Origin of the sequence: Mycoplasma sp. (ex Biomphalaria glabrata) (assembly GCF_001484045.1) — a bacterium.
Lineage (GTDB): Bacteria > Bacillota_I > Bacilli_A > Mycoplasmatales.
On record NZ_CP013128.1, the window covers coordinates 223,954 to 281,624 of the forward strand.

Annotated in this window: 50 protein-coding genes and 18 tRNA genes (2 of these 68 only partly in view); 7 read left to right on the top strand and 61 right to left on the bottom strand. The window is 29.5% G+C overall.

Annotation, left to right across the window (positions count from 1 at the left end; genetic code table 4):
* The 10 genes from ASO20_RS00850 to ASO20_RS00895 form a co-directional block, all read right to left on the bottom strand.
* Positions 1 to 767, bottom strand: the 5' portion of a protein-coding gene (locus ASO20_RS00850; RefSeq protein WP_232297038.1) for an ABC transporter ATP-binding protein. It extends 91 nt beyond the left edge of the window; only the first 767 of its 858 coding nucleotides appear in the window; it begins with the start codon at positions 765 to 767; the stop codon falls past the left edge of the window.
* A 108-nt stretch (positions 768 to 875) separates the two neighbouring features.
* Positions 876 to 949, bottom strand: a tRNA-Gly gene (locus ASO20_RS00855).
* A gap of 3 nt (positions 950 to 952) precedes the next feature.
* Positions 953 to 1,041 (bottom strand) — tRNA-Leu (locus ASO20_RS00860).
* A gap of 3 nt (positions 1,042 to 1,044) precedes the next feature.
* A tRNA-Lys gene (locus ASO20_RS00865) sits at positions 1,045 to 1,119 on the bottom strand.
* A 6-nt stretch (positions 1,120 to 1,125) separates the two neighbouring features.
* A tRNA-Gln gene (locus tag ASO20_RS00870) sits at positions 1,126 to 1,200 on the bottom strand.
* A 2-nt stretch (positions 1,201 to 1,202) separates the two neighbouring features.
* Positions 1,203 to 1,286: transfer RNA gene (locus ASO20_RS00875), tRNA-Tyr, on the bottom strand.
* An 8-nt stretch (positions 1,287 to 1,294) separates the two neighbouring features.
* Positions 1,295 to 1,371: transfer RNA gene (locus ASO20_RS00880), tRNA-Thr, on the bottom strand.
* A 3-nt stretch (positions 1,372 to 1,374) separates the two neighbouring features.
* A tRNA-Val gene (locus ASO20_RS00885) sits at positions 1,375 to 1,450 on the bottom strand.
* 72 nt (positions 1,451 to 1,522) lie between these two features.
* Complete coding sequence (locus ASO20_RS00890) at positions 1,523 to 2,818, bottom strand: glucose-6-phosphate isomerase (RefSeq protein ID WP_085056042.1); 1,296 nt, start codon at positions 2,816 to 2,818, stop codon at positions 1,523 to 1,525.
* 2 nt (positions 2,819 to 2,820) lie between these two features.
* On the bottom strand, positions 2,821 to 3,138 hold the full coding sequence (locus tag ASO20_RS00895) for a S1 RNA-binding domain-containing protein (protein ID WP_085056044.1): 318 nt from the start codon (positions 3,136 to 3,138) through the stop codon (positions 2,821 to 2,823).
* A 61-nt stretch (positions 3,139 to 3,199) separates the two neighbouring features.
* On the opposite strand from ASO20_RS00895, the gene ASO20_RS00900 reads away from it, so the two are divergent.
* Complete coding sequence (locus tag ASO20_RS00900; protein ID WP_085056045.1) at positions 3,200 to 3,424, top strand: NifU family protein; 225 nt, start codon at positions 3,200 to 3,202, stop codon at positions 3,422 to 3,424.
* Here ASO20_RS00900 and ASO20_RS00905 read toward each other — a convergent pair.
* Genes ASO20_RS00905 through sufC form a run of 6 tightly spaced genes read right to left on the bottom strand, consistent with a single transcriptional unit; the run spans position 3,402 to position 8,547 of the window.
* The gene (locus ASO20_RS00905) at positions 3,402 to 3,965 is read right to left on the bottom strand and encodes a 5-formyltetrahydrofolate cyclo-ligase (protein WP_198140243.1); all 564 of its coding nucleotides are present in this window, start codon (positions 3,963 to 3,965) and stop codon (positions 3,402 to 3,404) included. The genes ASO20_RS00900 and ASO20_RS00905 overlap by 23 nt on opposite strands.
* A 1-nt stretch (position 3,966) precedes the next feature.
* Positions 3,967 to 5,367: a Fe-S cluster assembly protein SufB gene (gene sufB / locus ASO20_RS00910; RefSeq protein ID WP_085056048.1), complete on the bottom strand. Its 1,401-nt coding sequence runs from the start codon at positions 5,365 to 5,367 to the stop codon at positions 3,967 to 3,969.
* A complete protein-coding gene (gene sufU / locus ASO20_RS00915; protein ID WP_085056050.1) occupies positions 5,360 to 5,776 on the bottom strand; it encodes a Fe-S cluster assembly sulfur transfer protein SufU in 417 nt (138 codons plus the stop codon). The genes sufB and sufU overlap by 8 nt, the downstream gene beginning before the upstream one ends.
* 15 nt (positions 5,777 to 5,791) lie before the next feature.
* Positions 5,792 to 7,024: an aminotransferase class V-fold PLP-dependent enzyme gene (locus ASO20_RS00920; RefSeq protein ID WP_085056052.1), complete on the bottom strand. Its 1,233-nt coding sequence runs from the start codon at positions 7,022 to 7,024 to the stop codon at positions 5,792 to 5,794.
* Entirely contained in the window at positions 7,005 to 7,784 is a 780-nt protein-coding gene (locus tag ASO20_RS00925; protein WP_085056053.1) for a SufD family Fe-S cluster assembly protein, read from the bottom strand. The genes ASO20_RS00920 and ASO20_RS00925 overlap by 20 nt, the downstream gene beginning before the upstream one ends.
* Positions 7,762 to 8,547: a Fe-S cluster assembly ATPase SufC gene (sufC, locus tag ASO20_RS00930; protein ID WP_198140244.1), complete on the bottom strand. Its 786-nt coding sequence runs from the start codon at positions 8,545 to 8,547 to the stop codon at positions 7,762 to 7,764. Before sufC ends, ASO20_RS00925 begins: the two co-directional genes overlap by 23 nt.
* A gap of 115 nt (positions 8,548 to 8,662) precedes the next feature.
* Here sufC and ASO20_RS00935 point away from each other — a divergent pair, with 115 nt between their 5' ends.
* A complete protein-coding gene (locus ASO20_RS00935) occupies positions 8,663 to 9,088 on the top strand; it encodes an HIT family protein (RefSeq protein WP_085056056.1) in 426 nt (141 codons plus the stop codon).
* Here the strand turns inward: ASO20_RS00935 and ASO20_RS00940 are convergent.
* The 23 genes from ASO20_RS00940 to trxA form a co-directional block, all read right to left on the bottom strand.
* Entirely contained in the window at positions 9,039 to 10,349 is a 1,311-nt protein-coding gene (locus ASO20_RS00940; RefSeq protein ID WP_085056058.1) for a lysylphosphatidylglycerol synthase transmembrane domain-containing protein, read from the bottom strand. The genes ASO20_RS00935 and ASO20_RS00940 overlap by 50 nt on opposite strands.
* 9 nt (positions 10,350 to 10,358) lie before the next feature.
* Complete coding sequence (locus tag ASO20_RS00945) at positions 10,359 to 12,008, bottom strand: phospho-sugar mutase (protein ID WP_085056060.1); 1,650 nt, start codon at positions 12,006 to 12,008, stop codon at positions 10,359 to 10,361.
* 19 nt (positions 12,009 to 12,027) lie between these two features.
* Complete coding sequence (metK, locus tag ASO20_RS00950; protein ID WP_085056061.1) at positions 12,028 to 13,179, bottom strand: methionine adenosyltransferase; 1,152 nt, start codon at positions 13,177 to 13,179, stop codon at positions 12,028 to 12,030.
* 66 nt (positions 13,180 to 13,245) lie between these two features.
* Positions 13,246 to 14,823, bottom strand: coding sequence for an APC family permease (locus tag ASO20_RS00955; protein WP_085056063.1), 1,578 nt, complete (start codon positions 14,821 to 14,823; stop codon positions 13,246 to 13,248).
* Positions 14,804 to 16,393 (bottom strand): APC family permease, encoded by a 1,590-nt coding sequence (locus tag ASO20_RS00960; RefSeq protein ID WP_085056064.1) that lies wholly within the window; start codon positions 16,391 to 16,393, stop codon positions 14,804 to 14,806. The genes ASO20_RS00955 and ASO20_RS00960 overlap by 20 nt, the downstream gene beginning before the upstream one ends.
* Before the next feature lie 6 nt (positions 16,394 to 16,399).
* Positions 16,400 to 18,010 carry an APC family permease gene (locus ASO20_RS00965; RefSeq protein WP_085056066.1) on the bottom strand — a complete coding sequence of 537 codons (1,611 nt, stop codon included), beginning with the start codon at positions 18,008 to 18,010 and terminating at the stop codon, positions 16,400 to 16,402.
* 179 nt (positions 18,011 to 18,189) lie between these two features.
* A tRNA-Phe gene (locus tag ASO20_RS00970) sits at positions 18,190 to 18,265 on the bottom strand.
* A 4-nt stretch (positions 18,266 to 18,269) separates the two neighbouring features.
* Positions 18,270 to 18,345: transfer RNA gene (locus tag ASO20_RS00975), tRNA-Asp, on the bottom strand.
* Positions 18,346 to 18,348: 3 nt separating this feature from the next.
* A tRNA-Met gene (locus tag ASO20_RS00980) sits at positions 18,349 to 18,425 on the bottom strand.
* A 93-nt stretch (positions 18,426 to 18,518) separates the two neighbouring features.
* Positions 18,519 to 18,611, bottom strand: a tRNA-Ser gene (locus ASO20_RS00985).
* Positions 18,612 to 18,617: 6 nt separating this feature from the next.
* A tRNA-Ile gene (locus ASO20_RS00990) sits at positions 18,618 to 18,692 on the bottom strand.
* Positions 18,693 to 18,697: 5 nt separating this feature from the next.
* Positions 18,698 to 18,773 (bottom strand) — tRNA-Ala (locus ASO20_RS00995).
* Positions 18,774 to 18,778: 5 nt separating this feature from the next.
* Positions 18,779 to 18,855 (bottom strand) — tRNA-Pro (locus ASO20_RS01000).
* Positions 18,856 to 18,858: 3 nt separating this feature from the next.
* A tRNA-Met gene (locus ASO20_RS01005) sits at positions 18,859 to 18,933 on the bottom strand.
* Between the two features lie 5 nt (positions 18,934 to 18,938).
* Positions 18,939 to 19,015 (bottom strand) — tRNA-Arg (locus tag ASO20_RS01010).
* Between the two features lie 3 nt (positions 19,016 to 19,018).
* Positions 19,019 to 19,094, bottom strand: a tRNA-Cys gene (locus tag ASO20_RS01015).
* Positions 19,095 to 19,186: 92 nt separating this feature from the next.
* The gene (locus ASO20_RS01020; RefSeq protein ID WP_085056068.1) at positions 19,187 to 21,514 is read right to left on the bottom strand and encodes an ABC transporter permease subunit; all 2,328 of its coding nucleotides are present in this window, start codon (positions 21,512 to 21,514) and stop codon (positions 19,187 to 19,189) included.
* The gene (locus tag ASO20_RS01025; RefSeq protein ID WP_157061695.1) at positions 21,514 to 22,422 is read right to left on the bottom strand and encodes an ABC transporter permease; all 909 of its coding nucleotides are present in this window, start codon (positions 22,420 to 22,422) and stop codon (positions 21,514 to 21,516) included. The genes ASO20_RS01020 and ASO20_RS01025 overlap by 1 nt, the downstream gene beginning before the upstream one ends.
* The gene (locus ASO20_RS01030; protein ID WP_085056071.1) at positions 22,404 to 23,528 is read right to left on the bottom strand and encodes an ABC transporter ATP-binding protein; all 1,125 of its coding nucleotides are present in this window, start codon (positions 23,526 to 23,528) and stop codon (positions 22,404 to 22,406) included. The genes ASO20_RS01025 and ASO20_RS01030 overlap by 19 nt, the downstream gene beginning before the upstream one ends.
* 184 nt (positions 23,529 to 23,712) lie before the next feature.
* A complete protein-coding gene (locus tag ASO20_RS01035) occupies positions 23,713 to 24,624 on the bottom strand; it encodes an HAD family hydrolase (RefSeq protein ID WP_085056073.1) in 912 nt (303 codons plus the stop codon).
* A complete protein-coding gene (locus ASO20_RS01040; RefSeq protein WP_085056075.1) occupies positions 24,581 to 25,366 on the bottom strand; it encodes a hypothetical protein in 786 nt (261 codons plus the stop codon). Before ASO20_RS01040 ends, ASO20_RS01035 begins: the two co-directional genes overlap by 44 nt.
* A gap of 13 nt (positions 25,367 to 25,379) precedes the next feature.
* On the bottom strand, positions 25,380 to 26,240 hold the full coding sequence (locus ASO20_RS01045) for an HAD family hydrolase (protein WP_085056077.1): 861 nt from the start codon (positions 26,238 to 26,240) through the stop codon (positions 25,380 to 25,382).
* Positions 26,233 to 26,544, bottom strand: a complete 312-nt coding sequence (gene trxA / locus ASO20_RS01050; protein WP_085056078.1) for a thioredoxin — start codon at positions 26,542 to 26,544, stop codon at positions 26,233 to 26,235. Before trxA ends, ASO20_RS01045 begins: the two co-directional genes overlap by 8 nt.
* 126 nt (positions 26,545 to 26,670) lie before the next feature.
* Here trxA and eno point away from each other — a divergent pair, with 126 nt between their 5' ends.
* From eno to ASO20_RS01070, 3 genes are all read left to right on the top strand, one after another.
* The gene (eno, locus tag ASO20_RS01055; RefSeq protein WP_085056080.1) at positions 26,671 to 28,017 is read left to right on the top strand and encodes a phosphopyruvate hydratase; all 1,347 of its coding nucleotides are present in this window, start codon (positions 26,671 to 26,673) and stop codon (positions 28,015 to 28,017) included.
* A 22-nt stretch (positions 28,018 to 28,039) separates the two neighbouring features.
* Positions 28,040 to 28,705, top strand: coding sequence for an MBL fold metallo-hydrolase (locus ASO20_RS01060; RefSeq protein WP_085056082.1), 666 nt, complete (start codon positions 28,040 to 28,042; stop codon positions 28,703 to 28,705).
* Between the two features lie 331 nt (positions 28,706 to 29,036).
* Positions 29,037 to 29,804, top strand: coding sequence for a glucosamine-6-phosphate deaminase (locus tag ASO20_RS01070; protein ID WP_085056085.1), 768 nt, complete (start codon positions 29,037 to 29,039; stop codon positions 29,802 to 29,804).
* A 253-nt stretch (positions 29,805 to 30,057) separates the two neighbouring features.
* Here the strand turns inward: ASO20_RS01070 and ASO20_RS01080 are convergent, their stop codons facing one another.
* The 16 genes from ASO20_RS01080 to ASO20_RS01150 form a co-directional block, all read right to left on the bottom strand.
* Entirely contained in the window at positions 30,058 to 31,815 is a 1,758-nt protein-coding gene (locus ASO20_RS01080) for a PTS transporter subunit EIIC (protein ID WP_085056087.1), read from the bottom strand.
* A gap of 533 nt (positions 31,816 to 32,348) precedes the next feature.
* Positions 32,349 to 32,433 (bottom strand) — tRNA-Leu (locus ASO20_RS01085).
* 72 nt (positions 32,434 to 32,505) lie between these two features.
* Entirely contained in the window at positions 32,506 to 33,555 is a 1,050-nt protein-coding gene (locus ASO20_RS01090; protein ID WP_085056089.1) for an oxidoreductase, read from the bottom strand.
* Between the two features lie 8 nt (positions 33,556 to 33,563).
* On the bottom strand, positions 33,564 to 34,430 hold the full coding sequence (locus ASO20_RS01095) for a bifunctional 5,10-methylenetetrahydrofolate dehydrogenase/5,10-methenyltetrahydrofolate cyclohydrolase (protein WP_085056090.1): 867 nt from the start codon (positions 34,428 to 34,430) through the stop codon (positions 33,564 to 33,566).
* 54 nt (positions 34,431 to 34,484) lie between these two features.
* The gene (purD, locus tag ASO20_RS01100; RefSeq protein ID WP_085056092.1) at positions 34,485 to 35,753 is read right to left on the bottom strand and encodes a phosphoribosylamine--glycine ligase; all 1,269 of its coding nucleotides are present in this window, start codon (positions 35,751 to 35,753) and stop codon (positions 34,485 to 34,487) included.
* A gap of 1 nt (position 35,754) precedes the next feature.
* Positions 35,755 to 37,302 carry a bifunctional phosphoribosylaminoimidazolecarboxamide formyltransferase/IMP cyclohydrolase gene (gene purH, locus ASO20_RS01105; protein ID WP_085056094.1) on the bottom strand — a complete coding sequence of 516 codons (1,548 nt, stop codon included), beginning with the start codon at positions 37,300 to 37,302 and terminating at the stop codon, positions 35,755 to 35,757.
* Between the two features lie 23 nt (positions 37,303 to 37,325).
* Positions 37,326 to 37,904, bottom strand: coding sequence for a phosphoribosylglycinamide formyltransferase (purN, locus tag ASO20_RS01110; RefSeq protein ID WP_085056095.1), 579 nt, complete (start codon positions 37,902 to 37,904; stop codon positions 37,326 to 37,328).
* On the bottom strand, positions 37,895 to 38,917 hold the full coding sequence (gene purM, locus ASO20_RS01115) for a phosphoribosylformylglycinamidine cyclo-ligase (protein ID WP_085056097.1): 1,023 nt from the start codon (positions 38,915 to 38,917) through the stop codon (positions 37,895 to 37,897). The genes purN and purM overlap by 10 nt, the downstream gene beginning before the upstream one ends.
* Positions 38,904 to 40,334 (bottom strand): amidophosphoribosyltransferase, encoded by a 1,431-nt coding sequence (gene purF, locus ASO20_RS01120; protein ID WP_085056098.1) that lies wholly within the window; start codon positions 40,332 to 40,334, stop codon positions 38,904 to 38,906. The genes purM and purF overlap by 14 nt, the downstream gene beginning before the upstream one ends.
* Positions 40,324 to 41,022: a phosphoribosylaminoimidazolesuccinocarboxamide synthase gene (purC, locus tag ASO20_RS01125; RefSeq protein WP_085056100.1), complete on the bottom strand. Its 699-nt coding sequence runs from the start codon at positions 41,020 to 41,022 to the stop codon at positions 40,324 to 40,326. The genes purF and purC overlap by 11 nt, the downstream gene beginning before the upstream one ends.
* On the bottom strand, positions 41,022 to 44,723 hold the full coding sequence (locus ASO20_RS01130; protein ID WP_085056102.1) for a phosphoribosylformylglycinamidine synthase: 3,702 nt from the start codon (positions 44,721 to 44,723) through the stop codon (positions 41,022 to 41,024). Before ASO20_RS01130 ends, purC begins: the two co-directional genes overlap by 1 nt.
* A gap of 1 nt (position 44,724) precedes the next feature.
* Positions 44,725 to 45,843, bottom strand: coding sequence for an ATP-grasp domain-containing protein (locus ASO20_RS01135; RefSeq protein WP_085056103.1), 1,119 nt, complete (start codon positions 45,841 to 45,843; stop codon positions 44,725 to 44,727).
* A gap of 4 nt (positions 45,844 to 45,847) precedes the next feature.
* On the bottom strand, positions 45,848 to 46,339 hold the full coding sequence (gene purE / locus ASO20_RS01140) for a 5-(carboxyamino)imidazole ribonucleotide mutase (RefSeq protein WP_085056104.1): 492 nt from the start codon (positions 46,337 to 46,339) through the stop codon (positions 45,848 to 45,850).
* A gap of 1 nt (position 46,340) precedes the next feature.
* Entirely contained in the window at positions 46,341 to 47,627 is a 1,287-nt protein-coding gene (gene purB, locus ASO20_RS03025; protein ID WP_157061696.1) for an adenylosuccinate lyase, read from the bottom strand.
* A gap of 3 nt (positions 47,628 to 47,630) precedes the next feature.
* Entirely contained in the window at positions 47,631 to 48,914 is a 1,284-nt protein-coding gene (locus tag ASO20_RS03030) for an adenylosuccinate synthase (protein WP_157061697.1), read from the bottom strand.
* An 8-nt stretch (positions 48,915 to 48,922) separates the two neighbouring features.
* A complete protein-coding gene (locus tag ASO20_RS01150; protein ID WP_232297044.1) occupies positions 48,923 to 50,308 on the bottom strand; it encodes a potassium transporter TrkG in 1,386 nt (461 codons plus the stop codon).
* Here ASO20_RS01150 and ASO20_RS03080 point away from each other — a divergent pair.
* Together ASO20_RS03080 and ASO20_RS01155 are read left to right on the top strand one after the other, a co-directional pair.
* Positions 50,190 to 50,435: a hypothetical protein gene (locus ASO20_RS03080; protein ID WP_232297058.1), complete on the top strand. Its 246-nt coding sequence runs from the start codon at positions 50,190 to 50,192 to the stop codon at positions 50,433 to 50,435. The two genes, ASO20_RS01150 and ASO20_RS03080, sit on opposite strands and share 119 nt — an antisense overlap.
* Positions 50,436 to 50,646: 211 nt before the next feature.
* Positions 50,647 to 51,312, top strand: a complete 666-nt coding sequence (locus tag ASO20_RS01155; protein ID WP_085056108.1) for a potassium channel family protein — start codon at positions 50,647 to 50,649, stop codon at positions 51,310 to 51,312.
* On the opposite strand, the gene gatB is transcribed toward ASO20_RS01155, so the two are convergent.
* The 6 genes from gatB to ASO20_RS01185 form a co-directional block, all read right to left on the bottom strand.
* Positions 51,313 to 53,061, bottom strand: a complete 1,749-nt coding sequence (gene gatB / locus ASO20_RS01160) for an Asp-tRNA(Asn)/Glu-tRNA(Gln) amidotransferase subunit GatB (RefSeq protein WP_085056109.1) — start codon at positions 53,059 to 53,061, stop codon at positions 51,313 to 51,315.
* Positions 53,062 to 53,063: 2 nt separating this feature from the next.
* Entirely contained in the window at positions 53,064 to 54,602 is a 1,539-nt protein-coding gene (locus tag ASO20_RS01165) for an amidase family protein (RefSeq protein ID WP_085056111.1), read from the bottom strand.
* 2 nt (positions 54,603 to 54,604) lie between these two features.
* Complete coding sequence (locus tag ASO20_RS01170; protein ID WP_085056113.1) at positions 54,605 to 54,922, bottom strand: hypothetical protein; 318 nt, start codon at positions 54,920 to 54,922, stop codon at positions 54,605 to 54,607.
* A gap of 52 nt (positions 54,923 to 54,974) precedes the next feature.
* Positions 54,975 to 55,181 (bottom strand): BRCT domain-containing protein, encoded by a 207-nt coding sequence (locus ASO20_RS03085; RefSeq protein ID WP_198140248.1) that lies wholly within the window; start codon positions 55,179 to 55,181, stop codon positions 54,975 to 54,977.
* A gap of 95 nt (positions 55,182 to 55,276) precedes the next feature.
* Positions 55,277 to 57,106: an NAD-dependent DNA ligase LigA gene (gene ligA, locus ASO20_RS01180; RefSeq protein ID WP_085056116.1), complete on the bottom strand. Its 1,830-nt coding sequence runs from the start codon at positions 57,104 to 57,106 to the stop codon at positions 55,277 to 55,279.
* Positions 57,093 to 57,671, bottom strand: partial view of a pseudouridine synthase gene (locus ASO20_RS01185; protein ID WP_198140249.1) — the 3' portion only. It continues 354 nt past the right edge of the window; only the last 579 of its 933 coding nucleotides appear in the window; its start codon lies off the right edge, out of view; it ends in the stop codon at positions 57,093 to 57,095. The genes ligA and ASO20_RS01185 overlap by 14 nt, the downstream gene beginning before the upstream one ends.

Genomic DNA, 57,671 nt, shown 5'->3' on the forward strand with positions numbered 1-57,671 from the left:
GATAAAGGTTCATCATAAAGAATTTTACCCTTGTGAATCGTAATAACGCGATCGCATAACTGTTCGATTTCCGGCATATTGTGTGATATAGCTATTAATGTCAAATTAAACTGTTCCAATGTTCTGGAAATAAAAGTTGTAATTTCATGTCTTGCAAAGATATCAAGTCCGGTCGATATTTCATCTAAAATAATTAATTCAGGATGGTGCATAATCGATGTTAAAGCATTCAATCTTTGTTTTTGACCGCCTGATAAATTATTTGCGTATTTGTTTAATAGTGTTGTTAATTGGAAAACCTTAGCATATTCACCATAAATCTTATTACGATCTAATTCAAAAACATTTATAAAATAATCCAAGATATTTCTAACTTTTATTCCCTCGGGGTATAAATTATTTTGAAATTGTAAACCTATACATTCTTTTGACGATTTTCCTTCTCTCATTCCTAAGAAATTATATTGAATTTCCCCTGAAGTTACAGTTCTTAATCCAGCTATCATTTCAACTAATGTTGTTTTACCAGCACCATTAGCTCCGATAATTCCTACTCTTTCGCCACGCTTAATGACTAACGAAACATTATCATTGGCATAAAATTTTTCTGTTCCATGCAAAGTTTTTTTACTATATACTTTGCTAACATTTTCTACATTGATTAAAATAGAATCGTTCATAATTTTCTTTGTGGTGTTAATTAAAGAAGATCTTTCTTCTTCAATAGAAGGAAGATTACTCGTTTCTTTATTTTCATTATTTTTCATTAAATTCATACTATTTTAGTATACAAAATATATTTCAACTATTGATTTAAATTTTTAAAATTTAAAAAAATCCATTTTTTTAGCTAAGATTTTTCTTAGACAAAAAAATGGAGCAGGTGAAGGGAATCGAACCCTCACAGTCAGCTTGGAAGGCTGAAGTTCTACCATTAAACTACACCTGCAAATGGTGCCCAAAGCCGGACTCGAACCGGCACGAGAGGTAAGTCTCGAGGGATTTTAAGTCCCTTGCGTCTACCTATTCCGCCACTTGGGCAATTGGTGTCCCCGAAAGGACTCGAACCTTCGGCCCATTGATTAAAAGTCAATTGCTCTACCACTGAGCTACGAGGACAAAATATGGCTGGGGAGATTGGATTTGAACCAATGCATGAAGGAGTCAAAGTCCTTTGCCTTACCGCTTGGCTACACCCCAATTGGTGGAGGGAGAGGGATTCGAACCCCCGAACCGAAAGGAATTGAGTTACAGTCAACCGCGTTTGGCCACTTCGCTATCCCTCCAAAAAAAATGGTGCTGACTAAAAGAATCGAACTTTCAACCTACTGATTACAAGTCAGTTGCTCTGCCTGGTTGAGCTAAGCCAGCTAATGGTGGATTGTATAGGGCTCGAACCTACGACCTGATGCTTGTAAGGCACCTGCTCTCCCAACTGAGCTAACAATCCATATATAGGCATTTTTACACAAATGCTTTTATATTGTAATATATTTGCTTTTAAAAATCAAATTCGTTAGTATTATTTTTTTCCTAATAATTTAAACATATTTTTTTTGTAAACTTCAACCCCGTTTTGATCAAACGGATTCACTCCGTGAATCAAACATGAAATTGCACATGCATTAAAGAAGAATTGTGATAAATATCCAAAGTTATAAGCATCCATACATTCTATTTCAATTTCAATAATTGATTTTTGCCCATCATTAGAATGAGCATCCAATGTTCCTGTATAAGCTGCGTAGTTAATACTATGTAAATTTTTCCCATCCAAATAGTTTAATCCATCTAGATTATCTTTTGTTTTTTCAATAACTACATTGCTGCAAGCTCTCTTAATCTTAATAAAAGTTTCAAATAAAAAGTCTGGTCCTTCTTGCATAGGTTGCCCTAATGAATGTAAATCGGTTGAATATATGCATGAAGTTGGTCAAATACCTAAACGGTCTTTTCCTTCGCTTTCGCCAAATAACTGTTTCAAAAATTCATTATAAAAATTCATTTGCATTTCGAAACTAACAAATGTCTCTACTCTTTTACCTTGTTTAGCTAAAATATTTCTTGTGTAAGCATATAAGTAGGCAGGATTATTGATTGATGGTTTTTTTAAATCGATCATCGCTTGTTGTGCTCCTTTAAAAATTGCATCTACATCAATCCCAGCAACTAGCATCGGAAAGACACCGACCGGTGTAAGAACACTATATCTTCCACCTATATTATCCGGAATGACAAATGTTGGAACATCTAGTTTTTTAGATATATCAACCAACACCCCTTTTTTTGCATCAGTTGTTGAAACTATTCTTGTTGCTGCTTCTTTTTCGCCATACTTCTTAATTAATAAATCTAATACTAAGTGAAAACCGATTGATGGTTCTAGAGTTGTTCCAGATTTAGAAATTACATTTACATAAAAATTTGCATCTTCTAATTTTTTTAAACATTGAAAAACGTAATCAGATGACATAGTATTCCCTAAAAACATAAATTCACAATTTCTATTTGGATATAATCCTTGAATAAAATCAAGAGCTGCTTTTGAACCTAAGTAACTTCCACCTATACCAACAACTACTAAATAGTTAGTTTTTTTTGAATGAGTCATTTCCTTATTTCATTGTTTAGCTATTTTCTTCATTGCGACAAATTCTTTTTTGTCGTAATTTTTCGGTCAACTTCTTCATCCAACAAAATTGTTTGGCATTTTTTCTTGAAAAGATAGTTCTTTTTCGATAGTTAAAAATAAGCTTTCAATTAATCTTTCATTGCTCAAGTTCAGGTACTTTACGTTATTTAAATTTAGTTTTATCATCTTTACTCCTTAATAAAATTTTCAATCAAATTGTGTAAAGGTTCAAACCCAGATTGTGATTCAATGATTTTTCTAAAGCTTGTTGTATTTCGTAATGAAAGATTTAATTCTTTATAACTTAAATTATATTTATTTGTTAATGGGTTAAATTGTTTAACAATGAAACTATATTCAACGTTTTCTTTAAAATATTTATTTAAGTCGTCTATATAAAAGTCACTAAAGTCAGAAATATGTAATAAACCTTTTTTGTTATCTTCTGTTTTTACAAATACGCCGAAGGTAGTGATTTTAGTTACTTTACCTTTGATTATTTTCATATCAATAATTATTGTATATTAAAAGTAAAAAAAATGAGAAAAATTTTGAGTGATAAGAAAAATGAAAATTGAAGATAAAATAACAAAAACTTTAGATAAAATTCGTCCATTCCTTGCACAGGATGGCGGAGGTGTTGAATTTATTAAATTTGAAGATGGAATCGTCTATGTTAAATTACTTGGGGCTTGTTCTAATTGTCAATTTAAAGATACAACTATTAGAGATAGTATTGAGGACTTGTTAATTGAAGAAGTATTAGGAGTTATTGGAGTTCAAGAAATTTAATTATTTCTTTCTCGGTCACGATGTAATCTAATTTAACATCATGAGGTTCGGACGGAATATCAATAGTTTCTTGGAATGAATAAGCTAAACCGATTTTAATGCAGTTTTTTTCATATCTATTTAAATATCTATCGTAGTAACCTTTCCCAAAACCAATCCGATTCATTTTTCTATCAAATGCTACCAATGGAATAATGAAATATTCAATTCCATCAACCATTCCGCTTAATGGATCTGTATATTTCAAATCAAGAGAAGAAATCGGTTTAAATACTTTTTCAAAAATCATGTCGCCATGATCTAAAACGCGTGGCGTATATAAAACAGATTTATTTTCTTCTTTTAATCAATGTGCTAAATGTTGAACATTTACCTCGTTTGTTATTGGTTTATAAATACCGATGCGTGAATTTGGCGTAATTATTTCAGAAATAATTAAACGCTCACAAATTTGATAACTCAATTTTTCAACCGCAGTTGCATACATCCTTTTTCGTAAATCTAATTTTTCTTTTCTAATTTCATCTTTTGAAATACTCATATTAACCAATACTTCCTTCCATATCTAATTTAATTAGTTGATTCAATTCAACACTATATTCCATTGGTAATTCCTTAGAAAAAGTTTCTAAAAAACCAAGTGTAATCATTTTAATAGCCTCTTGTTTCGAAATTCCTCTACTAGTCAAATAATATATTTCTTCTTCATTTAATTCATAAACTTTTGCTTCATGATCAATTTTTGAATCGCTAGAATTGCATACATTAACCGGGATTGTACTAGATCTAGAAATATTATCCAATAAGAGAGTGTCACAACTTGATTTTGCATCAGCATTCTTAACATTTTTACTAATAAATATTTTTCCGCGATAATTTACTTCACCCCCGTTGTAAGAAATGGATTTTGATATTATGTTGCTCTTAGTATTATTTGCTAAATGAATCATTCTAGCGCCTGTGTCTTGAATTATTGTATTTTTTTTAGCGATTGCGATAGATAATGTGTAACCTTTTGCATATTCGCCAGCTAAAATACATGAGGGATATTTCATATTTATGTGAGCACCGATGTTTCCATCTATTCACTCCATCAATCCATTTTCGTAAACAAATGCACGCTTTGTCACTAAATTGATAACATTGTCACTTCAATTTTGAATTGTTGTATAACGAACTTTTGCATTTTTATGAACAATAATTTCAACAACAGCTGCGTGCAACAAATCATTTTGATACGTTGGCGCTGTGCAACCTTCAATATAGTGAAGTTCTGAATTTTCATCAGCAATTATTAATGTCCTTTCGAATTGACCCATGTTTTTGGCATTAATACGGAAATATGATTGCAATGGTTTCGATAATTTTACATTTTTTGGAATATAAATAAACGATCCTCCACTTCAAAATGCAGTATTTAGTGCAGAATACTTATTATCGCCACTTGGAACAATTGATGCAAAATGTTGTTTAAATAAATCGGGGTAATTTTTTAAAGCCGAATCTGTGTCTGTAAATATTACTCCTAATTCTTCAAGTTCCTTTTCTAATTTATGATAAACTACTTCACTTTCATATTGTGTAGACACTCCGGCTAAAAATTCTTTTTCCGCATCTATTATTCCAACTCTATTAAAAGTTTCCTTAATTACTTTTGGAATTTTTTTTCAATCATTTTCTGGTTTTTGTGTCGACTTAATGTAATAAGTATAATTATCAAAATTAATATACTTTTTTAAATTTGGTCCCCATTTTGGATTATCGATTTTTTTAAATTCATCAAATGATTTTAATCTCAAAGTAGTCATTCAACTTGGTTCATTTTTTAAAAGAGATATTTCTTTTACTAAATCTCTAGAAATGCCTTTTTTAACTTCTATAAAAGATTTAACATTATCAGAAAAACCATATTTATATTCATTATTAATTGCTTTTTTACTCATTAATCATTTCCTTAATTAAATTAATTCCTAAAGTTGCACAATTAACACGGCTAGGTTGACGATTAACATTTTTAAAAGCTATTAATTCGTTTAGTTCATCTTCATTAAATTCTTTACCTTTAATCATATTTAAATAATTTTCAATAATTTTATTCGCTTCAAGAACTGTTTTGCCTTTAATTTCTTGAATCATTATGTCTGTTGAAGATGTACATATCGCACATGCAATTCCAATAAAACCAATTTTCTTTATAGTATTATTTTCTAAAACTAACCCTATCGTAATGTCGTCTATACATGTTGGTGAATTATATCTTTTAATTTTTCAAGATGAATCAATACTTTTAAATTGTGGGTTATTATAATGATCCATTATTATTTGACGTAGCATTGTTTCATTTAAATTCATGTTAAATTCCTTTTCTTAAAAAAATGCATCTAGGCAATCTCCTAAATTTTTTAATGCATTAATAAATGTATCTATTTCTTTTTTAGTGTTATAAATGCTTAATGATAAACGAATTGTTGATTTGGGAATTAGTTTATCTCCTAACAATTTTACACAATGTTGCCCTGCTCGAACGCAAATATTTTTTGTTCCTAATTGCATTGCCACATCTTCTGCAAATAATTTTTCAACCTCAAAAATAATAATTGGAAGATCTGCTTTTGGATTATAAACCATAACGTTAGGCATATTTTGCAGTTTCCTTAAACAATAATGATGTAGTTCCATTTCGTATGCATTAATAGATTTTAAATTTAGAGATTCAAAAAATTGTACACATGCATGAAATCCAAATATACCACTTAAGTTAATGGTTCCAATTTCAAATTTTGAAGGAGATTCATCTTTCAATGTGTAATAACCACTCTCTTCAATAATATGATTATTACCTCCCCCCAACAATAAAGGTTCGGTATTAATTTGAATATTTCTAGTCATGTATAGAGCACCTATACCGGTTGGTCCGAATAGCTTGTGCGCAGAAAAAGATAAGAAATCACATTTAATTTTTTTTACATCTATTTTACAATGTGCAATTGACTGTGTTGCATCAATTGAATAGTAAATTTTTTGAGTTAATTGAGAAATGTTATATCCAATATTTTCAACATCATTAATATAGCCTAAAACATTTGAGGCATGAATCAACGAAATTCATTTAGTTTTTGGTGATATCAATTTTTGAACATCATCTCATTTAATATTAATTAAATTTTCTGGAAGATATTTAACTATACATCCTAACTCTTTTGCTACTCTAAAAATTGGCAAAATAGAACTTGAATGTTCAAGCATAGAGGTAATTATTTCATCACCGGGTTTTAAAAAAGTTCTCATTGAATGAGCTATTTGATTTAGGCCAAACGATGAATTAGGTGTAAAAATGATTTCATTGTCACTATTTGCATTAATCAATTTCGCAATTGCTTGCTTTGTTTCAGTGTATTTAATATCAACCTCTTGTGCGTTTTTATAGACACCTCGATGAAAATTTGCTGACACAAAAGTATCATAGTGAGAAATTGCCTCAATTACTTTGGTTGGTTTTAAAGTAGTGCTACTATTGTCAAAAAAAATTAAATCCTTATTTTTCTTAAAAATTGGAAATTGTTTTTTAATTGCGCCGATGTTACTTGAAATATTCTTCATACTTTTTAATTATATATTTATTAATATTCAAGGTAAAAATGTTATTAAACATACTAAAAATTAATATTTTTTCTGCTTTTAATTTTTCAATGCCCTTGCTTCTCAAATAAAAAACATGATCTTGGTTAATATTTCCTATAAAACATGAATGACTAGCCTTTACTTTGTTATCTGTAGCTTCAATGATTGGTATCCCACTACATTTAGTCTTCGGACTAGTTTGTAAGAATAATATATTTTGATCAACTTCGCAATTACTCATTTTCGGAGCTAATTTATTATTAATAACTACATTATTAACACTATTTTCTTGTGCAAGAAAAAAAGATTTTACAAAAGATTTTGAATTTGTGCACTTATGATTTATTATCGCTTCAACGTCTTTAATGTTATTTTTTTTAGATATTCCCAAAAAATCTAAATTATAATTAATTTGGTTTAATAGCGAGATGTTGCATTTAACTTTCTGATTAGAATCACTTGCTAATATTACTTGATCGTGGATATATGTTTGTTGAATAAATTTATTATCAATAATAAAATTATTGTTGCTTATATCAAAAATTCTTTCTAATTTAATCACGTTTGGAAAAATATTTCACTTAATTTTTGGTAAATTACCTATTAATCAAATAGAAACATCGCTTCCTGCAACATTAATTGTCAGGTTCGGTATAGTTTCGTTGAAATCAATCTGATAAATACCCGACTTATCAATATTAATTTCATTTGTTAATTTAATTTTTAAAAGGTTTTGCATTTAAACATTGCTCCAAATAAATTCGATTTTTCTTAGTTAGATATTTGTTAAAACCATTATTGTGGATTTCTGTGATTAAATCACTTTTCCCGGTTTTAACAATTTGTCCATCAACTAAAATATGAACATAATCGACATTTAAATTAAGCAAAAATTTATCGTAATGACTGATTAAGATAAATGACTTATTAAGATTATCTGTTTGGATCATGTTACAAATAAAATTTATTGAATCAATATCTAGACCAGAATCAATTTCATCAAGCATAGATAATTGTGGATTAATTAGTAACATTTGCATAATTTCAAAACGTTTTTTTTCTCCACCAGAAAAATTAACATTTAAATATCTCTCTTTAAAATCAGATGGCATGTCTAATAAATCTATTTTGCTTTCAATTAATTTATAAAATTTTATAGTTGATAATTTTTCTTCGCTATGGGAATTAACTAATAATCTTAAGTAATCTAATGTTTGAACTCCAGGTATAGCGATAGGATTTTGTCAGGCTAAAAATATACCTAATTTTGAACGATCTTCTGGTTTTAAATCTGTAATATCCTTATTTTTCCAAATTATTTGACCCGAAATAATCTGATACTTAGGATTTCCCATAATGACTTGAAGCAATGTAGATTTGCCTTGTCCGTTTGGCCCTAAAATTGCATGTTTTTCACCAATTTTAATAACTAAATTTATATTTGATAGTATTGGTTTATTGTCTGCATTCACACTTAAATTTTTTATTTCTAGTAAATTCATTATCAAAATCTCCATGCACAATATTATTAATATGATTATTGTAGCATTCTAACTAAAAATTATATACAAATGCCGTAAAATTGCGAATTAAAACTAAATTTATTAACATAAAAGTATGAGTAATAACTATAATCCTAATTGCCCCTTCTGTAAAATAATAAAAAAAGAATGAAAATCTTATATTGTTTATGAAACTAGTAATGTTCTAGCAATTTTAGACATTCACCCAATCACAATAGGACACACACTTATAATGCCAAAGCATCACCATCAAGATTTTTTGCAAACACCAATTGAAATTTTAAAGGAAGTAGATGAAGTCGCTAAAGAAGTGATGCAATTAATGAAGAAAAAACTAAATGTGAATAATTTTAATGTTGCGACAAATATTGGAAAATTAGCTTGCCAAGAGGTAATGCATTACCATTTACACATTATCCCAAGATATGAACAAAAAAAAGAAACAAATCCTAAAAATACAAGACTAAAAATTACTGATCATGATCTTGAATATCTTTGTAAACAATTTCAAGTTCTTTAAAAAATTCCTCAAAATCATTATGTCTTTGGTCTCGACGAATTTTATTTACATCTAAAATTAAATCCATAAATTCATCGACAAAAAATAATTGTTCATTTTTCTTTTTTGTTTTCATAATTTTAATAAAAATTACAAATAATAATCCTCACGCAATAACAGAAAAAGTAATAGCTATACGAATAAATAATAATGTTGATGTTGTAATACTTGCAATATCATTTTTATTCATTCATGGAGCTGATGTAAATAATAATAAATTATTCATTAAATAATTGAATGATAGGTCTAAAGTTCCACTCCCGCCAGGAATAGGAACAAACACATTAGCTAGTTCCACCATAATTGAAATAATTATCGTTTCAAAAATGTTCATACCTGGAAAATCACTACTTGAAATTTTGTCAATACCAACAACAGCAAAATAAGCCAATGAACCTTGATAAACAAAAAACATTAGTATCATTATGAAACTAATAAATAGAACAGGTGGCATTTTAAAAAATCTTTTAAAATCATGAGCTAAAATTTCAAATGTATTGTTCATTTTTATTTCATTTACTCTTGCTAAATCACGATTTTTTAATATTTTTGTTGTAAATCAATGAACAATTTTCATGATGCGCTTTTGAAAACTACCACTAACAGTTACAGATAACAATGTTAGTCCCCAAGTAACCTGTAAAAATATTCCAATAGCAATAAATATTATCACTATAACTCCAAAACCGATATTCGAATTAATAGCTTTTGTGTCATGCTGATGAATTTGAAACAAACTTTCAGCAAAAGACGGATTTGCTAATAAATAAAATCCTCCAAAAGCGATAATTATTAAACTCACAACTTGATTCATAATATTAACAAAAATTATTCCAGGCAATACTTGTGAGGAAGTAAAACCATTTCTACGCAATATATAAATTTTCATTGCGTCGCCACCTAACCCAAAAGGGGTGACAACTCCTAAAAAATTAGATAAAGAGAAAACTACAATAGTTTTTCATAACGGAATGCTTATATTATATTTATGGAAAATATATTTTTGGAGTGTTCCAAAAATTATTCCCTTCAAAAATGGATACATTAAAATTAATAAAATCGCTCATCATTCTGTGTGACGAAAAAAATTCAATATTTTATCTGGATCTTGAAGAATAAAACCAAACAATGTTCCAAATAAAATCCCTAATGAAAGGATCCCCATCACCATATATAAATATAACTTTGTACGACTTTTTGGTTTTCTAGCTGTTATTGGCATAAAGTAAAACTATCTAATTATATTTTTAATACTTTCTTCAATTTTGTTAATTTTATCTTTAGCAGCAATCACACTAACATCTCTTATCGTTATATAAAATTTTAATTTCGGTTCAGTACCTGACTTGCGAATAGCAACTCATGAGTTATTATCCTTACTTAAAAAAATTTTTATTGTTGGAGATGAGTCAAATTTATTTGTAATAATTTTCTTATCTACAACATCCAATTGACCAATTGAAGAAATATTATTTCTTAAAAAATTTGTAAAAATATATTCAATTTTTTGTAAATTATCACTTTCTAAATAAATTGTTTTGTATTGATAAAATCCAAAATTTGAATATATTTCCATCAAAACATCATCCAAATTTTGCCCTTGATTTAAATAAAAATTCATCATGTCACAAAAAACTAAAGAGGTTTGAATTGAATCTTTTTCCCTTAATCCATCAAAAGTTAAATAACCAATTGCTTCCTCAAATGCAAAAATAAATTTTTTATTATGAATATTTCTTTCGATTTCATTACCAATTCATTTAAAACCAGTTGAAGTTTTTATTTCACTGTAGTTATATGAACGAGCAATTTCTCCAGGTAAATCACCTGAAACCATCGTTGAAACGATGAATCCTTCGTGACGTAATTTGTAGACTTTTTTCATTTGCATGCACAAATAATTAGTCAATAAGGTTGCCACTTCGTTTCCGTGTAATATTACAAACTTGTCCTGCCTATTTTTATATGCAATTCCAACTCGATCACCATCAGGATCTGCAATTAATATTAAATTTATGTACTTATCTTTTTTAGCAAAAGTTATTAATTCATTAAAAGATTCAACATCTTCTGGATTAATGGCATGAACTCCCTTAAATTCTGGATTTGGAGTTGCTGTTTTTGGAAATATGGTCATTTCAAAACCTAATTCGTTAAATAAATTAGGGATAATTTCATATGTTGTTCCACACTGCGGTGAAAATAGAATTTTCATTCTTTTAGGTAAATTGTAATTAAAAATGTTTTGCTTAATGGTTTCTACAAAACCCAATTCAATTTTTTCTGGTAATTCACATATCAATGGTAAATATCCATTACATTTCATATTAAAAACTTGCTCTTGAAAATCTGGTAAAAATTTCTGAATTTTTTGAGTGTCTTCTGGTAATAATTGACAACCAAATTCATTATAAACTTTACAACCGTTATATTCTTTAGGATTATGACTAGCTGTAAAATTCATTCCTCCAGCTGCTTTTAAAATGCGAATGCAATACGATAAGAAAGGTGTAGTCTTTAATTCGTTCTTATGCGCTAGGTAAACTAGAACATTGGAATCACTCAATATTTTTGCAGCTTCTATAGCGAAATCATAGCTATTAGCACGATTATCGTGGAAAATAACTACACCTTTCTTCTTAATTGTGTATAGTGGTCATTTTTGCTTTAAAAATTCTAAATAAGCTAAAGCGATTTGCCTAACTGTATACTTATTGAGTAAACTAGGTCCTGGTCCCATTTTTGCGCGAACCCCGGCCGTTCCGAATGTAAGAGGGCTCCCAAAAGCCTTTTGTTTTTCTGAATCACTCATTTGACTAATTTCTTTTATAGTTTTTTCGTCGCTTTTTTCTATTCAAAAATCAAAAACTCTTGTATCCATAATATTCACTTATATTATTTTAACTAATTATTTTTCTTTTAATTTCTTCAACCTTATTTAATTGCTCTCAACTAAAATTATGTTCTTCCTGACCAAAATGCCCATACGCTGCTGTGTTAAAATACTTTGTTTTTCGTAAATTTAAAGTTTCTATAATTTTACGAGGTTGTAAATTAAATACTTCACGAATTACTTTAATTATTTGATCATCAGAATATTTTGAAGTACCAAAAGTATTAACACATATTGAGACTGGATCGCTATAGCCAATTACATAACCAATTTGAATTTCGCACTCATCAGCAATTCCTGCTGCGACTAAATTTTTGGCAATATATCTTGCAGCATACGCTGCACTTCTATCAACTTTTGTTGGGTCTTTTCCTGAAAATGCTCCACCCCCATGACGACTTCAACCACCGTATGTATCAACAATTATTTTTCTTCCTGTCAAACCAGTATCAGCCACAGGACCACCAATATTAAACGGATTCAAATAGATTTTATCTAAATTAGGTAATGTCATATTGTGACATTCTAGAACTGGTTTGATTATACTTTCGATAATAAATTTTTTTGCTTGAGGTAAATCAATATTTTTTGCACATTGAAATGACAATACAATGGAATCTACTTTAGCATCTTTTTGATTGTTATAAAATTGAATAGTCACCTGCGATTTCATATCCGGATAGGCATCAACAAATTTTCCATTCTTTCTTAATTTACTGGCCAAATTGACAATTTCATGAGCTATAGTAATTGGTAAAGGCATGTAATTATGCGTACGATTTGTTGCAAAACCAAACATAATTCCTTGATCCCCTGCGCCAATATCTTGTTCATCTAACGAATTAGTAACTACATCATCAATTTCTGAAGATTGTTTATTAATAATAACTTCAATTGGAAATGTTTTGTAATCTAAATATTTATCATTTGAGTCATATCCAATATTCTTTAATACGCTACGCGCTAATTTTTCCACATCTGTTTTGTATGTAGATTTTATTTCCCCTGAAATAATTAATTTTTTAGCAGTAATGAAACATTCACATCCAACGTGAGCATTTGGGTCATTACTTAAAAATTCATCTAGTACCGCATCACTAATAAGATCACAAATCTTATCTGGATGCCCTTCACTAACCGATTCTGATGTAAAATACATATCTCCTCTTTCTATAATCAAATCTTACACTGGCAATTCTTTTCCGTCAATTATCAATAATAATATTTATTCGCATTGAGGTTTTGCAATATCATTTTTAATTTGTTTAGCTAATGGATGTAAATCGCCTTCAGGAAAATATTGATATAATTTCAAATCTGGATTTTCGCGAACATAATCTACAAAACTGGTTGGAAATTTTTCATTTGAAAAATACTTATTACTAATAAAATTCAAAATAAAACCAATCATTAATAACGGAATAAAGAAAATATACGGCAATCATGCCACCACAATATCTTCAATTTTTGTACTATTAATTGTTATCACAACAACAGGATAGACTAACGAAAACGCTAAAAAAGCAATACCAATTGTTGCGTAAACAACTATTATTAGTTCAATTTTGGACAATTCAATAGACTTATTTTTATATTCTTTTAGAATAGCTAATGTTGATGTCATGTACATCATAATAAAAGTTAATGACGCTGCATTTAGAGATGATTCTAATCTTTCAGCATAAGAATTATTTAATAAGGAAATGATTACAAAAAATGCAATAAAAACAAAGCATATAATTGAATCTAACCACACACAACGTGAAAATTGGGAATGTTTATTAACTTTTGCAAAATAACGTGGGAAAACGCCATCGATAGTTAAAACAAGCAAATTACGAGTTTGCACTCAAGCTGCTTGTATTCTAAGAGTTGCTTTATTGGCAATCTGTGAAGGAATTGCAATCCATAAAAAAATGGTTCCAATAGTTGCAAATGTCCCTACACCAAACGTTGCAATTAATGAATTAATAGGATTTGGGTCAATAGCATCTGTCGGATTTAAAGAATTCTTTCCAGAAGGCCCTAACGCATTAAGCATAAATATAAAAAACAACACATATATAATAAAACCTATAATAACAGTTGTCATAATAGCTCATGGAACAATTTTCTTTGGGTTCTCTACTTCTGCGTTAATAACGGAAATTCCTTCAATTCCGCCAAAACAAAAGAAAATTAATGAAGTTGCTGAGCAAATATTTAAAAACGATAATCCTTTAAGGTGAGGTGGATTTACTAAACGATTACAAACGCCTTCAATATTGTGAAGTGAATAAAAAAAATAAATGGTAGCAAAAATTAAAACACCCAAAATTACTAATCATTTTAACGAAGATAAAATGAAAACTAATCATTTTGATGAATTAAAACCATGATTCATGATTCATATGATAAGAAAAAATAATAATGCTGCACCTAATATTATTAATCACTTAAAATTGTTATATATCTCAGTTCCTTGAAACGTTCAAACAATTCCGGCTATTGAAACAACAGCTAATATTGGTGATTGTATATAAGAAGATCACACATTTAGCAAACCTACTTTTTTTCCAAAAGCTCTTCGTGTAACAATATAACCGCCAGAGTATGAATTTGGATAATTACGAACAATGACTGCATAAGATATTCCAACCGAATAAGCAATTGTTGATACCAAAAACAATGCTAATATAAATCACAAACCTAAGAAACTATAAAGTTGCCCAATCGTCATCACAAAACCTATTCCGATAATGTAATTTATTCCAAAAAATAACGCTGTAAAGCGTGACATTTTTTTAGTTATTTTTTTCTCCATTTAAGCGTTGCTTTCTTGTACTTTCAATTTCTATATACAACGGATGTTGTTCATAATTTGGAAAGTACTTATAAAATTCCAATTCTGGGTTTTCAATAATAAAATCAATTAATGACGTTGGAAAATGAGTATCTTTTTTGTTCATAATATATTTTCCTATCAAAAAGATAACAACACCGCACAAAACACCTAATACATAAAAAATGACCGGAAATCATGCCATCACAATATCGCGAGCCGACGATTTTGTATCAAATGTATCTGAAATAATTGGATAAATAAAGGTAAATATTGCAATACACATTGATGCAAATGCATAATAAACCCATAATTTTTCTTTTTTATTTAAATTAATTTCTTTATTGTAATTTTTTTTCATAATCGCTAGAACACTAATCATGTAAATAAATAAATAACTTAGAACAATGGCTGATAAAACATTAGATAAGTCGTTGATTATTTCAGGGTTTGTAATACTCAACACAACAAAAAGAATAATAAAAATTCCAGAGATTATTGAGTCCAATCAAATACATCAATAAAATTGCCCGTGCTTATTAATCTTACCAAAGCGTTTTGGTAACATTCCCTCGATCGTTAATACCAACATTACACGAGAATTAATTCAAGCGCTTTGAGTTCTTACTGTGCATTTATTTGCAATCTGGGAAGAAATAATAAAGTAAAGTAAAACTAATCATCCCCCAGTAGCTACTCCACCTAACATTGTAAATAGAATTGAGTTAATTGAATTTGGCGTTTCTGAAGAAGTTCCGGTTGGATATAATCCATCAGGACCATTCGGGCCTATAACATTTAACACCATAACAAAGTAAATTAAATATAGGAATGTTCCAGCTATCATTGTGTACAAAACAACTTTTGGTAATGTTTTTGTTGGATTATCAATGTCGGCAGAAATTGAACTTGTCCCTTCGATTCCGACAAATGATAGAAACAATAGCATTATTGAAGTACACAAATTAGCAAATGAGAAATCAACATTACCATTCACTATGTGCGACTTAATACGCGCGAAATCATGCAATGAATAAAGAAAATAAATTGTAGAAAAAGCAATTGCTCCTAAAATTACTAATCATTTTAATGATGAAAAAATGTAAAGTAAACGATTCGATGCTCTTAAACCATGGTTCATTACAAAAATAATTAAAATGAACAAGAAAGCAGCTAACAAAATAACAACTCATAAATAGTGCTTATATAAATATGTTCCTTGAAATGCTCATATCATTCCAGCTATCGATGATATTGCAACAATTGGCGATTGTAAATATGTACTTCATAAACTGATAAATGCAATAAAGCGATTAAAAGCACTACGCGCAACAACATAGGATGTTACATAGGAACTTGGGTATATTTTTGTTAAATAAACAAATGATAAACCGATGGCATAAGACATTGTTGCAACGATTATTAGTGCTAGGATTAATCACAATCCAAGAAAATGATATATTTGTCCAATTGATATAAAGAAAGTAAATCCAACAACAAAATTAAAACCAAAAAAAATTGCTGAACGTTGAGAATATTTTTTATGTTTCATTGATTATTACGTGTTCACTATTTCAACAGCTGGAATGTGATCATGATGTTTATAGTCATCTAAAGTTTTTAAAACAGATTCATCAACAGATTCTGGATTATGTTTCAAATATTCTACAAAAGATGGGTCTAATTTTTGATTTTGTCATCCTAATTTCTTTGAACAAATAAAAATTACTAATCCTAAAAATACAGAAATAATTAAACCAATAAACTGAAAGGCAAATTGTTTAAAGTCAGGAGAACCAATTCCTTCACTTGTTCAATAGAAAATTCCTTGTCCAATAAAACCAACCAAGATTAATAAAATCGCACCCAAACTAAATAAATACATTGCAATTTCAAATTTTGAACATTCCATTAATTTTTTGCGTCATAGATTTAATATTGCACAAATTGCTCCAATGTAATTCAAAAAGGCAACGATTGTATAAATTCCTAAAGTATTTGCTAAATTATTAGCAACATCTTTTGTAGCAAAAATGCACAATAAGGAATAAGTTAAAACTAATACACCTGTTAAACATGAATCGAACATTAAACATCTATTGAATTGTCCATGTTTATTAACATGTGTAAATCATTTTGGGATTCATCCGTCAACAGCAAGTGGCAATAATAAGCGAGTATTAACTCATGGGTTTTGTACACGTGATGTCGATTTATTAGCAACTTGAGAGATAATTCCAATTGAACCTATAGCAAGGAAAATACCTGTTCCGGCTCCTAAAACTTGTTTAATAACTGTATTAATAGGGTTTCCATCTGCGGCTCCATTTGGAATAATTGATGATGCACTTGATTGATCAGCTCCTAATGCTCCAATAAAGGCAAAGTAATAAACTAGATAAAATATAGTTGCAACAATAATAACAACGATTAATACTCATTTAAGATTTTTCTTTGGGTCTTCAATATCGTCACTAATTGCAGCAATACCTTCAAAACCACCAAAAGCAAAAAAGAAAGTTAAAACGGATGTAATTAAATCTCAAAAAGAAATTTTTTGGTGAAAACCTTTTCCAGTAAAATTATCAATAATTTGCTGCCCATGACCTGTTGCACCAAGTTTAATTATTTCAGCAAAAGCAAATAATAATGATGATCCCAAAATTAATCATTTTAAACCTCACATAAATCATAATGAGAATCTTGTTGTGTTGAAACCAAAGTTTACAACAGCAATTAAAACAACAAATAAACCACCAGCACCAATGAATAATCATGGTTTAGCATCATTAAATGCTTGAGGTGTATTCAAGTCTCACCCAAAAAAGTTCGCATTTTGAAACGCTCATACAATTCCAGCAACCGAACTAATGGCTACAAATGGTGCTTGAATGTATTGAAATCAACCAATTCAAAAAGAAACATTTTTTCCTATACCATTTTTTGTATATAAATAAGAACCACCATAACCTTGGAACTTAGCCGATAAATTAGCAAATGCTAAACCTACACCATAAGCAATAACAGCGCAAATTGCTAGGATAATTGGAAAACCAATTATTCCTGATGTTAAAAAGGATTGCCCTAGCCCCACAACAAACGCATAACCCACAATGAAGTTAAAAGCAAAGAACAATCCTCCGTATTTTGAAAACCTCTTTTTCTGCATATAAGTTTTATTTCACCCCTTCTTTTAGACTAAATTAATAGTCATACAATTATTAATATGCATTATATATTAATTTCAATAAATTTTAAAGGGATTATTTCTGCAAACACAAAAAAAGTAGGAATTACCTACTTAATATAAACGATTATTAATTTAAGTTAATTTCCGAAAATTAATAATGGTGGCTTTGAGCGGAATTGAACCGCTGACACAAGGATTTTCAGTCCTTTGCTCTACCGACTGAGCTACAAAGCCATAATGGCGGTCCTGACGGGACTCGAACCCGCGATCTCCTCTGTGACAGAGAGGCATGTTAACCACTACACTACAGAACCATATGGTTGCGGGAACAGGATTTGAACCTATGACCTTCGGATTATGAGCCCGACGAGCTACCAGACTGCTCCATCCCGCGATGTTGTCAAACAAATTAATTTTACATATTTTTGTTCATAAGACAAATAAATTAACATGTTTGTTTTAAGACCAACATTTAAACATAAAAAAATGGCGGAAGCAGAGGGATTCGAACCCCCGCGGGCCTCGCAGCCCCTTTCGGTTTTCAAGACCGACCCCTTCAACCGGGCTTGGGTATGCTTCCTAAACTTGGTGGATCCTACAGGGATCGAACCTGTGACCAATCGGTTATGAGCCGACAGCTCTGCCGCTGAGCTAAGGATCCTTAAATGGTGGAGTCAACCGGAATCGAACCGGCGACCTATTGCTTGCAAGGCAATTGCTCTACCTACTGAGCTATAACCCCATAAATGGTCGGAAAAACAGGACTCGAACCTGCGGCCCCTTGGTCCCAAACCAAGTGCTCTACCAAACTGAGCTATTTTCCGAAATGGTAGCGGAGGTGAGATTTGAACTCACGACACTCCGGGTATGAACCGGATGCTCTGCCGCTGAGCTACCCCGCCGTAAATGGCGTGCTTGACAAGAGTTGAACTCGTAACCTTTTGATCCGTAGTCAAACGCTCTGTCCAATTGAGCTACAAGCACGTTTGGAGGTGCCGGTCAGATTCGAACTCACGATAGTGGAGTTGCAGTCCACGGCCTTAAACCACTTGGCTACGGCACCAAATGCAATGTTGATTAATACAAAGCACCTAGTAATTTTAACACTTATTTTTTCAATAATCAACTTTAGCAAGCACCAATATTTCATTTTAATTAACCTGATATATCTGCGAGAATGGTATTGTATTCCTCGACATAAACATCTGAAAAAGCATAAATGTAAATACTATATCCTTTTTGATTTGGGTATAGACTAGCATCAGGTCATTTTAAATCCATATGTAAAATCTCATCACTTAAAGTATTTTTCTCTGTTGGAAATTTATTTGGATCTATAGTAATTGATCATGTTGGTTTAGATTGATCAAAAACTGGTAACCCATTACAGTAATCCATTAAGTATGTGTATTGTTTTTTTGAATATATATAACCTAAAAACTTATATGAGTTTTCCAAATTCTTACCACTCTCAGATTTTAATAGCGAGAAACCATCAATTCATAAATTTCCATTAAATCCGTTATATGGATTAGTTGTTGAATTTGTAATTAACTTGGCGTTCGCTAAGTTAGTAATAAGTGGTCTTAAACTTGGATATTTATCAACAGCAAATAATAAATCAGATGAGTAAACGATGGCAATATCATATTTACCGCTACCAATCACATCCTGAATGCCATCCCCTTGAAAACTAATATTGTCATCTATCTTTAGTACTTGCTTAAAAAAATTAGTAGCTGAATGAATTGCATTAGCACTAACCGCATTCTCCCCGTCATGCGTAATGCTATCTAAAATTTCCTTATTATCAGGAGTTGGATTATTAATGTTTGCACTAGAAAGTAATTGCTTTTCACCATTCGATTCAGCTGACAACATTAATTGAAAAATAAATCAAAAAGTATTTCTAGAATCATCAGATAACACGATACGTTCATGATTTTTAATTGCATTTCAAATACTATCAAAATTAGGTTGGTACGATGAATTATTTTTGTCTAACATCATTAATGTTCCTCAATTGTAAGGTAATAAATATGTGTCATTAAAATTATCACTCGGTTTTAAATTATCAGTAATAGATGGTACCTTTTGTAAAAGTTCAGAATTAAAACCATTTTTAACATCAGCAGCACTATAATTTGTGCCACCATACATGTTCATATATTTTGCAAGTTTTGTAAAATCAATTTTCTGTAGTTTTGGATTAGCATAATTATTATCTTTGTCTAACAGTTTAGTAACATAATAATCACTTTCCATTATTAAGTCATAATTATGTGTTAATAATTTAGCGCCCATTTGTTCTGAATTAGTAAATGTAGTAACATTTGGAAAAATTCCTGTCTTATCATTAAAACTATTGTAAGTGTCATCATCTATATATGAACCATAAATAGCAAGATCTAATTCATTAGCTGCTTGCTCAAAATAATAAATTAAAAAACCTGTGCCACCAAACAGTAGTGCTATTACTCCCCCTAAATTTAAAAATCGCTTTGTTCTTGCTGAATTTAAAATTGCTAAACGTGAATTTTTAACACTTAAATTTTTGGAAAAAAAACTTTCTTTTGAAATTTTTGCTTCTAATTTGTCGCGATCTGCTTGTAATTTTTTAATTGTCTGTTCTTTATTAGAACGATTTGATAGTTCTGCCATAATGATACGTTGATTCATTTTAACCAAAGCTTTTATAAGAATATTTTTCTTTTTTAAAAAATTCTTCGCAAAATTAATTACTAATAAACCCACCGCTAATAAAATTAAAATAAAAATAAAAAAAACGTTAACGATTGGAGTCAATGATTTTTGAGTATATAGATAAATTGAGATATTTTGCACATTTCCGCTAGTAAAGTAAGAAATAATAAAATCATCAAATGACATTGAAAAAGCAATAGCTGCCCCTATGTAAATACCAGGGCGAATAATAGGTAAAATAACTTTTCTTAATGTAGTCATTGGAGTTGCTCCCAAATCATAACTTGAATCAATAATATTAGTATCTATATTTTTAATTCTCGTTAAAACAGTTAATAAAACATAAGGAACACAAAAGGAAACATGAGCACAAACTAATGAAAAGAAACCAAATGGTAAAAACATCCCCAAAAAGAAAATTAACAATGCTGTTGCGGTTAAAATATCTGCATTAATCAAAGGAATATTGTTTATCGTTAACACAAAATTACTAATTCGTTTGCTGGTTCTTCATAAACTAACAGCAGCTAGTGTTCCAATTATTGTTGCAATTAAAGTACTGATTACAGCAATAGCGATAGTATTTAAAATTATTTTTCAAAAAGCTACTGAACGAAAGAATGCACCAAAGTACTTAAAACCAAAACTGTAATCAATAAAAGAACTAATTGAGCCATTATTATTAAACGCTAAAATTATCATTACGATAATCGGAATGTAAATAACAAGTAAGATAATCAACATATAACTTGCTGAAAAAAATTTTTTTAAATTCTTCATTACTCTCCTCCCTCCATTTTTTTCTTTTTATCGTTATTGAAAGTAGTTTTATGTTCAACAAAGCGCAAAATAAGTACAAAAAATAATGACATTGTTGCGACCATTGAACCTATTCCAGTTGCTTGAATAATATTTCCACCGCTTAAAAAATAGTTTTCAATTATTTTTCCAATATTGATGGATTTCCCACCACCAAGCATTTCTGGGATAATTAGAGTCGTTAAAGCTGGTAAAAAAACCAAAATTATCCCATTAATTATTCCCGGAATTGACAAAGGGAAAATTATTTTTCAAAACGTTGTTCAACGATTAGCACCAAGATCCCCGCTCGCAGCAATAATTCATTTATCAATCTTATCCATGCTATTGATAATACTTAGGATCATAAATGGTAAATATAATAAAACCATCCCAAGTACCATCACTCCTAAACTGCCTAACATATTAGGGTCGATTCAATTAATTAACGCTTTTAAACCAAGAGTTCTTAGCAACATATTCAATCAAATTGGTAAAGTAAAAAGTAATAAGTACATTTTTGTACGTTTTTTTACAACAAATTTTAATATATAGCAAATTGGTAAAGCAACAATAATAGAAATTATAACTGTTAAAGATGCCATTAAAATTGAATATCCAAAAACAGCTAAATAAGCATGATTTTCAAATAATATAATTCAATTAGCAAAACTCAATCTAAACGCAAGAGAGGAATCATCTCTAACAATTAAAGAGTAAAATACCATAATAATTAAAGGCAAAACTATTAGAATACCGGCAACTAAAATATATGGAATCAACAATGTGGAAAAGTTTTTTGAAGAACTTAATGGATTAATTGTTTTTAGAGGCTTAATTTTATTTTTTGCCACATCAAAAAAACGTTTCACTATTGGATTTCCTTTCACATTACGTGAATATCTTCTGGAGTTCAATGTAACCCAACTTTTTTGCCTTCTGGGTGGTAATCAGTTGTGTGCACTAAAAAACTACGTTTTCTTGTTTTTACTAAAATTTCTCAATGCACTCCAATGAATGCTACATTTTGAACTATTCCTGTAAAGAAGGTTTTTTTATTAGTAGCCTTAATAATGTCGATATCTTCTGGGCGAATCATTATATCCACTTCTTGATTATGTCCAAAACCCTTATCCACACAATTAAATTTTTTGCCGTCAAAAGAAACTACCTCATCTTCAATAAAAATAGCATCTTCAATAATATTTGATTCCCCGATAAAACTAGATATTCATCTTGATTCTGGTTCGTTATAAATATCGATCGGAGTTCCATTTTGAATAATATTACCTTCATTCATTACAACGATACGATCACTTAATGTCAAAGCTTCTTCCTGGTCATGAGTAACAAAAATAAAAGTAATCCCTACTTTACGCTGAATTTTTTTCAATTCAACTTGCATATTTTTTCTCAAAGCATTATCCAAAGCAGAAAGTGGTTCATCTAATAATAAAATTTTTGGTTTGTTAATTAGTGCTCGTGCAATCGCTACTCTTTGTTTTTGACCACCTGATAAATCGTTTGGGTTAGCATAAATAAAATCTTGTAGGTTAACAAGTTTAACCACTTCTAGAACTTGTTGTTCTATTTTATCTTTATCTATTTTTCTAATTCTTAATGGATATGCAATATTTTCGTAAACATTCATGTGAGGGAATAAGGCATAGTTTTGAAAAATAGTATTAATTGGTCTTTCATAAGGTTCTCAATTGCGAATATTTTTTCCTTCGATATAAATTTCTCCAGCACTAGGTTGCTCGAACCCAGCAATCATTCTTAAAAGTGTCGATTTTCCACAACCAGAAGGTCCTAAAATTGTTACAAATTCACCTTGTCTGATGTCCAAATTAATTCCTTTTAAAACAATTTTCCCATCGAATTCTTTTGAAATTGAACGGATTTCAAGAATATTTGAATCCTTATGTTCAAATTGCTCATGCTCATTTAAGTGATGAGCATGTGTGATGTGTTTTTGTTTTTTTTGGAATAACATTTTTGCCTCCTTTTTTTCTCATAAAAATCAAAGTAATTGTAATACTTTTTTTTCGAATAAAAAAGAAAATTTTTGTCTAAATTTTGACTATCTTTTTGCTAGGTTTTTTTTGATTTTTTTTGAGTCATTTGTTTCAAATTTTTTTTATCTTTTTTTATAACTTTTTTTTCAGTTTTTTTAACATTTAATTTTTCTTTTTTTGAGTAATTCCTTCAAATTCTTTCGTGTCAGAAAATTCAATTTTTTCTGTTAAAACATATTTATTTATTGCGTCCGCAACTCCTGATTCTTTATTTGTTCCAGTTGTAAATTTAGCCACTTTCTTTAATTCAGTAATAGCATTCCCCATAGCAATAGAAACACCTGATACCTTTAGCAAAGGTAAATCATTTCAACCATCGCCAATAGCCGCTACTTCTTCCATCAAAATATCTTTTTTTGCAGCCAATCACTTAACAGCTTCGCCTTTGTTTACGTTCAAGTTTGTAATTTCAATACTTAAATTGTGGGTCGGAGCTACTTCTAGTTTTCCGCTAAATTTTTCAACTAGTTCCTTTGTTTTTGTTTTTAGTTCTTTTTTCTTGATGAAACCTTTTGTATAAATAGCAATAATTTTATAACAAGAGTTTTGAAATTTTTTCATATCACTTGTCTTGGCTATTTTTTCATTAATTTGTGATGCAACGATTTTTGCAATTCACGAAGAAATATTAGAGTATGGCCCGCTGGTTGTATAAACTAAAAATTTTCAACCATTGGATTGTAAATATTGAATAGCTTCTTTCATTAATTTTTCTGGAATTAAATTAGAGTAAATCACTTCGCGTTTGCGAATATCGTAAATTTTTGCACCATTTAGCGAAACTACATACCCTTGATTTTTATTAATAAGAATATTTCTAGCAACCGGCAGTGCTCCTTGAAGATCGCGACCAGTCGATAAAATTATTTCAATTCCCTCTTTTTGTGCAGCAATGCATGCAACATGATTTTTTCGAGATAATAAATGACGATTAAACAATAACGTTCCGTCTAAGTCCAAGCAAAGTAATTTAATTTTTTGATCTTGTATTTTTTGGTGTAGTTTGCTTAACATCAGTATCTCAATCTTTTATGTGTTTTGCTACAATATATCACACTAGTGTAAAAAGCTCAAACGCAAGGAGTGCAAGTGGTAAATATTGTCAACCATCATTTTCTTGTAAATTCGTCACAGGATAAATGTTAGTTCCTATTTTCAATGCAAATATTATATAAAATATGATGTAAATTATTGGATAAACTAAAATTCATAAAAAGAATTTTTTCTCAATAATAAAATTGTGATAAAAATGTAAATGATTAATAGTAAAAATTATTAAAAATCATGGAATAACAAAATGAACCAACACATTGAATAAATCGAACGGTCATGCATTATCATGAAACATTTTTTGACCACTGGGTTGATTAAGCACACCAATACCAATAAGTGACACGTAAATTACAACTGCAATCATAACAACAGTGTCATAAATTGCTACAGCTAAAAGTGCATATTTATTAGTTAACTTTACTAGTCATTTATTAGTTGAATTTGTGTAATGTTGAACAAGCATGATTGCAAGAAAAAAAGTAACCATTGTGGTTGTTAATCAAGTGAATTGTGCAAACATTGAAAAAGAAAATGGTGAAAATAACAGTTCATGATTTGGTAATTTTATATCAGCAATATCGTAAACTAGACCTACAATGAATCTTGCAAGTAATGTTAAGAAAAAGCTCAAAAATGCTACTCACATCAATTTTAAATTCACACGGTTATGTCTTTCGGACATTAATGGATTAGAAGTGTACATATTTATATTTTAATTATTTCAGAATATCAAATATAAAATCTTCATCATTTGTTTTTTGTGATTGAAATTTTGCACCACGTAATGCATCTTTTGTTGCATTTTTTGGAACAAAAGAATAGTGAGTAGTTTTTAACATAAATTCATCGTTTCCACTATCGCCAAACGAAATTGTTTGTTCTAAATTAATATTCATTTGATTGGCAACAAATTTGACCGCTAAACCCTTATCTGCATTTTTTCTTGTTATCTCTAGGTAACTTACATCGTCATGAGAAAGTGACCATGCAAAATTGTATTCATGACCATATTTTGCAATTAATTCTTTTGCGGTTTTCATTGATTTTTCATCATTTCTTTCAATATATATAATAAATTTTAAAATTTTATGGCGAGGTTCAAATTCTGAACGGAAATGGTCATACATAGTAATTCCTTCAGTTCTCTCAATAAAATATTCATCCAAATATGTTTGAAATTTAGTTTCTTGATCAATCGGTCAATTGTGATAAACATTATTTCTTTGCATCGCACGGAAATTTAATTTATTTTGATTACAAAAAGATGCAATTTCATTAATAAAGTTAGTATCTATTATCGATTCAAATAACAATTCTCCTAAGTCATTTAGAATAATTGCTCCATTAAAACTAATTACGTATGTTGGTTTTAATCCTGCTTTTTGACATTTATAACGAACAAAAATATCAGGTCTCCCTGTTGATACCACAAAATAATTTCCTTTTTTTTGTCACTTTTTAATTGCTTCTATTGTCTTCGGAGTTATTTCTAATTTTCTATTTAACAAAGTTCCATCGAGATCAAAAAAAGCGATGTATTTTTTTCCGTCATAAAATGTTGATGGGATTTTAGACATTAAAAGTTTCTTTCAATAACTTTAGAACCGCAGCCTCTGGTTTAAAGCCTGAAAATTCCGTCACCATTTGCCCATTCTTAAAAAGCATTACAGTTGGAACAACTTTTATTTTAAAATCACTTCCTAGTTTTGGTTCCTCTTCAACATCAACTTTATAAAAGTTAATATTTGGCATTGTGCTTGCAATTTTTTCTAAAATTGGGGCCATCATTTTGCAAGGTCCACATCATGTTGTGAAAAAATCAACAACTACATAACCGTTTTCAATTTTTGAATTAAATTCACTTGTTTTTATTTTTTCCATTATTCCCTCTTTATACTAAAAATTAATTTTATTATAACTCAATATTTGGTAATAAATTTTGTTTAAAAAATATTCCTTTTGAAATATAATCATATTTAGGTTTATTAAAAACTATAGGAGAAATTAATGTCAAAAATTATTTACATACATGCTCGTGAAGTATTAGATTCACGTGGTAATCCAACTATTGAAGTTGATGTTGAAACTGAATTAGGTGGATTTGGAAGAGCTATCGTTCCTTCTGGTGCTTCAACTGGTGAATTAGAAGCTCTAGAATTAAGAGATGGCGACAAAAGTCGTTATGGAGGTAAAGGTGTTTTAACCGCTATTAATAACGTAAACAAAATTATCGCTCCGAAAATTATTGATGCTGAGTTAGATTCTTTATCACAAAGACACATCGACGAATTAATGATCGAATTAGATGGAACAGATAATAAAAAGAAATTGGGAGCTAACGCAATCCTTGGTGTTTCAATGGCTTGTGCAAGAGCTAGTGCGGATGAGTTAGGAATTCCGCTATTTAGATATTTAGGTGGAACTAATGCTTATACTTTGCCAGTGCCTATGCTAAACATTATCAATGGTGGTGCTCATGCTGATAACTCAATCGACTTCCAAGAATTTATGATTGTACCAGTTGGTGCTAGTTCATTTAAAGAAGCTGTAAGAATGTCAGCTGAAACATATCACGCTTTAAAAAGTATTTTACACAAAGCAGGGTTAGCGACATCGGTTGGAGATGAAGGTGGATTTGCTCCAAATTGTGGTTACGAAGAAGCCTTAGATTATATCGTTGAAGCTATTAAATTGGCAGGTTACAAACCAGCAACATCCGGTAGTAATGCAATATCAATTGCCCTTGATTGTGCTAGTTCAGAACTTTACAAAAATGGTAAATACAATTTTAAAAAGTTATCAAAAGAAACAGGTAAAGAAGTGATTAAATCAACAAGCGAAATGATTAGTTTATTTAGTAACTTAATTGATAAATACCCAATTATTTCAATTGAAGATGGATTAAGTGAACATGACTGAGACGGATTTGTTGAAATGAAAAAACAGTTAGGTCATAAAATCCAAATTGTAGGAGATGACTTATTTGTTACAAACCCAAGTATTCTGAAAAAAGGTATTGAAAAAGATGCTGCCAATGCAATTTTGATTAAAATTAACCAAATTGGTTCATTAACAGAAACATTTGATGCTATTGAAATGGCTAAAACAGCTGGATGAACAAATGTTGTTTCACACCGTTCAGGTGAATCAGAAGATACAACGATTGCTGACATTGCAGTTGCTTTAAATACAGGTCAAATTAAAACAGGATCAATGTCAAGAACTGATAGAATAGCAAAATATAATCAGTTACTAAGAATTGAAGAAATCCTAGGTTCAACTGCTAAGTATGCCGGAAGAGATGCATTCTACAATCTAAAAAATAAAAATAGTCGTGAGACTATTTTTTTATAATTAGATATAAAAAGGAAAGAAAATGAATATATTCAGAAAAGAAAAATCGCCGATAGTTAATGTTCCGAAAAATATTATGTCACTAGTAATCGGACGTTTTAAAGAAAATACTTACATAGTTTCTAACAAAAATGAATGTATTTTAATCGATCCAGGAAATGATGCAAAAAAAATTATCGATCAAATATTAAAAAATAATTTAACACCAGTTGCTATTTTATTAACACATGGACATTTCGATCACATTGGAGGCGTTAATGAGATTTTAGAAAAATGAGATCTTACTATTTATGGAGGTAAAAATAGCAATGCTTTTTGCAGCAATCCTCAATATCATTATGGTTCACCTATAATTTCTATTAACAAAACAATTCATGAACAAGATGATAATACAGAAATTAAGTTAATTAATTACCGTATTAAATTTATGGCAACACCAGGTCATACTATGGATTCATGTTTTATAATTTTTGAAGACCTAAATTGTATTTTTACTGGTGATACCTTGTTTTATCACGATATTGGGGCTTTGCGTTTTGCTACCAATAATAAAGAGCAAATGCGATTAACGCTTAAAAAAATTAAGGAATTAAGGGATAGTTACCTAATTTTCCCAGGTCATAATAATTTTTCCACTATAGGAGAAGAAAAAATTAATAATCCTTATTTAATAAAAGATCTAATATAAGTAAGGATAAAATGCATTTAATCGATATTATAATCCCATTAATTATTTCTGCGGGTTTGGGAATATTATTTTTATTTCTAAACAAACGACGCCAAAATATTTGAAGAACCGAAAAAAAATGAACTCCGTGATCTGACAATAAAATGACAAGAATTTTAGATTTTACATGGCGTAACATTTTTGGAATACTTGCATTTATTTTTTTATTTGGTGCAATATCTATAATATTTGCATTAATTTAGTTAAAAATTATCGTTTAATAAAGATTTGCATATTTTGAGTAAAAGCAATTTATAATAAAAGCAAATTAATTAATATTTAAAGGAATATAATGAAAAATAAAATTTTACTATTTAAAAATCGCAGTAGCGTTGATGCATGATTGGTACAAATTTATAAAGAACAAATTAAAACTAAACCGCATAGTGTTTTAGGTTTTGCAACCGGCACAACTCCAATTAATTTTTACAAAATGCTTCAAGAAGATCATCAAAAAAATGGCACAGATTGAAGTAAAATTGTTGCGTTCAATTTGGATGAGTTTGTTGGTATACCAATTGGTCACAAAGAGTCTTTTAGAACCCAAATGGAAAATAATTTATACAACGGATTGAATATTAATATTAAAAATACACACTTACCAGACGGAATGTGCATTGATTTAAGTCAAGAAGCAAATAATTATGAAAAATTAATTAAATCTAAAGGTGGTATTGATCTCCAATTTATTACATTAGGGGTAAATGGTCACATGGCATACAATGAACCAGGTACTAGTTTGAAAACTAAAACTCATGTTACAGGATTGACACCAGCTACACGCGAAGAAATTGTACGACAAGGAAAATTTAGAACATTGGAAGAGACACCAACAGCAGCTATAACTATGGGTGTCAAAACTATTATGAATTGCAAAAAAGTATTAATGGTAATTGTTGGTGATAATAAGGCAACTATGGCTAAAAAAGCATTGGAAGAGACACCAACAGCAGAAATCCCGGCTTCACAACTACAGAAACACAAAAAATGCTTATTTGTTATGGATGAAGATTCAGCGAAGTTATTAGATTTAACAAAACACGATGTTAAAAGAATGTAATATTAATTAAAACCCCTAAAATTAGGGGTTTTAATTAATTAGGAAAATTATTATTTAAAATTGTTCCAATTATCACAACAACTATTACAAGAATAAATAAACCTGAAACCACAAATCAAGTTCAACGGTTTTTGTAGATACTAATTTTCATTCTTTCGATTAAACTAGAAATTTTAAAATTTGTTACCTTAGAAGTATGCTGTTTTTTAGAATATTTGATCTTTTTCGTTTTTACATTTTTAGTAACCATAAATTATCCTTCAATCTTACACATTTTGTTCATAAAGATAACAACGTGCTCAACATCTGTTCCTACAATTATTTGATATGAATTTGCACCTAGCCTACGAGTTGCATATGCTCCAGCCGCCTTAATGGCTGCATCATTAATTTTTGAGTTATCCTTAACTTGTAGTCTAATTCTTGTAGCACAATTTTCTAGAGTAATTATATTGTCTTTTCCAACTTCTTTTAAGAAAATTTCAGCCATACGACGATAGCGATCACTTTTATTTGTACTACTTTTTGTTGTGGCGCTAATTGATGAAGTTGATGTTTTTTCCCACATGTGTGTCATTTCTTCTTCATCTTTTCTTCCTGGAGTTGGAATATTCATTTTTTTAATCAAATAAGAGAATGTAAAGAAATACATGACAAATCCGATAGCGGCAATTGGTCAAACTCATAATGGATTACTAAAAACGGTATTCCCTTGAGCACTAATATTATGATCTTGATTAAAAATTGAAATATCTCAACTTGTTTTAAAAGAAATTAAATAATCAATTAACCCAGCTGAAAAACCAAAACCAACATGGATCCCACAAGCAATAGTTATAGCACACAAAATTCCTGTAAAAATAGCATGTATTCCTCATAGCAAAGGTGAGACAAAAATAAAAGCAAAAGCAAGTGGTTCATCAATTCCTGTTAAAAATGAAACAAATGCTACTCCACCTAAAAAAACTCAAACCTGTTTACGTTTATTTTTAGAAGCTGCATAAACCATTGCAATTGCTGCTCCGGGTAGACCTCCCAAGAACATTGGGAAATAACCAGTTGTAAATTCCCCTGCTGTATTTAATGAATTTTGGAAAGCATTTATGTCTCCAAAAATTGTTTCAGTTTGACCAGTGTAAACATTAGTTCCACTAACTGGCAAAGCAAATCATAAAAATGTATTTAAAATATGATGTAAACCAAATGGTTGCATTAAACGATTAATAACTCCGTAAATAAATGCACCGATTATTTTTACCCCACTACCTGAACCTAATCAAGTTCCTAATTTAACTAAAGCGAATTGAAATCACGGTCATGTTAACGAAAATAATAATGCTAGCGGAATAGATGCAGCTATTCCAACCATCGGAACAAAACGACGTCCACCAAAAAAACTTAAAGCAGCAGGTAATTGAATTTCTTGATAACGATTATATAGTCATGCAACTATACATCCACAAACAATTCCGCCTAACACTCCTGTGTCCAAAATGTACTGTGGTGCATTTCCCTTTCCCATATCTAAATACATTAATTCAGATAATGATTGACCATTGCTCATAGTAACATTCAAAACGTGCCCATAAAACAATTCTGGAAACATTCCTTTTGCTGTTAATGACTGAAGAATTAAATACGAAATTCCTCCAACAAGTGCAGCTTCTCCACGATTATCTCTAGCTAAACCAAATCCAAGTCCGATTGCAAAAACTAATGCAATGTATGTGAATACAGTTGCTCCGGGAATGTGAATTACTTGCCCTATTCAATAAAGAATATGATATCCGATTCCATTTAAAACATTCGATGTTCCCTTTTGAGTGGAAAGATCTATGAATAGTTGACCGATACGATTCAATAATGCTGCAAAAGGCAAAATTGCTATTGGATACATCAACGCTTTCCCTAAACGCTGTAGTTTTGCCATCATACGATCTTTAAAGTCAGTATATTTATTTGATTTAATATTATTTAAAGCGGGTGATTTTTTTAATGTTTTTGTATCCATGTTTTTGCCCCTCATTTTTAATTTTAAATTAAAAAAAAGAACAATCATTAAGAACAACATTAGGATTTTTAGTTCAACAAAATATTAATACAATAGTATTTTTATATTATTTAAAAAAACAAATATTTATTAGCATTTTCACATTACTAAGTTTTATATACTAGAAATAGATAAATAATTAAAAAAAGGAATATATGGCTTTCTCAAGAGAAAAAAAATTAGATATGTGAAATGAACGTTACGGAGACAAAGAAGTTGCTAAATGTCGTTGTTTTTGTCCAATGCATAAAAATAAGTTAGGAAAATTAAATGAAGATGGTGGATGAGATGTCGGGGTTAAAATGTTTAAAAAAGATGATGGTAATCCCTCTAACTATCGTCCTTTATGTAAAAATTGTATAGCTAATCAGAAAAAAGAAAAACCTACTAAAAAAACTAAAGCAGCAGCTAAAAAAGAAAAAAATAGAGCATTGCTCTATTTTTTTATGGTGATGCGATTTTTTATTAAAATAATTTCTTATAAAAATAAAAAATGGTGCACGTGAAGGGAGTCGAACCCCCACGCCGTAAGGCGCTAGATCCTAAGTCTAGTGCGTCTGCCAATTCCGCCACACGTGCATAATCTTTATCTCTTAGGACATATTAAATTATATAATTTTTATCAAAAAATAACAATATTTATGAGTTTAATTATTTATTTCGCTTAGCATGGCTAACTGGATTTCATCAAGGATTATTGTTTCAATGGTAATCATTTGTAAATTCTTCCTTAGTTAATATATCTGTCATAATGATGGCTGGATTAAATAATGCACAACGCCCGATTGCAACAGCATCGGCACCGTTATCTAATGCCTTTAAAACGTCTTCTCTAGTTTTATAACGATTAACCGCAATAACGTTTTTTTTCGTAAGAGTTCTAAACGTTTTCATTTGACTAAAAAACGGTAACTGTTGGTCGTAAGTCATTTCTTCTTTAATAATTTTGTTGCTTTTTAAATCAATTATATCCCCGCCAGAAATATGATAATAATCCAAATACTTATCTAATTCTTTAACGATTGGTGCAAAGTCTAACGTTTTAAAAGTGGCATTATCGTTATCAGATGGAGATAATCTAATCCCGGTTGGTAGAATTTTTGATATACCTTTAACAATTTCAATTAAATATTTACCGCGTTCACATATATCTTTTGTCTTAATTAAGTCATTTGTATAAGGATTTAACATTGAACAAATTAAATAACCGTGCGCTCCATGAATTTCAATAAAATCGAATCCAGCCTTTTTAGCTCGTTTAGCTGCACTAATAAAATTTTGAACTACTTCTATTAAATCATTGTCATTACAAAATCTAGCATTAGTTCCAAATCATTCGTTCGCTTTTTTGGTTACACCAAAAGCATTTGGTACTTCTGCTTTAGAACCAGCATGCGCTAATTGAATACCAATTTTAGAACCCCCTTTTTTAACAATTTCTACGATTTTTTTAAGACCATCTATGTGGCGATCATCTCATAAACCCAGATCTTTTTCAGTAATTTTAGCATTTGGACTAACAGCTGTAGCTTCAACTATGATGGTTCCATACCCGCCATAAGACCTTGCTCCATAATGCATAATGTGATAATCATTAGCATAACCATCAATAGACATGGCTGTGTCCATAGGTGGTAAAATAATTCTGTTTCTTGCAATTACGTTACTTAATAATTCAAGTGAATCACTTATTTTTTTCATAATTTTCCTTAATCAATAATTTTAATGGCATATTTCTTATAGACTTGCAGTTGATTATACATCAGCATTGCTACAGTCATAGGTCCGACTCCCCCAGGCACTGGAGTGATCCATGAGGCCTTTTTTGACACTTCATCAAAATCAAAATCGCCCGACAGTTTTCCTTTTTCGTTTTGAGAAATTCCTACATCTATGCAAATTGCCCCATCTTTAATCATATCGGCAGTTATAGATTTAGGTCTTCCTGTTGCAGAAATAACTATATCACCTAGTTTTGTAAAATACTTTAAATCACTTATGTATCGATGCGTTATCGTAATGACTGCTTTTTCGTTTAACAACATTAGCGCCATCGGTCTTCCCACTATTTGACTTCTACCAATAATAACAGCGTGTTTTCCTTCGCATGAAATATTATATTCATCTAGTAATTTCATAATTCCAAATGGTGTACATGCTTGAACATCAGCATTATCTTGTGCTAATCTTCCCATGTTCAAAGGATTAAAACCGTCGACATCTTTTTGATAAGAAATTTTTAACATAATATCACGTTTGCGAATTGGTTTAGGTAGAGGAAATTGAACTAGAATTCCGTGAATACTTGGATTATTATTTAATTCGTCTATTTTAATGTCTAATTCTTCTTCTGTAATGTTTTCATCTAATCTGATAATTTCTGAATCAATTCCACAATATTCGCATGCCTTAATTTTGTGTGTAACATATTTTTGGCTTGAATAATTATTACCAACCATAAGAACAACTAATTTAGGTTTACTAAATCCTTTTTCTATTAAAGTGATGATTTCTTGTTTGATTTGGTCTTTTATTTTCTTAGCTAAAGATGAACCATCTAGTATTTTTGCTGCCATAAGTCATCCTTTAAAACAAACTATTTTTATTATACAAGTTGAAAGAAATTATTTTTAAAAATTTTTCCTACCAATGTCTGTACGATAATGAAATTCATTCCCAACAGAGTTTTCAATTTTGTCATAAATATTTTTGTAAATAACTCGAAATGGTTTTTTTGATTTATGAATAATCATTGCTATTCTTCCACCATTAGCTAATCATTCGTCATTAACCCGTTTAGCACCCATAATAATTAATTCTTTTTCATCAAATTTTCTCAATGAACTAACATCAAAATCTTTTTTATATTGTTCTGGATATCCAGGAGCTGCCAAAACAACACCTAAAACGTTATCCTTACTAAATTTTAATTTCAAAGGTTTATTGCTAAAATAATTGTCAAATACTTCTACTAAATCATTTTTAAGAAGTTCCATTATTCCTTCAGTTTCTGGATCACCAAAACGAACATTGTATTCAATTACTTTTTGTTCACCATGACTATCTTTCATAATTCCTGTAAATAACACTCCATAGTATGGGTTTCCGGTATTTGATAAATGATCTACAAGAGGTTTAACGCATGTATTAATAGCTTTTTCAATATCTTTTTTTGTTAAGTTCTTTGGGTTATTATAAATACCCATTCCTCCCGTATTAGATCCTTTATCATAATTAAAAACACGCTTATGATCACAAATCACTGGCAATGGATAAATTTCTTTGTCACGAACAATTGTAAGAAGTGAATATTCAAACCCTTCTAGAAATTCTTCAATTACCAAAATATTATCTTCACCATATAAATGTTTTTCAAAAATTTGTTTTCCGTATTTTAAAGCTTCATCAATTGAGTTAGTAATCAAAACACCTTTGCCACCGGCTAAATTAGAAGATTTAATAACTAGAGGAAATTTTTTTCAAGTTTTTAAAATATGTTCTAATTCTTTAAGAGAATATGCTTCTAAATATTTTGCAGTCGGGATATTGCATTTATTCATCAAAATTTTTGAAAATGATTTAGAACCTTCTAACTGAGCGCAATATTTATTTGGACCAAAGCATTTAATTCCGTTTTTATTCAAAAAATCAACAATGCCGTTTGCTAATTGTTCTTCTGGCCCCACAACCACAAAATCTACATCGATAGAATTACAGTAATCCAAAATACTGTTTAAATCATTTGCGTTCATTCAGGTTTTTTTATAAACATGTCTTCATAAACTAGAACCTGGTAACGTATGAATGATTGGTTTGTGTTTAGATTTCAAAAATTTTTTTGCAATTGCATGTTCTCTTCCGCCAGAACCTATTATTAAAATATTTTGCTTTTTTTTCATATTAGTGTAAAAAATGTCGCTTTCCTGTTAAATACATAACTAAATCTAGTTGATTACATTTTTCAATAACATCCTTATCTTTAATGCTACCACCAGTTTGCGCAATTGCTACAATAGGATATTGTGAAATTAATTCTATTGAATCTGGCATCGGAAAAAAAGCGTCTGAAGCTAAAACGGCATTTTTTAATATTTCTTTATTACTTTCAAGAGCTAATTTTACTGCTTGAACACGATTAGTTTGACCAACACCGATACCTAATAATTGTCCATTTTGTGCAACACATATTGCATTAGATTTTAGATGCTTACAAATTTTTCAGGCAAAATGTAAATCATTTAATGCGCTTGCATTCTCTCTTTTTGTTACGCAATGCCAATTTTTGAAATCATCTTTTCAATCTGGAAAATCTGAATCTTGATAAAGAACGCCACCATTAATTGATTTAAAAGTGAAAGGTTGGTCGCATTTGATTTCAAAATCAAGAATTAATAATCTTAAATTTTTTTTAGTTTTTAAGATTTCTTCAGCTTCTTTTGTAAAACCTTGCGCAATGATTATTTCCAAAAATATTGTATTTAATTCATTTGCTATCTTAGGAGTTATAATTGTGTTAGTTGCAATAATTCCGCCAAATATTGAAATTTTATCCCCTTCATAACATTTTCTTCAAGCTTTATATTCGTCATCATCTATTCCAACGCCACAAGGATTTGTGTGTTTTAACGCTGTATAGCATTTTTTGCTACTAAAATCTCTCACAATATTTATAGCTGCATTAGCATCATTGATATTGTTATAAGATAATTCTTTTCCGTGAATTTGCTTTGCCTTCAAAATGGTAAATAAATTAAACGCATTGTCTTCATAAACTGCTGCATCTTGATGCGGATTTTCCCCATAACGGAGGGATTGAACTTTTCTCATCGGAATAGCGAAGTTATCTAAATAACTAATATTATTAATTCTCGAAAAATATTGTGCAATTTTAGCATCATAGTAACTTGTATACGCAAATACTTTATTTGCTAAATATTTTCTAGTAGATATGGTCGTTTTACCATATTCAATTATTTCCTTTTTTACGATTTCGTAATCATTTGGATCAAAAATAACTGTGACGTGCTTATGATTTTTTGCTCCACTACGTAACATAGATGGTCCACCTATATCAATATTTTCAACAGCATCCTCGTATTTACAATTTTGATTAGTTATTACATCTTCAAATGGGTATAGGTTAATGACAACAAATTCAATCGGCGAAATATTATTTTTAACAATTGTTTTAACATGTTCTTCAACATCAAGATCTGCCAATAAGCCGCCATGAATTATCGGATGCAATGTTTTAACTCTTCCATCCAAAATTTCTTCTGAATGTGTTAAATCCTTAACTTGAATAACATCTAATCCTTCTTTTTTAAGAAGATTAAAAGTTCCTCCCGTAGAAATAATTTTTATTCCATATGCATTCAAAAATTTTGCGAATTCAACGACTCCATCTTTTTTGCTAACAGAAATTAATGCATATCTTGTTTGTTTCATCATCACCCCTAACATTTACTATTTTAATCCCTTTGCTCGTAATTTTGTAATAACTTCTGGAGGGTTTTTATATATAAAACATGTTCGATTTTATGAATTTCATGAGTAATTTCTTCTAAAGACTTTTCGTAATTTACTTTAATTTTATCTTGAAGAATAATTTTTCCAGTATCAACTCCACCATCAACATAATGAGTTGTTACACCAATATATTCGTCATGATTATCATAAGCTTTTTTAATCGCACCAATTCCTGGATAACTTGGTAATAGTGATGGATGAATATTTATAATTCGATTTTGAAACTTATCAATAAAAGATGTAGACAATATTTTCATAAAGCCTGCCAATAAAATATAATCCACTTCATCATTTACTAATAAATCTATAATACTTTTTTCAGCATCAGTTTTTGATTTGTGTTGGTTATAATCGACCAAATATGATTGAATATTTAATTTTTTTGCCCGTTCCAAGATATAGGCATTCGGTTTATCGCAAATAACCATCACTAATTTATATTGATTTTTATTTTTAATAATATACTCTGCTAGTGCTTGAAAGTTTGAACCATTACCTGAACCAAAAATTGCTATTTTCATAAAATATTAATAGTTTTGTTCCCTGTTATTGTTTCTCCGATTTGACATGCCTTAACGTTATGAAAACTCAAAATTTTTAGCGTTTTTTCTACATCTTTTTTATTTACTACAACAAAAAAACCCATCCCCATGTTGAAAATATTAAACATTTCTTTATGATCAACATTTCCTTCTTTTTCGATAAATTGAAAAATACTAGGAACATTAATTAATTCTTCTTTAATATTTGCTGATATGTTATCTGGAAAACATCTAGGTAAATTTTCAATTATACCGCCTCCCGTGTTGTTTGCTAAACCTAAAACATCAACCTTCTCAATCAAATCCAAAATTGGATTTACATAAATTTTAGTTGGTTCCATTACAATATCCAAAATGCTTCTTCCATTTAGTTGTTCATGATAATGTTCAGGTTTTAAAACCTTGCGAACTAAAGAATAACCATTTGAGTGAATACCAGACGATTCAAGTGCAATAATTATATTCCCTGGTTTGATTTTACTTCCTAAAATTAATTTTTTCTTGTTACATATCCCTGTAGCCATTCCAGCCAAATCTAGGTCACCCGGTTTATACATATCTGACATTTCTGCTGTTTCCCCGCCTAAAAGTGCACAATCAATAGGATCTAAAGACTCAACAATGCTTTTTATAATAATTTCTATTTGATCGGGATTAACTTTGTGTGTGCCAATATAATCTAAAAAAAATAACGGTTTAGCACCGTGGCATATTAAATCATTAACACACATAGCAACCAAATCTTGTCCTATATTTTCTAAACGATTATGATTTAAAGCAATCATCAATTTAGTACCAACACCATCAGTTGAAGATAACAAAATAGGATTTTTAATTTTTAAATGACTAAAATCAAATGCCCCAGCAAACATTCCAATATTATTTTTAAAAACCCCGCGAACTTGTTTTTTTGCTATCTTTTTAATTCGGTTAACAACTTCATAACCAGCTTCGATATCAACACCTGATTTTTTATAACTATTTGTTTTCATTATTTACCTCGTTTTCACAATCATGCAATTTACTTGGATATTTTCCTGAAAAACAAGCAGTACATAAATTACCATTTTTAGTTCAACGGTCTAAGCTTTTTTGCAAGCCATTTAGTGAAATAAATTCTAATGATGTTGCATATTTTAAATTTCTTAAATATTCATCTTTAGATTGAGCGTATAATGCCAATTCTGCTCGTCTTGAAGTATCAACACCATAAAAACATGGTCATTTTATTTCTGGACTTGCAATCCGTATATGGATTTCCTTAGCACCCGCATCATGTATTAATTTAACAATTGATTTCATTGTTGTTCCGCGGACAATTGAATCATCTACTAAAATTACACGTTTATTTTCCAAAACATGTTTATTAGGATTTAGTTTCATCATTACGATGCGTTCACGTTCCTCTTGAGAAGGAGCGATAAAACTTCTTCCGATATATTTATTTTTAACCAAACCAATGTCATAAGGTATTTTAGAATATTGACTATACCCTAAAGCAGCAGATAGAGAGGAATCTGGTACTCCAATTACAATGTCAGCATTAAGGGGGTGTTCTTTAGCTAATTCTCGTCCTGTTTGCACTCTTTTTTCATGAACATTCTTTCCTTCTAAAATTGTATCTGGTCGGGCAAAGTATATATATTCCATTGCACACATATTATTTTTGCATTGCTTAGGTGGAGTATAATATTTGCTACTAATATTGCCGTCATTTGATATTTCTATAATTTCACCTGGTTCAACATCTCTAATGAAATTAGCGCCAACTGCATCCAATGCAACAGTTTCTGAGGCTAAAATATAACCGTCTTTTAATTTTCCTAAAACTAAAGGTCTTAATCCTCATTTGTCTCGACAACCATAAATTTTATTATTTTCAATAACAATAAAACTAAATGCTCCGACTAGTTCTTTTAAGGATTCGTCAATTTTGTCAATTGTTGTTAATTTTTTTGATGTATTTATTAAGTGTCCTAATAATTCTGAATCAGAAAAAGAAAAGAAAATACTTCCGCGTTTTTCTAATTTTTTTTTCAAAGTTGATGCATTAACGATATTACCATTGTGGCACGTAACATATTGTGTATGGTGTAAAGTGAAAACAAATGGTTGAATGTTAATTGTACTTTTCCCACCAAAAGTCGAATATCTAACATGTCCAAGCCCGATATTACCTTTTAGCGATTCCATATCTTCTTTTGAAAAAGAATTAACGATTGAACCTTTTCTCTTAACGATGTTTACCATATTATTATCGATAGTTACCATTCCTGATGCCTCTTGCCCACGATGTTGTAAAGCATGTAAACCTAAATATAAATAATAATTAGCATTGGGTACATTAATAACACCAATAACACCACATTCTTCATTTAGTCCATGAAAACTAGAATCTTTAAATGACATTTTTTAACCTTTCCAAAAATTCTTGGTAACCTTTTACCAAGTCACCTTTTTCTTCGCGATATAAATCTTTATCTAAAGATTCTAAACTTTTCTTATCCACAAGTCTCATACAATCGGGTGTAATTTCGTCAGCCAAAATAATTTGATTTTTATATCATCCTAACTCTATTTTAAAATCTACTAACATAATATCCATTTTGCTAAATAGATTTTTCAAAGCAATATTAACACTCAGCGCTATCTTTTGAATTTGTTTTAAATTTTTTTCAGTAACAATACCTAAACCAATTATTTGTGATTCAGAAATCAATGGATCACCCAATTCATCATTCTTTAAACTAAACTCTACAATTGGTTTCTTAAAAAGAAAATCTTTTTTTACACCTAATCTTTTTACTATACTTCCGCGAGCTTGATTACGAACAATAATTTCAAGAGGAATAATATCAACTTTTTTACAAAGTTGTTCAATTTCACTTAAATTCTTGATAAAGTGCGTTCTTATTCCTTTGTTTGCCAAATACTGAAACAAAATTGTTGTTATTTCGCAATTCAAAATACCTTTTAAATTAAATTGATTTTTTTTCAGGGAATTAAATGCCGTAACGTTATTAGTGTGCTCAATAACAACATTATTTTCGTCGTATTTGTAAACTTTTTTAGCTTTTCCTGTGTAAATTAGCTCCATTAGTGTTTACCTCTTTTTGTAGATTTTTTGTAACCTACTATATATTTAACACCATTTTTAAATACATTAGTAGGTGTGTTAATAGATAGATTTTGAAATAAATCGGAAGCAATTCTTTCTGGATGGCCCATTCTGCCTAAAATTAATCCATCAGAGGAAACAATTCCTTCGATTGCCCCAATTGAACCAGAATAATTATAAGTTTCTCCAGGAAATTTCTCTCCTTCGTCTCAGTAAATTGAAAAAATTTGCCCTGAATGTAGGTACTTTGTTAATTGTTCTTTACTTAACACAAATCTTCCTTCTCCATTAGAAATGGGAACGTCGTTAATAGTATGAAGATTTTCATAACGTAATCAGGGAGAAGCGTTGGAAATGACTCTCGTTGTAACAATCGATGAGGCGTGGCGGCCTATAGTATTGTAAGTTAATGTTGGACTATCACTTTTTTTCATAAAATTTCCTTGAGGTAATAACCCCGCTTCGACTAAGGCTTGAAAACCATTACAAATACCTATAATTAGTTTTTTAGCTTTTAAATGCTCATGAATAACTTTTGCAATTTTTGGAAGACGTAAAATATTAGCAATAAATTTTCCACTACCATCTGGTTCATCTGCTGCACTAAATCCACCTGGAATAGCAAAAATGTCGCATTTTGCAATTTTTTTTGCTAACTCATCAATTGATTTTTCAATGCTTTTTCGATTAAGATTGGTAAAAATAAATAATTCAGTTTTAGCTCCTTCATTTTCAAAGGCTTTTTGTAAATCATATTCGCAATTTGTTCCCGGAAAAATTGGAATAAGAACATGACATTTCTTTTTATTAAGAGGGTCAACATCTTTGATATTATAGTACATTGGTTTTTTAACTTGTTCAATTTGATTTGGTCATGCTGAATAAATTTTTAAATATTCTTTTATTTGTGGAAGTTCTGGAGCATTTTTCATATCTAAAACAAGTTTGTTATCAATTATCACAATTGACGAGTGAATTGTATTTCCGATATGTCTTAAAAGCGGGTGGTCAACCTCTACTGAACTTTCAATAATAAATGAACCTGGTTGAACTTGATTTAAATCTTCTGAAAATAAATTTAGACCCAGCATATTCCCGATTGCTGCACTCATTAATGTTTCGTAAATTCTACGATTTGAATTAACTATAATTGAGTTAACATTTTCATCTTTTAAAAGAACTCCGATTAATTCATAAATTTCCTTTAATTTGTCATAGTCTGGAATTTTTAAATTATCTAATGGTAATTTAATAAAATAAATAAAACTATCGCTTTGTACAAAATGCGATGGTTTCACTTTCACTAATTCTTCGACAGTGAAACCAAAACTAATAATCGTTGGTACTACGTCAATTTTCTCAAAAGAACCTGACATCGAATCTTTCCCACCAATTGATGCCAAATTCAGAGCTTTCATTGATTTATATGCTCCAAGTAGTGCTAAAAATGGCTGAGCTCATTTTTCTGGTGATGTTAATCGGCAAAAATATTCCTGAAAACTGAATCTAATTTTTTGATATTTACCACCTCTTGCAACGATTTTGGAAACTGATTCAATAACTGAAAAAATTCCTGCGTGATATGATGAGTGATTAGCAATTGCTGGGGAAAAACCTACCCCAACAATTGCTTTAAAATTATGCTCTTCATTATCCAAAGGAATTTTGGCAACTAATGTATTTGTTTTTGACAGTAAATGTTTCCCAGCATATGGACTCATAACTGTTGTTCGCCCAATTGAACTATCGAAATATTCAATCATTCCTTTTTGAACACAAAGATTTAAATCTTTATTCATCTCACTACCATCTCAAACATCTGCGCAGTCGACTATATTTGGCACGCCCAAACCACAAATTTTAACTTGTGTTGTTTTTTTTGCTCCGTTAGTTTTTAAAAAACTACGATCAATATTCACAATGATGTCATTTTTATATTTTGCTACTAGTTTTTCATCAGCGGTAACTTTACCAACAACATATGCTTCCAAATTTTCTTTGTTACAAATATTAATAAATTTCTTAACATTTTCTGGATCAACTACAACAGCCATTCTCTCTTGCGACTCGCTAAAAAGTATTTGATAAGGATTAATTCCTTTATATTTGATTAAAAATTTATCTAGGTAAATTTCAACACCATCGCTAATTTCGCCAATGGCAACACTAGCCCCACCAGCGCCAAAATCATTACATTTTTTGATTAATTGCGAAAATTTATAATTTTTACGAAATAATCTTTGCATATTTCGTTGAATAATTGCATTACCTTTTTGGACTTCACTTGCAATGTTTTTTGATAAATCTTTTTTATGACTCTTACTACTTCCACTAGCTCCACCAATGCCATCTATACCAGTTCTTCCTCCAAATAATATAATTACATCGCCAGGTTGTGGTTCTTTTTTATTTAAATTATTTTCTGGTGCTACCCCTAAAACTGCTCCACACTCTAGATGTTTAGCGACATAACTTGGATCATAAAATTCTTCAACAAGTAAACACGGCATTCCGATTTGATTTCCATATGAACTAAAACCGCGTGTTGCTTGTTTTGAAATTTTTCGTTGTGGTAATTTTCCTTCTAAAGTATTTTCCACTTTTTCTAAAATATTCCCGCAACCAGAAATTCTTATGCCGGCAAATGCATATGCACGATTTGCCAAAATATCACGAATTGCTCCTCCTAAACAAGTTGACGCTCCACCGAATGGTTCAATTTCAGTTGGATGATTATGAGTTTCGTTTTTAAAATTAAAATAGTAATTTTTTTTGTTTGCCTCGAATTTTATCGAACACGCATTAATTTCATCTGATTCTTCTAAATCATTTAAATTTCCACGATATTTCTCTAAGCGAGCATTAATAGTAGCCATTTCCATTAAAGTTAATGGTTTTTTGTCCAATTTTAGCATTTTTCTTGTAGCATTATAGTCAGTAATTGTATTTTTTATTTCTTCATCGATAACGTCATAACAAATTAATTCAACATCCGTAATCTCAGTTGAAAAGGTAGTATGACGGCAATGATCACTTCAATATATATCAAATAAAGTTAATTCACTAAAATTAGGATTTCGATCAATTGATTTAAAATATTTTTGAATCTCTACTAAATCATCTTTATCAAGCGATAATCCCAACTCTATAACAAGTTCATTAAGTTCATTAATTGATAGCAAGTTAAAATTGCTAACTTCTTTGTTTTCAAAAGGTGTAATTGTAAATTCTGGTTTTTCAAATATAAATAATTCTTTTAATCTAGATTCAATAGGGTTAATAATATAATTGGAAATCTTATTAAATTCATTGTCACTCAATTTCTCGTTAAAAACCAATAAAGTTCCTGTGAAAATTTCAATATCCTTGTTTGGAAAATTTAATTTACAAATTTTTTCAGCGTTATCTTTTCGGATATCAAATTGTAAAGGAAGTGGCTCATAAGATAGAAATTTTTGATCTTTTAAATCAATATCTGTAATGAAGGAATCTGTGTTTACCTTTGCAAGTATATTTTCCATAATAAAATTTTCTTCATCTTTAGTAGCGTTAAAAATATCGTATACATTATAATATTCGATTGATTCGAGAGTTTCAATATTTAAGTCATTTTGGAATTCAGAGAAAAGCGACTTTTCTTCCATATTAAAACCATTTTTTCGTTTTACAAAATATCTCATATTACCCCTCTTTATCTAAAATTGATTTAATTTTATCAATTATTTCAACTTCGCTTTCAAGAATATTAATGTGTGCCATTTTGCGATTATATTTCGTTTCTTCTTTGAAATAATCAACAAAATCTAAATTTCTATTTAGTGGATAATTTTCCATTAGTTGCTTAATTTTTACATAATGTTGACCAAGCACATTGAACATAACAGCCTTGTGTTCAAAGACCTGTTTAGGTAGAGATTTATTTAATAAGATGTATGAAATAAAATCGAATTGAGAATATCGCATTGATAGCATTGTGTGATGACCAGAGTTATGCACTCTTGGAGCCAATTCATTTGCGATTAAATTTCCTTTTTTATCCAAGAAAAATTCAATCGATAGTATGCCAGAATTAGGTAATTTGTTGGTAATTTTCTTAAAATAATTTTTCAATTTATTATTAACTACTTCATCTAAAAATGGTTTTGAGGAATATAGAATTCCATTTTTATGAGTATTTTCATTTATAGCACAAATTTGTATCTTTTGGTTGTAATAAACACCTATTACCGATATTTCCTTAACATAATCAACAAATTCTTCTAAAATACATTCTGATGTTTCAACTAATTTAATAGCTTTTTCAATAGCATTAATGTCATCTTTATTTTTTATTACAACTTGCCCTTTTCCGTCGTAGCCAAGTTGCGTTGTTTTCAAAATACACGGATAAGATGTCATATTTAAATAAATTTTCAAATTAGTTGAATTGTTTATAATGTGAAATCCGGCTGTTTTAATGTTCAAATTGCGGAATAAATTTTTTTCAAGAATACGGTTTTGCGAAATCATAAGTGGTGTTGTTGTTTGAAGACACTTTGGGTTTTTCTGATTAATTATCTCTAACGAATTAATTGGAATATTTTCGAATTCATAACTTACTATATCTGATTTAGAAAAAAGTTCAGATAGTTTTTTTTCATCACCGTATTGTCCAACAATTATTTCATCAGCATAAAAAGAAGCACTACATTTTTTATTAGGGTCTAAAATTATAACGTGCGTCTTATTATCTAAATATTTTAACGATAATGTCATTAGCATTGCTAATTGCCCGCCACCAATAATTCCAACTCTCTTCACTAAATTACCTCTTATTTTTTAATTCTTTATTGCTATTAAAAACATTTTCTTTCATGTTCTCTTTATAACTTTTAAGTTTATTTAAAAGAGTATTATCAAATAAACTTAAAATTTTGCATGCAAATAAAGCGGCATTGGCGGAATTATTCACACCCATTGTTGCAACCGGAGTTCCTTTTGGCATTTGAACTATTGACATAACAGCATCAACGCCTTGAAATTTATCACTAAATATTGGAACACCTATAACCGGTAATATAGTTAGTGATGCTACCATTCCTGGCAAATGAGCACTTCCGCCTGCTCCAGCAATAATAATATCATAGTGATTATGTGCATTTTTCGCGAAATCATACATTCATTCTGGTGTACGGTGAGCCGACACAACTTCTACATCATAATTAACACCCATTTGATCAAAAATTTTTGTGGCATCTTCCATTCCGAAAAAATCGTTTTTTGAACCCATAATGATTGCTATTTTATTTTTTAACATATTAAGCAATTCCTAATCTTTTATAAACAACAGGGATGTTGTCTAAAAATGCGGATAAAGAAAAACAGGTTGATAATTCTGCTTGTGATAGTGGGATATTATTATCTAGCAATAATTGTTTAAAATCTAATTTATTTTTATAAGCTTTCATAGCAATTGGTTGGATGAAGTCGTATGCTTGTTCTCTTGATCAACCCTTGTCAATTAGTTTTAACATAATTTTTTGGGAAAAAATCACTGAACTTGACATAAAAATATTTTCAAGCATTCTAGACTCGTTAACAACTAAGTTAGATAAAATGCTCTTAGTTCTTCTAATAGCGTAATGTAATACTGTTGTAGCATCAGGAATGATAACGCGCTCATTTGATGAATGGGAAATATCTCTCTCGTGTCATAGTGCAACGTTTTCAAATATTGTTACCATGTAACCACGAATCAAACGAGCAATTCCACAAATATTTTCAGAACCAATTGGATTACGTTTGTGTGGCATAGCTGATGAACCCTTTTGTCCTTCACTAAATCCTTCCTCGCATTCCCCAACTTCTGTTCTTTGGAGATGACGAATTTCAGTACATATAGTTTCTAAAGTAGATGCTATTAATGCTAATGAAGCTAAATATTGTGCATGACGATCTCTTGCTAAAACTTGAGATGAAATTTTCGAAGAACTTAAATGTAATTCTTCACAAACAAATTCCTGAATTTTTGGATCGATGTTAGCGTAATTACCTACTGCACCCGACACCATTCCTGTTTCAATAATTGAGCGAGAAGTTAAAAATGATTTAAATGCGCGCATCAACATATCGTATCAACCTGCAAATTTATAACCAAAACTAGTTATTTCAGCATGCATTCCATGTGTTCTACCTATACATGGTGTCAATTGATATTTAATTGCCATTTTTTTGATGACTTCTAATAATTCTCATAATTCCTTATGTATAAATTCATTTGCTTGCTTGATTAGACAAGAATTAGCTGTATCGACAAGATCAGATGAAGTCATTCCATAATGAATTCACTTTTTTTCCGGTCCTAAAGATTCACTTACACTTCGCGTGAAGGCAATAACATCGTGCTTTACAACCTCTTCTAATTCAGCCATTAGTTTTAAATCAAATTTTGCTTTTTTACAAATTAAGTCGTAATCGTGTTGTGGAATTTCTCCCTTTTCCACAAATGCTTTAACAACTAAAATTTCAATTTTTAATCATCAACTAAATTTATTTTCTTCACTTCAAACTTGTTCCATTTCAGGCGTAGAATAGCGCTTAATCATATATTATCACTCCTTATTTACAAGAATAGTTTGTTCCCTACTTGGTCCACATGAAACTAAAGCTAATTCACAATTTAATTGTTCTGCAATGTATTCTAAATATGTTCTACAATTTTTTGGTAAATCTTTATATTTACGAACAGTTGTTAATTCATCATCTCATCCTGCAAAAGTCTTATAAACTGGTTGACATTTTTCTAAAATTTTTAAGTCTGCTGGGAAGTCGTTAATAACGACACCATCAAGTGTGTAGTGTGTACAAATCTTAATATTTTTAATACCACTTAGTACATCTATTAGTGCAACTGATAATAAATTAACACCACTAACTCTTTGAGAATGTCTTAAAACAACTAAATCTAGTCATCCTATTCTTCTTGGTCGTTTTGTCACTGTTCCATACTCGTGACCTTTTTCACGAATAGTATCTCCTATTTCTGAAATTTCTTCAGTTAAAAATGAACCTTCACCCACTCTTGTGGCATAAGCTTTAATAACACCTAAAGTGTTATTGATGTTATGATAATCAATTCCGTTACCCAACGCGATTGAAGCAGCGGTTGGTGATGATGATGTAACGTATGGATATGTTCCGTGGTCAATACACAGCATAACTCCTTGAGCACCTTCAAACAACGCATTTTTTTCTTGCTTAAAATTTTTCTCCAAGTATGCTCCAGTGTTGTCAACATATTTTTGTATTTTCTTACCTTGCTCAAAATATTTATCAACAATTGGTTCAACTTCGAAGGTTTCTTTTCCAAATGCCTTTAAAATTTGGTTTTTTATTTTCAAAGCAAAAGTTATTTTCTTTTCTAACTTCACTTTGTCGAATAAATCGTGAACGCGAATTCCAATACGACTGATTTTATCTTCATAACATGGTCCAATACCACGTTTAGTCGTTCCTACTTTTTCGGCACCCTTTATTTCTTCATATAATTCATCCATTGCAATGTGATATGGCATTACTAAATGAGCTCGATCTGATATTTTTAGTTTTGTTCCATTGTTTAAATTTTCTAAAATCTCGATTTCATAGGCTAGAGTGTCTAAATTAACAACAACACCATTACCTAGGATAACTGTTTTATTGCTGTGTAGAATTCCAGAAGGTAATAAACGTAGTTTATATTTAACATTGTTTACAACAATTGTGTGACCAGCATTGTCACCACCTTGAGAACGGACAATATTATCAAAACTATCAGTTAAATAATCGATAATTTTACCCTTACCTTCATCTCCTCATAACATTCCAACGACACATAAATTTTGCTTTTTCATATACTACATTATCCTATCATTAAACGTTCTTCTGCGAAACTATATTGTGAAGTTGGTTTTAAAGATTTTCTACCAACTAAAATAGTTCCAGAAATTGTTAACTGTCCAATAAACATTAAAAAGATTAATCCTATACGTGAAAATACCGATAACCCGTCTTCGGATGACAATCCAGACGATAAACCGGTCGTTCCAAATGCACTACATGCTTCAAAAAACGAATCTAGAAAAGTGTAATGATATCCATTAGGAACAGTAGTCTGTCGTTGTGTTTCGACTGCTGTTATATCTGACGTCAAAAATAACGAAACAAAAAGAATTAAAACTAGCGATAAACTTGTCACGGCAATTGATTTAATTACTGAGGAATTTGAAATTGTTCGCTGATAAATTGTAATTTTTGATGATTGTCTTCAATATGAAGAAATTGTTAATAACATAATTGCAAAGGTTGTTAGACGGATTCCTCCACCTGTTGAACATGGCGAAGCTCCTATTCACATATTTAAAGCTAAAATAATTTTTGTTCCTGGCATGAAACGTTGAGGGGAAATGTTTTGAAAACCGGCATTTCTTGCACTAATTAATGAAAAAAATACAAAGAAAAATTTATCTGTTGTAGAAAAATTAGGATCGTGGAAAATATCTCGAACTTGAACTCCTTGATTTGGAATATCTCCTCCACGAAATGCTGGGTTATTCATTCAATCACTATCAACTGTAAAAGTATAATTATTTGGCGCTGTCACTTCTATTATAAAAATAGCAGCTAAACTAAAAACTAGTAATCCTAAGTAAAATGATGTAGTTACCTTTGTAAATAAAGAAAAGATATGAATTTCTCCTCTTTTTCTAGCATGATATTTTTCATATAAATCCAAATAAACTGGAAATCCTATTCCACCAATAAAGATTAAAATAATAAAACAAATAATTAAAAAATAATCTCTATAAAAGGGTTCTAGCGAATAATTACCAAAAACATCCAATCCAGCATTATTAATAGCACTTGTTGATGAAAATATACCAACTCATAATGCATATCAAAAATTATTATGCAATTCTTGGCCACTTGTCATAGATGGTCCCTTTAAATATTCCATTACATATGAATCAAAATGAAAATGAAGTGCTAACGCTATTCCAAATAAAAAGTTAATTCCCAACAAAATAAAAATACTAATAGCAATTAGTTTAACTGATCCACCATTTTTATTTAATCCTTTTTCCTCTGCAATAAAATCAATATCTCCTATTGATAATTTTTTGCGAATAATGAAAAAAATCATAACTTTTATAGCCATAAATCCTAATCCACCAAATATGACTAAAAATCATAATATAAATTCTCCGAAACCATTGAAAGTAACAAACACAGAACTTGTTGAAGTCAACCCTGTGTCTGTAATAGCTGAACAGGAAAAAAACATGGCCTTGATAAATGTAAGACCTGAAAAACCAGATTTTCAAGTAATAGGTGTTGAAAATAAAATAGTTGAAACTAATATTAAAAATATATAAACCAAAAATATTCGTTTGATCGGATTTAAAACAAGTAGATTTTTAATTTTTTCAAAGATGTTTCTCCCATGCAAACTGGTTTTATCGATCTTTTGAATGGATATCTTTTTATTCATACATTAAGCAACTCTATAATCTATTTAATTTTATAATATTATGTAGATGTTAAATTAATATTGTTATTAATTTTTGTAAAATTGGGAGTTTAATCATGACTAATGATTATTGTGTTATTGGATTAGGAAAATTTGGTCGCGGAGTTCTAGAAACATTACTACTTTTAAAAAGAAATGTAATCGCAATTGATTTAGATAAAAATAAAATAAACGAAATTGCTAAAAAAACTAGATTCGCTATTGCTTTAGATGCAACTAATTATGATGCGTTAAATGAAACAGGTGTTGATACTGTTCATACAGTGATTGTCGCTGTTAATGATATCGAATCAAGTATTTTAACATGCGTTAATTTAAAAGAATTAGGTATTAAAAATATTATTGCTAAAGCGATTTCAGATAATCATGAGAAAATATTAAGATCAGTTGGTGTAACGCAAGTTGTTCGACCAGAAATTGAAATTGCAAGACAATTAGCTAAACGTTTTGTTTATGGAATTGATAATAAACTAGATGAATTTGAATCGGAATTTACATTAATTAAATTAAATTTATTAAACTCTCGTTTAGAAGGTAAAAAAATTAAAGATCTAAATATTCGTGATCAATATAATGCAAATATTGTTTACATCAAACATAAAAATAAAATAATGTTCCCAAACCCAGATTCAGTTTTAGAACTTGGTGATGGAATTACATGCGTAGTTAATAATGAAAACGCAAGAGACTTAAAAAACTATATCGAATCTCTTAAAAAATAATTATTTATTTTCTTTTTTAACAAGTTCATTTAATTTATCTTGCAATCTTTGCTTTAAAGATGCGGGATTTATTTTTTCAATGTGTTCTTTATTATTTTTCATTATTTGTCCAAATATCCCATTTATAACTCTATCTGGGCGATTTTTATATTCAGGTAATACTTCGCTTAAATTCATTCTAGAAATGGAGTTATTAATTATTGATTCCTCAAAATTAATAATATTTAATGATTCATTAATAAGAGCATTTTTATCATCTAATATTTCTGGATGACTAGAATTTTCTTTATGATAAGAAGGAGGAAGACCTAACATATTATTTAATTCATCAAATCGATCTTCATTAATCAAACTTATAATTAGTGTAAATCGTTTGTCTATTTCATTTTTTAACAAATCTATATTAGCAAATTTACCATTCTTTTTATCCTCAAACAAATAATCAATATAATCTATATCTCAAATGATATATCTCATGTAATCCTCAAAACGATTAATAATTTTATTTGTATCTAACTCTTTGGTTTCTATTAGTTTTGAACGATAACCTGATAGCCCATTAACAAGGTGTTGATTTAATTTTTGATTAATAAAATTTGTAAAAAATAAATAACGATCGTCAATTTCTTTTTTACAATCGTCAATTTCTTTTTGATTGCTTATTTTATTTTGACAAGATTCCTGAGATATTTCTTTTAATTTAGGTAAAAAAATTATATTGTTGTGGTTTAAAAGAAACTCAAGAGTTTCAATAAAGATTCGAAAATTAGATAATTCTATCATTTCATCAATCTTTTTTCTATCAAAATATTCAAAAACTAAATTAGTTAAAGAAACCAAATGTTTTCTTAATTCGATTTGATTCAATTTATACAAGCCAAACATCGGATCTCTTAAATATTTATAATCTATTTCTGTTTCTTTAAACCTCATAAATTTATTTTTTTGAGTAGATTCGTCAAATCTCTTAGTTTGTTGTCTAATTTTTTTATTACTTTCTAATAAATCAGTCAATTCTTTCACTTCATTATCGATTGCTTTTTTAATATTTGCTAAAGAATTTAAATTTTTAATTTCAATTCTAGTACCCATTTTATCGGAATTTTTTTCACTCACTGAAACGTTTAGGTCGCAACGAAACTGCCCTAACTCAAAACGAGCAAATGATATGTTAGCAAAAATTAGTTTTCTTCTCAATTCCTTAATGTACTCAACAGCTTCATAACTATTGCTAATATCGGGTGAAGAAACTATTTCTAATAATGGATTACCGGCTCTATTATAATCTATCTTCGTATTTTGACCATGATGAATCATACTAGCCGTATCCTCTTCAAGAATTATTTTTGAAATACTAATTCTTTTTTTTATTCCGTTTTCTAATGTAATTTCAAGATTACCGTTTACACCAATGGGATTATAAAATTGCGTGATTTGATAACCTTTTGGCAAATCAGGGTAGAAATAATGTTTTCGATCAAATCTTAATGCGTCTGCTATTTCTGCATTTAAAATTAAGCAAACCATTAATGCTTTTTTAACCGCTTCTTCATTAGGAATAGGCATATACCCTGGATATCCTAAATCTAAGGGGCTAATGGTAGTATTAGGTTTTTTGGGGATAAATTTATTTAATTCTTTGTGAACCAATATTGCCGATAAATTGATAGATGGAGAAAATAATTTTAATAATGTATTTAAAGTACAATGGATCTCAATCCCAATGTTTATTTTGTATTTATTATTCATAATTAATTATTTACCACCATATTTTTATATCCGTTCGAATTCTTTTCATCACATAAACAATCTTCCAAGATTTTTGCAAAAGCTAAACACTTGTGCTCTGAGTATTGGTCTGAATTAATTGAGCAACCTATTGGCATTCCTTCGATAAATCCAATTGGAATGGAAATTGAAGGAGATCCATAAAAATTAGCGAGTAGAAATTGATTATCTCTATGAGAATAAAGTGTATTTATATCATATTTAGCATTTTTAACATCTTCAATCAATTTAGCTGGATTTGTTGAAGGAAGAAAAATAATTTCATACTTTTTAAACAATTCTGACATCTTTCTACATATTAGATTTCGAAATTTCTTAGCATTATCGAAGTATTTACTTTTATTTTCTTCTAATAAAAAATATGCTCCTAAAATTTGTCTTCGAATAATTGATTTCGTAAATTGTGAACGGGTGTTTGTAAGAATTTCTTCTCAATTTTTTCCATTTATTCTTTCACCTAGCGAGATTCCTTGTAGATATGCTTGGCATGAAGTAGCTTCAGCATAAGAAAGAATGTTATATGCCGGCAAAAGAGCATTTAACAAGTCATCACCAAATGGTAGAAAATCAAATTCAAAACCTTTTGTTTTTAATTTTTCAATACATGAATCAAAAATTAATTTGTGCTCCGAAAATTTCTCTAAAGTATCGTACACCTCTTTTAAAATTAAAATTTTTTTAGGTTTGTAAATTTTTTTATATTTTAAATTATGTTTATTTAACAAGTCTTCGTGATTATTTGTAACTAGATTTTTACCAAGTCAATATTCTTCTGAATAATCCAATAAATATTTTTCTTCATCAAAAGAAGTAAAATCTTTTTCGTCATAACCTTTTATGGCATTATAAACGATTGCTGTATCTTCAACCGATCTACTTAAAATTCCAACAGTATCTAAGGATGGAGTATATGGAATAACTCCAAATCGCGAAACTCTATTTCAAGAAGGTTTAAAACCAACAATTCCACAAAGTGAAGCAGGCATTCTAACAGAGTCTCCGGTATCAGTTCCCAAACTAAATTGGCATATGCCAAGCGCCACTGCGGCTGCAGAACCACTAGATGAACCCCCGGATATTCTTTTTTTGTCTCACGGATTTCTAACTTCACCAAAAGGAGATGATAAACCAGTTCCACACATTCCTAATTCATCTAAATTGTTTTTAGCAAATAGAATTCCACCTTGATCTAATAATTTATCTAAACATGTCGCATTGTGCAATGGTTGATATTTAGCTAAAATTTTACAACCAGCTGTAGTATATAAATCGGCAGAATTTATATTATCCTTTGCAGTAAATACTATATTTCAAAGTTTACTTTTCTTAGGAGTGGAAGATTTCATTTTCTCTTTAATTTTCTCTTTATCATTAAAAGAAATAAATAAATTTTCATGCTCATACTTCTCAAAATTTGATCACATTTTATCAAATGCTTTATCATGAGAACGATCTTCTGATATTTTTTTAATTGAATCCATTGTTTTATTTTTTTCATTCATAATTATTCAATCACCTTAGGTATAATTATGTATTCTTCATCATTTCAATGTTCTGGATTATTTTTTTTATAATTTGCAACTTCTGTAAATCTTTCGTAAATATTATATCCTCCTTTTCCTAATTCATACGAGCATTCGTATGAAGAGAGTGTTTTAAATTCAGCATTAGAAAGATCTACTTTATCCATTATTTGTTTTTGATGTTCAATAAAATCGTATTCCTCGACTAATTCTTTTAATTGTTCATCATCTAATGGTAAATAAAGGGATTTTGCTAATTGTTTTAGTTTTTCTTCAAATTCTTTATTCTTTTTTTCCATAAGACGCCCTACATTCATAACTTATTTTATTTTAAAAAATAATTGATGTAAATTATTCTTTTAGAATATCTACTAATTCTTTTTTGCCTAAAATTGATATATTTAATTTTTTTGCTTTTTCTAATTTACTTCCTGGATCGGTTCCGCAAAGCAAATAATCTGTTTTAGAAGTAATAGAATTCGAAACTACAGCGCCATATTTATTTTCTAAAATTTTAATAATTTTGTCTCTAGAAACATTAAAAGTTCCTGTTATCACAATTTTTTTATTAAAATATTGTGTTTTTTCAAAAATAGAAGTTGATTCTTTCGTTGAAAGACTTAATCCGCATTTTTTTAAATTATTAATTAATTCTAAATTCTTTGGATTTTTAAAAAATAAAAAACAGAATATGCAATTTTTTCGCCAACAATATTTAAAGAATTCATGTCATCTATTGTTGCATTGATTAAATCATCAATATTTTTATATTCTTTTGCTAAAATTTTAGCAATTTTTTGCCCAACATGTCGAATGCCTAATCCTGTTAAAACTAGAACTAGATCGTTTTTTTTGGAATTCTCTATTGAATTAACTAGATTTTTTATCAGTAATGAATTTTCTAAATCAACTTCCGTGCCATCAATATTTTTAGAAAATTTTTTAATTGCTTTCAGCAAAGCTAATTGCATTTCTTTATTTTTTGCTAATTTATAAATATCTTCAATTGTTTCTATTATTTTATCCTGAATAGCATATTCAATAATTTTTTCGCCCATTCCTTGAATATCCATGGCATTTCTTGAACAAAAATGAATTAGTGAAGCCTTTATTCTAGCTGAACAATTCAAATTTGGACAGTATTGATCAACATCATCATCATATCTAATCAATTCACTGCCACAAATTGGGCATATAGTTATTTCAGAAAATTTTTTACTATTTTTTTGGCGCTTATTAAAATTAACACGTAACACTTTCGGAATTATGCCTCCAGCTTTTTTTAAAAAAACAAAATCTCCTTCGCGAATATCTAATTTTTCAACGTAGTCATAATTATGTAAAGTTGAAAAAGTTACTCGTGAACCTTCCAAAATTACACTATCTAATTTAGCATTATATGTCACTTTGCCGGTTCTGCCAATTGTTACATATATTTGTTTTAACTCCGTCTCAACCTCTTGTGCTGGAAATTTATAAGCTATTGCCCAACGTGGAAATTTGTCCGTATTCCCAAGAAAATTTTGAATTTTAAATTCATTTATTTTTATTACTATCCCATCTGCTTCAAACAACATTTCTGTAATTTCTTGATTTTTTTCTGTTAGAAATTTTTTAATATCCGTCATTGTATGTAGATGTTGATAACTTGGTTCAACATTAAAATGATTAATCTTTAGAAATTGTAAAATATCTAATTGAGAATTAAATGATAAATCGTATTTTGGTTCAATATTGTAACCAAAAAAAATTAGTTTATTAATCATAATTTTTCTTAATTCGTTAAATCTATTTTGATTTAAATTATTAGAAATTTTATTTTTATTAATATCGCGAACTAATCCAGATGTTGTGTTACGAGGATTAGCAGGGATCAACCTTTCTTTTAGATTATTTGCTAATAACTCCTTATTTAATTCAACAATTTGATTTTTATAGTTAGCAAAATTTTCTTTCGACAAGATGATTTCACCACGAATTTCGACATGTTTATCCTTTATTGAAATTGTTTGGGGGATAGTTGGGTTAGATATTAAATTCTCAGTTACATCTTCACCGTATTCTCCGTCACCTCTTGTTAAAATTTTGACAAGTTTTCCGTTTTCATAATGAATACTCAAACTTAGTCCATCTATCTTATACTCGCAAACGTAACTAAATTGTTCATTTTGATTATCAAGTTTGCGAATAATACGTTTTTCAAATTCTAATAAATCTGCAAAACTAAAAGCATTATCTAAGCTAAACATTCTTTCTAAATGCTTGATTTTTCGATGAGTTCCAAAATAACCTTTACCCACTTGTTGAGTTGGTGAATTCGGTAAAATAAACTCTGGATATTTTTTTTCTAGTACTTTCAGTTCTTCTAATTTGGCATCAAATTGTTGATCAGAAATGCTAGATTGATTTAATGAGTAGTACTCATGATTGTATTTATTTATTTCGTTAACTAATTTTTCTATTCGTTCTTTAATATTGTTCATTCAATTTCTCTTTGATTAATCTTAAATTGTTATTGAAGCAAAAGTTATTTCAAAATGCTGGTACTCTTGCAACATAAATATTTTTACTTAATTCTAATTTATCAACCAAAGTATCTGGGAAGTAAATGCGATAAGCGTGAAGGAAAATACCTGTTGGACCCTCTGCGTGACCATATCTCATATCTCCAACGACTGGAAATCCAATTGATGCTAATCCAGCACGGATTTGGTGTTTTTTTCCGGTATGAATATGAACACGTAGCAATGAAAAATTATTTTCACAAGCAACTGGTGTTATAGTTTGTGAAAAAGCTTGAGTGTTTTCGCTATGATCAGTCACGACCATTTTCTCGCCAATATTTTTTAAATAACCATCTTGACGAATTTCCTGTTTTAATTCATTTTCAACAATAACTAAGTATTCTTTTTCTAAAGTTTTTATTTCCCTGTTTAATAAAACTGCTGCATCGTGACTTTTAGCATAAACGATGCAACCCGTTGTGTCGCGATCTAGGCGATGAACGTGAGTTGGTTTAAAAGTTGATTTTTCAATTTGATTTTTAAG